At 32.5% G+C, this 57,671-nt stretch carries 59 protein-coding genes (1 of these 59 only partly in view); 16 read left to right on the top strand and 43 right to left on the bottom strand.

Going from position 1 to position 57,671, the window contains the following annotated elements; translation table 11 throughout:
• The 4 genes in view from AST02_RS01725 to AST02_RS01710 are tightly spaced (at most 59 nt apart) and all read right to left on the bottom strand, a layout consistent with a single transcriptional unit that may run on beyond the window.
• Positions 1 to 8: the 5' end (the start) of a DedA family protein gene (locus AST02_RS01725; RefSeq protein WP_069815274.1), read on the bottom strand. It extends 604 nt beyond the left edge of the window; 8 of the gene's 612 nt are visible here — the first part of the coding sequence; the start codon lies at positions 6 to 8; the stop codon falls past the left edge of the window.
• 59 nt (positions 9 to 67) lie between these two features.
• Positions 68 to 367 (bottom strand): hypothetical protein, encoded by a 300-nt coding sequence (locus tag AST02_RS01720; RefSeq protein ID WP_069815272.1) that lies wholly within the window; start codon positions 365 to 367, stop codon positions 68 to 70.
• 25 nt (positions 368 to 392) lie between these two features.
• Positions 393 to 1,301: an aldo/keto reductase gene (locus AST02_RS01715; RefSeq protein WP_069815270.1), complete on the bottom strand. Its 909-nt coding sequence runs from the start codon at positions 1,299 to 1,301 to the stop codon at positions 393 to 395.
• A 31-nt stretch (positions 1,302 to 1,332) separates the two neighbouring features.
• Complete coding sequence (locus AST02_RS01710) at positions 1,333 to 2,259, bottom strand: CobW family GTP-binding protein (RefSeq protein WP_069815268.1); 927 nt, start codon at positions 2,257 to 2,259, stop codon at positions 1,333 to 1,335.
• 225 nt (positions 2,260 to 2,484) lie between these two features.
• Between AST02_RS01710 and AST02_RS01705 the strand changes: the two genes are divergently transcribed.
• Positions 2,485 to 2,928 (top strand): MarR family winged helix-turn-helix transcriptional regulator, encoded by a 444-nt coding sequence (locus AST02_RS01705; protein ID WP_069815266.1) that lies wholly within the window; start codon positions 2,485 to 2,487, stop codon positions 2,926 to 2,928.
• Positions 2,929 to 3,073: 145 nt separating this feature from the next.
• On the opposite strand, the gene cydC is transcribed toward AST02_RS01705, so the two are convergent.
• Both cydC and AST02_RS01695 read right to left on the bottom strand, forming a co-directional pair.
• Positions 3,074 to 4,750 (bottom strand): thiol reductant ABC exporter subunit CydC, encoded by a 1,677-nt coding sequence (cydC, locus tag AST02_RS01700; protein WP_069815264.1) that lies wholly within the window; start codon positions 4,748 to 4,750, stop codon positions 3,074 to 3,076.
• A complete protein-coding gene (locus AST02_RS01695; RefSeq protein ID WP_069815262.1) occupies positions 4,747 to 6,378 on the bottom strand; it encodes an ABC transporter ATP-binding protein/permease in 1,632 nt (543 codons plus the stop codon). The genes cydC and AST02_RS01695 overlap by 4 nt, the downstream gene beginning before the upstream one ends.
• 265 nt (positions 6,379 to 6,643) lie before the next feature.
• Here AST02_RS01695 and AST02_RS01690 point away from each other — a divergent pair, with 265 nt between their 5' ends.
• From AST02_RS01690 to AST02_RS01675, 4 genes are all read left to right on the top strand, one after another.
• Positions 6,644 to 7,519: an undecaprenyl-diphosphate phosphatase gene (locus AST02_RS01690; protein WP_069815260.1), complete on the top strand. Its 876-nt coding sequence runs from the start codon at positions 6,644 to 6,646 to the stop codon at positions 7,517 to 7,519.
• A 329-nt stretch (positions 7,520 to 7,848) separates the two neighbouring features.
• Positions 7,849 to 8,550, top strand: coding sequence for a hypothetical protein (locus AST02_RS01685; RefSeq protein WP_069815258.1), 702 nt, complete (start codon positions 7,849 to 7,851; stop codon positions 8,548 to 8,550).
• Between the two features lie 5 nt (positions 8,551 to 8,555).
• Complete coding sequence (locus tag AST02_RS01680; RefSeq protein ID WP_069815257.1) at positions 8,556 to 9,020, top strand: YaiI/YqxD family protein; 465 nt, start codon at positions 8,556 to 8,558, stop codon at positions 9,018 to 9,020.
• Positions 9,021 to 9,022: 2 nt separating this feature from the next.
• Positions 9,023 to 9,589, top strand: a complete 567-nt coding sequence (locus tag AST02_RS01675) for a TIGR00730 family Rossman fold protein (protein ID WP_002508350.1) — start codon at positions 9,023 to 9,025, stop codon at positions 9,587 to 9,589.
• Between the two features lie 147 nt (positions 9,590 to 9,736).
• Here the strand turns inward: AST02_RS01675 and AST02_RS01670 are convergent, their stop codons facing one another.
• On the bottom strand, positions 9,737 to 10,354 hold the full coding sequence (locus AST02_RS01670) for a LysE/ArgO family amino acid transporter (protein ID WP_069815256.1): 618 nt from the start codon (positions 10,352 to 10,354) through the stop codon (positions 9,737 to 9,739).
• 182 nt (positions 10,355 to 10,536) lie between these two features.
• On the opposite strand from AST02_RS01670, the gene AST02_RS01665 reads away from it, so the two are divergent.
• Positions 10,537 to 11,967 carry an aminotransferase-like domain-containing protein gene (locus AST02_RS01665; RefSeq protein WP_069815255.1) on the top strand — a complete coding sequence of 477 codons (1,431 nt, stop codon included), beginning with the start codon at positions 10,537 to 10,539 and terminating at the stop codon, positions 11,965 to 11,967.
• Between the two features lie 168 nt (positions 11,968 to 12,135).
• Here AST02_RS01665 and AST02_RS01660 read toward each other — a convergent pair whose 3' ends face one another.
• From AST02_RS01660 to AST02_RS01645, 4 genes are all read right to left on the bottom strand, one after another.
• Positions 12,136 to 12,702: a GNAT family N-acetyltransferase gene (locus AST02_RS01660; RefSeq protein ID WP_069815254.1), complete on the bottom strand. Its 567-nt coding sequence runs from the start codon at positions 12,700 to 12,702 to the stop codon at positions 12,136 to 12,138.
• 98 nt (positions 12,703 to 12,800) lie between these two features.
• Entirely contained in the window at positions 12,801 to 13,097 is a 297-nt protein-coding gene (locus AST02_RS01655; protein ID WP_069815253.1) for a hypothetical protein, read from the bottom strand.
• Positions 13,098 to 13,477: 380 nt separating this feature from the next.
• A complete protein-coding gene (locus AST02_RS01650) occupies positions 13,478 to 13,690 on the bottom strand; it encodes an SA0632 family lipoprotein (protein WP_069815252.1) in 213 nt (70 codons plus the stop codon).
• 42 nt (positions 13,691 to 13,732) lie between these two features.
• Entirely contained in the window at positions 13,733 to 14,203 is a 471-nt protein-coding gene (locus tag AST02_RS01645) for a GNAT family N-acetyltransferase (RefSeq protein ID WP_069815251.1), read from the bottom strand.
• Between the two features lie 95 nt (positions 14,204 to 14,298).
• Here AST02_RS01645 and AST02_RS01640 point away from each other — a divergent pair, with 95 nt between their 5' ends.
• Positions 14,299 to 14,982 carry a DUF1129 family protein gene (locus AST02_RS01640; protein WP_069815250.1) on the top strand — a complete coding sequence of 228 codons (684 nt, stop codon included), beginning with the start codon at positions 14,299 to 14,301 and terminating at the stop codon, positions 14,980 to 14,982.
• Between the two features lie 237 nt (positions 14,983 to 15,219).
• Here AST02_RS01640 and AST02_RS01635 read toward each other — a convergent pair whose 3' ends face one another.
• The 5 genes from AST02_RS01635 to AST02_RS01615 form a co-directional block, all read right to left on the bottom strand.
• The gene (locus AST02_RS01635; RefSeq protein WP_069815248.1) at positions 15,220 to 16,380 is read right to left on the bottom strand and encodes an MFS transporter; all 1,161 of its coding nucleotides are present in this window, start codon (positions 16,378 to 16,380) and stop codon (positions 15,220 to 15,222) included.
• 263 nt (positions 16,381 to 16,643) lie between these two features.
• Positions 16,644 to 17,132, bottom strand: coding sequence for a DUF456 domain-containing protein (locus AST02_RS01630; protein WP_069815247.1), 489 nt, complete (start codon positions 17,130 to 17,132; stop codon positions 16,644 to 16,646).
• A gap of 6 nt (positions 17,133 to 17,138) precedes the next feature.
• The gene (locus AST02_RS01625) at positions 17,139 to 18,347 is read right to left on the bottom strand and encodes a sugar efflux transporter (protein WP_069815245.1); all 1,209 of its coding nucleotides are present in this window, start codon (positions 18,345 to 18,347) and stop codon (positions 17,139 to 17,141) included.
• A gap of 95 nt (positions 18,348 to 18,442) precedes the next feature.
• Positions 18,443 to 19,297 carry a LysR family transcriptional regulator gene (locus AST02_RS01620; protein WP_069815242.1) on the bottom strand — a complete coding sequence of 285 codons (855 nt, stop codon included), beginning with the start codon at positions 19,295 to 19,297 and terminating at the stop codon, positions 18,443 to 18,445.
• 215 nt (positions 19,298 to 19,512) lie between these two features.
• Positions 19,513 to 20,241: a DUF402 domain-containing protein gene (locus AST02_RS01615; protein ID WP_069815240.1), complete on the bottom strand. Its 729-nt coding sequence runs from the start codon at positions 20,239 to 20,241 to the stop codon at positions 19,513 to 19,515.
• Positions 20,242 to 20,453: 212 nt separating this feature from the next.
• Here AST02_RS01615 and AST02_RS01610 point away from each other — a divergent pair, with 212 nt between their 5' ends.
• Positions 20,454 to 21,566 carry a 5-methyltetrahydropteroyltriglutamate--homocysteine S-methyltransferase gene (locus AST02_RS01610; protein ID WP_069815238.1) on the top strand — a complete coding sequence of 371 codons (1,113 nt, stop codon included), beginning with the start codon at positions 20,454 to 20,456 and terminating at the stop codon, positions 21,564 to 21,566.
• Between the two features lie 112 nt (positions 21,567 to 21,678).
• Here AST02_RS01610 and AST02_RS01605 read toward each other — a convergent pair whose 3' ends face one another.
• The 4 genes from AST02_RS01605 to AST02_RS01590 all read right to left on the bottom strand — a co-directional run bounded on the left by AST02_RS01605 (position 21,679) and on the right by AST02_RS01590 (position 24,479).
• Positions 21,679 to 22,179, bottom strand: coding sequence for a cupin domain-containing protein (locus AST02_RS01605; protein WP_069815236.1), 501 nt, complete (start codon positions 22,177 to 22,179; stop codon positions 21,679 to 21,681).
• Position 22,180: 1 nt separating this feature from the next.
• Positions 22,181 to 22,897 carry a YebC/PmpR family DNA-binding transcriptional regulator gene (locus AST02_RS01600; RefSeq protein WP_069815234.1) on the bottom strand — a complete coding sequence of 239 codons (717 nt, stop codon included), beginning with the start codon at positions 22,895 to 22,897 and terminating at the stop codon, positions 22,181 to 22,183.
• A 230-nt stretch (positions 22,898 to 23,127) separates the two neighbouring features.
• Positions 23,128 to 23,484, bottom strand: a complete 357-nt coding sequence (locus AST02_RS01595; protein ID WP_069815342.1) for a transcriptional regulator, SarA/Rot family — start codon at positions 23,482 to 23,484, stop codon at positions 23,128 to 23,130.
• Between the two features lie 335 nt (positions 23,485 to 23,819).
• The gene (locus tag AST02_RS01590) at positions 23,820 to 24,479 is read right to left on the bottom strand and encodes a Bax inhibitor-1/YccA family protein (RefSeq protein ID WP_069815232.1); all 660 of its coding nucleotides are present in this window, start codon (positions 24,477 to 24,479) and stop codon (positions 23,820 to 23,822) included.
• 429 nt (positions 24,480 to 24,908) lie between these two features.
• On the opposite strand from AST02_RS01590, the gene AST02_RS01585 reads away from it, so the two are divergent.
• A complete protein-coding gene (locus AST02_RS01585) occupies positions 24,909 to 25,721 on the top strand; it encodes a LysM peptidoglycan-binding domain-containing protein (RefSeq protein WP_069815230.1) in 813 nt (270 codons plus the stop codon).
• A gap of 327 nt (positions 25,722 to 26,048) precedes the next feature.
• Here the strand turns inward: AST02_RS01585 and AST02_RS01580 are convergent, their stop codons facing one another.
• The 5 genes from AST02_RS01580 to AST02_RS01560 all read right to left on the bottom strand — a co-directional run bounded on the left by AST02_RS01580 (position 26,049) and on the right by AST02_RS01560 (position 30,862).
• The gene (locus AST02_RS01580) at positions 26,049 to 27,056 is read right to left on the bottom strand and encodes an inorganic phosphate transporter (protein WP_069815228.1); all 1,008 of its coding nucleotides are present in this window, start codon (positions 27,054 to 27,056) and stop codon (positions 26,049 to 26,051) included.
• 13 nt (positions 27,057 to 27,069) lie between these two features.
• A complete protein-coding gene (locus AST02_RS01575; RefSeq protein WP_002508370.1) occupies positions 27,070 to 27,687 on the bottom strand; it encodes a DUF47 domain-containing protein in 618 nt (205 codons plus the stop codon).
• Positions 27,688 to 28,232: 545 nt separating this feature from the next.
• Entirely contained in the window at positions 28,233 to 29,261 is a 1,029-nt protein-coding gene (locus AST02_RS01570) for a sensor histidine kinase (protein WP_069815226.1), read from the bottom strand.
• On the bottom strand, positions 29,254 to 29,928 hold the full coding sequence (locus tag AST02_RS01565; protein ID WP_069815224.1) for a response regulator transcription factor: 675 nt from the start codon (positions 29,926 to 29,928) through the stop codon (positions 29,254 to 29,256). The genes AST02_RS01570 and AST02_RS01565 overlap by 8 nt, the downstream gene beginning before the upstream one ends.
• A gap of 16 nt (positions 29,929 to 29,944) precedes the next feature.
• Positions 29,945 to 30,862, bottom strand: a complete 918-nt coding sequence (locus tag AST02_RS01560; protein WP_069815222.1) for a 3-beta hydroxysteroid dehydrogenase — start codon at positions 30,860 to 30,862, stop codon at positions 29,945 to 29,947.
• Between the two features lie 121 nt (positions 30,863 to 30,983).
• On the opposite strand from AST02_RS01560, the gene AST02_RS01555 reads away from it, so the two are divergent.
• Positions 30,984 to 31,490: a GNAT family N-acetyltransferase gene (locus AST02_RS01555; RefSeq protein WP_069815220.1), complete on the top strand. Its 507-nt coding sequence runs from the start codon at positions 30,984 to 30,986 to the stop codon at positions 31,488 to 31,490.
• A 226-nt stretch (positions 31,491 to 31,716) separates the two neighbouring features.
• Here AST02_RS01555 and AST02_RS01550 read toward each other — a convergent pair whose 3' ends face one another.
• The 12 genes from AST02_RS01550 to AST02_RS01495 all read right to left on the bottom strand — a co-directional run bounded on the left by AST02_RS01550 (position 31,717) and on the right by AST02_RS01495 (position 45,344).
• Positions 31,717 to 32,748 (bottom strand): alpha/beta hydrolase, encoded by a 1,032-nt coding sequence (locus AST02_RS01550; RefSeq protein WP_069815218.1) that lies wholly within the window; start codon positions 32,746 to 32,748, stop codon positions 31,717 to 31,719.
• A 272-nt stretch (positions 32,749 to 33,020) separates the two neighbouring features.
• On the bottom strand, positions 33,021 to 34,088 hold the full coding sequence (locus tag AST02_RS01545; RefSeq protein ID WP_069815216.1) for a YkvI family membrane protein: 1,068 nt from the start codon (positions 34,086 to 34,088) through the stop codon (positions 33,021 to 33,023).
• 468 nt (positions 34,089 to 34,556) lie between these two features.
• Positions 34,557 to 35,057: a hypothetical protein gene (locus tag AST02_RS01540; protein WP_002508377.1), complete on the bottom strand. Its 501-nt coding sequence runs from the start codon at positions 35,055 to 35,057 to the stop codon at positions 34,557 to 34,559.
• A 173-nt stretch (positions 35,058 to 35,230) separates the two neighbouring features.
• Positions 35,231 to 35,593, bottom strand: a complete 363-nt coding sequence (gene dhaM, locus AST02_RS01535) for a dihydroxyacetone kinase phosphoryl donor subunit DhaM (RefSeq protein WP_069815214.1) — start codon at positions 35,591 to 35,593, stop codon at positions 35,231 to 35,233.
• A gap of 2 nt (positions 35,594 to 35,595) precedes the next feature.
• Positions 35,596 to 36,171, bottom strand: coding sequence for a dihydroxyacetone kinase subunit DhaL (gene dhaL / locus AST02_RS01530; protein WP_069815212.1), 576 nt, complete (start codon positions 36,169 to 36,171; stop codon positions 35,596 to 35,598).
• Between the two features lie 40 nt (positions 36,172 to 36,211).
• The gene (dhaK, locus tag AST02_RS01525) at positions 36,212 to 37,177 is read right to left on the bottom strand and encodes a dihydroxyacetone kinase subunit DhaK (RefSeq protein ID WP_069815210.1); all 966 of its coding nucleotides are present in this window, start codon (positions 37,175 to 37,177) and stop codon (positions 36,212 to 36,214) included.
• Positions 37,178 to 37,341: 164 nt separating this feature from the next.
• Positions 37,342 to 38,358: a FecCD family ABC transporter permease gene (locus AST02_RS01520; protein WP_069815208.1), complete on the bottom strand. Its 1,017-nt coding sequence runs from the start codon at positions 38,356 to 38,358 to the stop codon at positions 37,342 to 37,344.
• Positions 38,355 to 39,356, bottom strand: coding sequence for a FecCD family ABC transporter permease (locus AST02_RS01515; protein WP_069815206.1), 1,002 nt, complete (start codon positions 39,354 to 39,356; stop codon positions 38,355 to 38,357). Before AST02_RS01515 ends, AST02_RS01520 begins: the two co-directional genes overlap by 4 nt.
• 9 nt (positions 39,357 to 39,365) lie before the next feature.
• Positions 39,366 to 40,169, bottom strand: coding sequence for an ABC transporter ATP-binding protein (locus AST02_RS01510; protein ID WP_069815205.1), 804 nt, complete (start codon positions 40,167 to 40,169; stop codon positions 39,366 to 39,368).
• A gap of 422 nt (positions 40,170 to 40,591) precedes the next feature.
• Positions 40,592 to 41,428, bottom strand: coding sequence for a YitT family protein (locus tag AST02_RS01505; RefSeq protein ID WP_069815203.1), 837 nt, complete (start codon positions 41,426 to 41,428; stop codon positions 40,592 to 40,594).
• Positions 41,429 to 42,006: 578 nt separating this feature from the next.
• The gene (locus AST02_RS01500) at positions 42,007 to 43,236 is read right to left on the bottom strand and encodes a NupC/NupG family nucleoside CNT transporter (protein WP_069815201.1); all 1,230 of its coding nucleotides are present in this window, start codon (positions 43,234 to 43,236) and stop codon (positions 42,007 to 42,009) included.
• A gap of 389 nt (positions 43,237 to 43,625) precedes the next feature.
• Positions 43,626 to 45,344: an ABC transporter ATP-binding protein gene (locus AST02_RS01495; protein ID WP_069815199.1), complete on the bottom strand. Its 1,719-nt coding sequence runs from the start codon at positions 45,342 to 45,344 to the stop codon at positions 43,626 to 43,628.
• Positions 45,345 to 45,584: 240 nt separating this feature from the next.
• On the opposite strand from AST02_RS01495, the gene pbp4 reads away from it, so the two are divergent.
• Positions 45,585 to 46,877 (top strand): penicillin-binding protein PBP4, encoded by a 1,293-nt coding sequence (gene pbp4 / locus AST02_RS01490; protein ID WP_069815197.1) that lies wholly within the window; start codon positions 45,585 to 45,587, stop codon positions 46,875 to 46,877.
• A gap of 230 nt (positions 46,878 to 47,107) precedes the next feature.
• Here pbp4 and tagD read toward each other — a convergent pair whose 3' ends face one another.
• The 4 genes from tagD to AST02_RS01470 form a co-directional block, all read right to left on the bottom strand.
• Complete coding sequence (gene tagD / locus AST02_RS01485; RefSeq protein ID WP_069815195.1) at positions 47,108 to 47,506, bottom strand: glycerol-3-phosphate cytidylyltransferase; 399 nt, start codon at positions 47,504 to 47,506, stop codon at positions 47,108 to 47,110.
• Between the two features lie 93 nt (positions 47,507 to 47,599).
• Positions 47,600 to 48,658, bottom strand: a complete 1,059-nt coding sequence (locus tag AST02_RS01480; RefSeq protein ID WP_069815193.1) for a glycosyltransferase family 2 protein — start codon at positions 48,656 to 48,658, stop codon at positions 47,600 to 47,602.
• Positions 48,655 to 49,746: a teichoic acid glycerol-phosphate primase TarB gene (gene tarB / locus AST02_RS01475; protein WP_069815191.1), complete on the bottom strand. Its 1,092-nt coding sequence runs from the start codon at positions 49,744 to 49,746 to the stop codon at positions 48,655 to 48,657. Before tarB ends, AST02_RS01480 begins: the two co-directional genes overlap by 4 nt.
• 152 nt (positions 49,747 to 49,898) lie before the next feature.
• A complete protein-coding gene (locus AST02_RS01470) occupies positions 49,899 to 50,699 on the bottom strand; it encodes an ABC transporter permease (RefSeq protein ID WP_069815189.1) in 801 nt (266 codons plus the stop codon).
• 394 nt (positions 50,700 to 51,093) lie between these two features.
• Here AST02_RS01470 and tagH point away from each other — a divergent pair, with 394 nt between their 5' ends.
• Positions 51,094 to 51,888, top strand: a complete 795-nt coding sequence (gene tagH / locus AST02_RS01465) for a teichoic acids export ABC transporter ATP-binding subunit TagH (protein ID WP_069815187.1) — start codon at positions 51,094 to 51,096, stop codon at positions 51,886 to 51,888.
• A gap of 78 nt (positions 51,889 to 51,966) precedes the next feature.
• On the opposite strand, the gene tarA is transcribed toward tagH, so the two are convergent.
• A complete protein-coding gene (gene tarA / locus AST02_RS01460) occupies positions 51,967 to 52,713 on the bottom strand; it encodes an N-acetylglucosaminyldiphosphoundecaprenol N-acetyl-beta-D-mannosaminyltransferase TarA (protein ID WP_069815185.1) in 747 nt (248 codons plus the stop codon).
• A 242-nt stretch (positions 52,714 to 52,955) separates the two neighbouring features.
• On the opposite strand from tarA, the gene AST02_RS01455 reads away from it, so the two are divergent.
• The gene (locus AST02_RS01455; protein WP_069815183.1) at positions 52,956 to 53,705 is read left to right on the top strand and encodes a M50 family metallopeptidase; all 750 of its coding nucleotides are present in this window, start codon (positions 52,956 to 52,958) and stop codon (positions 53,703 to 53,705) included.
• 147 nt (positions 53,706 to 53,852) lie between these two features.
• Here the strand turns inward: AST02_RS01455 and AST02_RS01450 are convergent, their stop codons facing one another.
• Positions 53,853 to 54,497 carry a metal-dependent transcriptional regulator gene (locus AST02_RS01450; RefSeq protein WP_069815181.1) on the bottom strand — a complete coding sequence of 215 codons (645 nt, stop codon included), beginning with the start codon at positions 54,495 to 54,497 and terminating at the stop codon, positions 53,853 to 53,855.
• Positions 54,498 to 54,617: 120 nt separating this feature from the next.
• Here AST02_RS01450 and AST02_RS01445 point away from each other — a divergent pair, with 120 nt between their 5' ends.
• The 3 genes from AST02_RS01445 to mntC are packed head-to-tail and all read left to right on the top strand — an operon-like array spanning position 54,618 to position 57,138.
• Positions 54,618 to 55,340: a metal ABC transporter ATP-binding protein gene (locus AST02_RS01445; RefSeq protein WP_069815179.1), complete on the top strand. Its 723-nt coding sequence runs from the start codon at positions 54,618 to 54,620 to the stop codon at positions 55,338 to 55,340.
• Positions 55,341 to 55,363: 23 nt separating this feature from the next.
• A complete protein-coding gene (locus tag AST02_RS01440) occupies positions 55,364 to 56,200 on the top strand; it encodes a metal ABC transporter permease (RefSeq protein ID WP_141714373.1) in 837 nt (278 codons plus the stop codon).
• On the top strand, positions 56,197 to 57,138 hold the full coding sequence (gene mntC, locus AST02_RS01435) for a manganese ABC transporter substrate-binding lipoprotein MntC (protein ID WP_069815175.1): 942 nt from the start codon (positions 56,197 to 56,199) through the stop codon (positions 57,136 to 57,138). The genes AST02_RS01440 and mntC overlap by 4 nt, the downstream gene beginning before the upstream one ends.
• The last annotated feature ends 533 nt before the right edge of the window (positions 57,139 to 57,671 follow it).

Genomic DNA, 57,671 nt, shown 5'->3' with positions numbered 1-57,671 from the left:
TGTTCCATTTACTTCCTCCTATTTTGTTCGATAATGCATAATATTTATTACTCTGGATGTTTGTAAATTAGAATAAATTATTTGCCGCTGCATATAAATAAAGTGATGCAGCGAATAATGCCATAGATAAAACCGTTAATATTAATGATAATAATGCAGTACGCTTGTAATGCTTTATAAATGCTACAAATAATATACCCGCGTTATAAAAGAAAAACAGCCCAAATAGTGTCATCATTAAAGTTATATCAGGGAATGCCAAATTTAAAATTGCGATGACAAGTGCAAATCCTAAAAACGGGAAATTAATAAAATTACGTTGAAATTTAAGTTGATTTCTTTGATGTTGTTCATTCTGTGTATTCATGAGTTTCGCTCCTTCAACATGTACTTTAAGGGATATCGTGGCCTAGGGAAGCTGTATAAATATCAAACCATTCTTGATCTGTAATTGTTACTTCTAAACCTTCGATTGCTTCGTCAATACGTTCTATTTTATGAGTACCTAATACAGGCATGATTGTTGCTGGGTGTTTATTTAACCATGCCATGACAATGCCATTCACACTAGCATGATATTTTTGTGCCAAGGGTGAAATTACGGCCATAATTCGAACAGATTTTTCATCTTCTAAATCGAACAATTTACCGCCTGCCATAGGACTCCATGACATCATTTTAACATTATCTTTATACATATGATTCATCAAACCATTTTCAAGTACATCTATAGTATATGGCGAAATTTCTAATTGGTTTAATGTAATATGCAACTTATCAGAAACAAGATGTTTGCTCAATAAATCATATTCTGATTTATTAAAATTAGAAACACCAAATGATTTCACTTTCCCTTCATTAACCAACGCAGTGATTGCTTCAGTCACTTCTTGAGGATCCATTAAAGGTGACGGTCTGTGAATAAGTAGTGAATCCAGATGATCTACTTGCAACTCTTGCAGAGAACGATCTACAGACGTTCGAATATGATGCTTACTATGATCATAACGGTGACCGTTTGCTCCATGTATACGTTCTGAAGGCAACACAATGCCACATTTAGTAACAATCTCCATTTGTTCACGTAATTGAGGAGATAATTTCAGTGCCTCTCCAAATATGCCTTCACATGAGTATCCACCATATATATCAGCATGATCCATAGTAGTAATACCACGTTCTACTAATTCATTGAGATAACGATTTAATTGTTGTGGCGTCCACTGCCAATCTTTTGCTCTCCAGAAACCTTGTATTACCTTTGAAAATGAAACATGTTGATTAATCTTTACTTTATCCATATTACCAACACCCCTTTTAGTATTTAAAAAATTAAGTGAATTGTAGCATGTCTAATTGGTTGCGTATGCGATTAACATCTATTTGTTCGCCAATAAGCACAATGGTTAAAGGCATGGATGCATCGATAACTTGATAGTCTGGCAAACCAAACGCATATTGAAATTCATATGTATCATTTGGCATATCACGAAACTTAACGTATCCCTTTAATCTTAAAACATTATCTGGCAACCGTAAAATAAATTGATAGAATAGTTGCCTATCTATTGGTCCAGTAAACTGATATTGCATACTATTAATCCCATGATGATGTGTAGGGTGTTTCATGTTTTGTCCTTCATTTTTTGTCACTGAAATTAATTGTTCCATATCTAAATTTGCATAACTCGTATAGAAGATCGGCGCATATGGATTAATTTCAAAAGTTTCATTTATACGTTCCCGCTCTACTTCATCAATCAAATCCATTTTATTGACTACAACTGTATGGCTCGCAGATAATTGTTCTTCCATCAATTGTGTTGTACTATGACTATATTGGGCTCTGGTCAAAAATCTTGGAGCGTCAACTAAGCCAATAACGACTGGTGGATTAACGTTTGCAATGATTTCAGGATCTTGACATGCCGCAATAATTTCGATTGGATGTGCTATACCTGTCGCTTCAATAATAATGTGGTGCATTGCACTTTTGTTTAGAAAATGTTTTAATTGTTTTATTAAATCTTGTTGCAAGTCACAACATACGCAACCATTTAATATTGACGCAACCTCAATATCATCGCCGATTGCACGGCTATCTACATCTAAATTGCCGTATTCATTTACGATGATACTCGGGTTTTCATCATTACTTAGTAAATATTTTACATAATTACTGAGAAAAGTAGTTTTTCCACTACCTAAAAAACCTGTTATGATTGTAATTGACGTTTTTGGATTTTTAATTTTTTTCATATAACCACTCATTTCTTAATACAAATGTCTGCATAAAAGTACAATTATTCGTATAATTAAACTTTTACTTGATAAAACTTTAGATTTCTTCTAAACTTTATACGTACACTACATTTTAGCATGGCACAGTGCAAAAGTGTTTTGAGGAAGTGTCACACACACATCATAAGACGGATTCAGGTCCGATACAGAAGAAAACGGATAGAATGTCTGGAGGAGAACTTTATGTCTGAACCACTTAATTTAAAAGAACAACTTTGTTTCAGTTTGTATAATGCTCAAAGACAAGTAAATCGCTATTACTCAAATAATGTCTTTAAGAAATACAAACTGACTTATCCACAGTTTTTAGTTTTAACAATCTTATGGGCTGATTCACCTGTCAATGTTAAGAAAGTCGTTACTGAATTGGCACTTGATACAGGTACTGTATCTCCATTACTTAAAAGAATGGAACAAGTTGACCTAATCAAACGCGAGCGTTCTGAAATTGATCAACGTGAAGTATTCATTCATTTAACTGATAAGAGCGAAGCAATTCGCCCTGAATTAGATACAGCTTGTCAAGACGTTGCAGTAGCATCTTCATTAAGCTCAGATGAATCTAAAGAACTAAATCGATTACTTTCAAAAGTAATCACTGCCTTCACAGAAGAAAAAGCAAAATAATTTTTCAATGGCAATGGTAAATATTAGATAGTTCTTCTATCAAAATTTATTCATTAAATATACTTGATTTATAATGAGAGCTCAAACACAAATGTGTTTGAGCTCCATTTTTTTTACTTATAAGCAAAATAATGTAACTTTTCGTTTATGAAACATTCATCTCAACCATTTGATATAAATAGCCTCTTGCTTTAATTAGAGATGGATAACTTCCAGTTTCTACGATTTCCCCTTCACTCATAACTACAATTTTATCAAAATACGGTAGCAACCTTAAATCATGTGTTGCAACAACTAAGGTTTGAGCTTTGGCATGAATGATATCCATTACGCTATCTGTATGATATATGTCGAGTGCTGTAGTAGGTTCATCCATAATCCAAATCGGTGCATCTCTTAATAATAATCTTGCAATTCCAAGTCTTTGTATTTCACCACCTGATAATGTATTACCAGATATGGTAATGTCTCTATCTAAATCGATATGACCCAAACCTAAATCAACTAAAATGTTACGTAGCTCAGCATCATCTTTTTCAGTAAACAAGTTCTCTCTCACTGTGCCATCAAATAACTGTTGTGTTTGTAATAGGGCATTGATTTGACTATATTTTTCTTCATCTAGGATATTTGTAATATCTTGATGATTTAATAATACCTCTCCTTTATCACTTTGATACAAACCTAACATGAGTTGCAATAATGAACTTTTACCGGATCCTGAAGGTCCAATAATAGCAACATGTTCGCCTTTATCAATTGATAATTGGATATCTTGTAATACATAACTTGCTTGGTTCCAATATTTGAAGTTGAGGTCTCGAACCTCGTACAACGGCTCGGTAGGTAAAACTTCTAAATGCATTGCTTCCTCGCCCTGCTTCATAGGATGAGCAATCACTTCATTAATATCATGGAAAGCTTCGTCAGTATCCGCTTTAAAGTAAGCTACATTGCTCATAGGTATGGCCTGTTCAAAAAGCGTCAGCATCATTAATACAATACTTGTTAAATAAACAACGTCTAATTCTTGATTTTGTACTTGAACCACACCTAAATACAGTGTGAAAAATAATGCAATCATTGAAACAATATTTAGACTATATTCGTATAACGATAAAAATCGTTGTTCTTTTGCTTGAGCCGCTTCATAGTCATTCAATTGATTAAGTACTTGTTTTTTGTAAAATTCTGTTCGACCAAAACGATCCAACTCTTCATAACCTTCTTTATAATCATAAAATCGGTTTAAAAAATCACCTTGAACGTCGTTAACTTGTCTTTTCAATATACGTGCACGCTTAGCACTTAACCATGGTATTACTACTAAGGTAGCAATCATACTAATACATATGATAATTGCATGTACATATGAGAAGTAAATCATTACGATTGTAGAAATGATTGCTGTAACACCGATTACTACAGGTGGATAATAAACACGCAAGTATATATTTTGCAGTGCTTCGACTCTGCCAATCATTCGTGCGATTAAATCACTAGAATTAAATTTTCGATATACGTCGGGAACGACGGGAATTAAATGTTTAAAAAATTGAACCCTAACGTTTCTAAGCATTGTAAAAGTCGCTCTATGTGATAATAATCTTTCAATATATCTGGCAATTGCTCTTATAAACCCAAATAATTTTACTGAAGCTATCAGAACCATTAATGCAAATAATGGAGCACCTAGCGCACTTTGCGTTACCATATAACCACTTAAAAAGAACATGCTAAGTGCTACTAAACTTCCTAGAACACCCACAATAATCGAAAGTATCAAATCTCTATCTATTTTAAATTGAATATGTGGCTTCATGTTGCGTCACCACCTTTATCATTGTTTCTTCTCTCTCGTGTATCTATCGATGTTAAATAGCCATTTTCAATATATATACGTCTGTCAGCATTTTTAATAGTATTTTCTCTATGTGCAATCGTAATTACAGTTGTATCTACAAATTGTTGCGCAATTATATTTTGTATAATATTTTCTGTTTTCACATCTAAGCCAGTAGCAGGCTCATCAAAGATAAGTACGTCTGGTTGAATCATTAGTACTCGAGATAGTTCTACACGTCTCATTTGACCGCCTGAGAGCATCTCACCGCCCTCTCCAATCCATGTATCTAATCCATCCTTTAAAGACAGTACTTTTTCTTTTAAATCAACATCTTCTAATACTTTTAATATTTTGTTTTCATCTATAGATTGAAACATAGTAATATTATCGCGTATAGAAGCATTAAAGATATAAGGCATTTGACTTAAAAAACCTAATTTCAAGTTAGCATTTTGATAAGTCACTTCACCTGACTGAACATCGAAACGTTGTACAATAATCTGAGCTAGTGTAGATTTACCAGCACCACTTTTCCCGACGAGCGCAATTTGCTCTCCTCTAGAAATATTCAAATTAATATTATTTAAAGCATTTTGTTGTGCATCATCGTATTTAAAGTTAACATTCGCCAATTTAATTAATGCAGATTGTTGTACATTAACACGTACTTCAGGTTTCAATGCTTTTTCTTGTTTATCTAATAATTCGAAAACCACATCGCTCGATCCTTCACTTTGCTTTCCAGTGTGGAACGATTGTCCTAAATCTTTAATAGCGTTATAAAATTCAGGCGCTAATATGATTGCAATGGCAGCTGTTTTAAAATCAATACTATTGAATAAAATCAATCCTAATCCAGCTTCTAAAGCTACAAGACCAATCCCTAGCATACTGATAAATTCAAGCATGAGCCCGGATAGAAAAGCACTTTTTAAAATACGCATAGTTAAATCTCTGAATGTCGTACTTTCTTCATATAATTCTTGTTCTGTCTGAGCTGTTCTATTAAAAAGTTTTAAAGTGATAAGTCCTTTAACTTTGTTTAAAAATTGCTGACTGAATTGGTTTAAATAGGTCATTTTATCTTTAGATTCATCACGTGTTTTTAATCCAAAAATAATATAAAAAAGAGGAATAAATGGTGCAGTGACTATCATAATTAAAGCCGTATTTAAATGAATAAAACACATAGCAACAATGATAAACAATGGAATCATCATTGATTTAAATACTTGTGGGAAATAACTATTAAAAAATGGAACAATTCCATCAATACTTTCAGTCAAGGTATTCATTTGAACCCCAATTGGCTCTTTTGACTGTTTTAAAATAAGTTGGCGTCTCAAATTATATTTCACTTTTGTAGACATGCGATTACCTATCATTTGATTTATTGTATTAAATGTTGCACGTGCGATTAAAATAAATAATGTAAACAGTAATAGTATTAACAAATTTTGGTTCGTTTCTAATAACATTGCATTTAAAATTTCTGCAATAGAAATATTCTGAACGACCACGGTAATAGCTAATAATGTACTGATTACAAACATGAACATCGGGTATATTTTATATTTAAATGCTAAATTTGTTAATCTTTTCACAATTATCACCTGCCACATATTATAAACTGATTCATTGAAAATTAAATGAATTCGCTCATTATTATTAGTACTTTTTTATGTTAATTTCATATTTCAGACATAATTAGAAATTTCTCTTTTTCAATGATTGAATTCCTTTTATTATATTAATCTCAGTCTTTAGTCTAAAATTACATTTATATGTGGCGCGTTACATTTTTATTGTGCTATCATTATAAAATGAAAATCTATGAAAATTAATTAGTAATATGAAAGTAGGTAAATTATGTTAATACTTGAATTGATTAAAGGACTTATTCTAGGTATTGTTGAGGGGTTAACAGAGTTTGCACCTGTTTCTTCAACAGGTCACATGATCCTTATCGATGACATGTGGTTAAAATCAAGTGAATTTTTAGGATCAGAATCAGCTTTTACCTTTAAAATTGTAATACAACTTGGTTCTGTTTTTGCGGGTGCATGGGTATTCCGTGAACGTTATTTCGAAATGCTTCATATTGGTAAGTACAGAGCATCTTCTATCGATGGCGTTGGTCAAAAACCGAATCGCTTAAACTTACTACATATTATTGTCGGTATGATTCCTGCAGGTATTCTTGGGTTATTATTTGATGACGTTATTCAAAAATACTTATTTAGTGTACCAACTGTAATGATTGGATTATTTATTGGTGCTATTTATATGATCATAGCCGATATTTATAGTAAAAAAGTTACAAACCCACAATCAGTTGACCAAATCAATTATGTCCAAGCATTTATAATTGGACTATCACAAGCAGTTGCAATGTGGCCTGGTTTCAGTAGATCTGGTTCTACAATATCTACGGGTGTATTAATGAAGATGGATCACAAATCAGCATCAGACTTCACTTTCATTATGGCTGTTCCTGTTATGCTAGCAGCTAGTGGTTTATCACTTGTTAAAAACTTTGAATATATTCATTTAGACCATATTGGTTTTTATGCATTAGGCTTTATTGCTGCCTTCGTTGTAGGTTTAATTGCAATTAAGACATTCTTGTACTTAATTAGTAAAGTTAAATTAATTCCTTTTGCTATATATAGAATTGTTTTAGTTATTATTATCGCTATCCTTTATTTCGGTTTTGGTATTGGACAAGGTATTACAGGCGAATAATATTTCAATGGACTCTATGTGCTTATGCATCAATATAACTCAATGTTTTGAAACAGTGAAACAGAAATCTAATTTTTCTAATAAAGTTTCGTTGTATAAACTCAGATTAATAACGCTGACTAGCAAAAGAATGCAAGTACATTTTTAATTCAGTCAGCTACTACCAAAATAATAATCGAGGCTAAGGCACATATTTGTCTTAGCCTCTTCTGTTTATTATCGCTATCATAAATGACGTATATCTTTCTGTACAGACTGTATTTAGCGTTTATTTTCGTGTATTATAGGGTAATGTGTAGATAGTATAAAAGTAAATGGAGGCAACGAGTATGGACAAAAAGCAATTAATTAAAACAATCATCACAGTAGCACCTGTGTTTTTAGTACCGCTAATCGTTGAACGCAAACGTATTAAGGATCATCCTGATGTAAAAAAAGCAAGTGACGCAACAGTTAGTGCTTCTAAAACAGTTGCAGATAAATCTGTACGCGTTAAAGATAACGTTGTAGAAAAATCTTCTCACGCAAAAGACTACGTTGCAGATAAAAAACATGATATGGATCAAAAGCGTGAACTTAAACGTATCGCGAAAGAACATGATCCAGCCTATATTGAGAAAAAAGGCGAAAAATTAGAAAAAGAAAATCGCAAAGAAGCAGATAAAATGAACAAACTTCTGCAAAAAAATATAGACAATCGTCATAAAGAAGAAGATAAAGCACGTCAAGATAATAAGAAACAACGTATCAAAGACATGAAAAAATCAAATAAACACATGGAAAAAGTTGGATTAACTCCAGGTAAACTTGATGATGAAACAGAGAAAAAAGGCGAAAAACTAGAAAAAGAAAATCGCAAAGAAGTAAGCAAGCTTGATAAATTACTGCAAAAGAATATAGACAAACGTCATAAAGAAGAAGAAAAAGTGCAAGAGAAAAACAAAAAAGCACGCTTATCTGAATTCAAAAAATATAAAGACTACGTGGCCAAAAGTGTTGTTAAACAAAACAAAGAAGAAAATGGTAAATAACCCTAATGACACAAGTCATTATTGATGGAGATGCTTGTCCTGTAACCAATTCAGTAATTGAATTGACTGAAGGGACAGGCATTTTTGTTACCGTTGTTCGCAGCTTCAGTCACTTTTCTACAGTAGTACAACCAGACCACGTGAATATAATCTATGTAGACGATGGACCAGACGCTGTTGATTTTAGAATTGTAAAACTGGTACGCCCTAGTGACATTGTGATTACACAAGACTATGGCTTAGCTAGTTTACTTTTAAACAAGACGAAAATAGTTATGCATCATAAAGGTTATATCTATACTCAACAAAATATTGATACATTATTAGAGCAACGTCATGCGAGTGCTCAATTTAGACGAAGTGGTGGACGTACAAAAGGACCCTCAGCTTTTACTGATCAAGATGTAGCTGAATTTGAAGCTATCTTTTCGTCTATCATAGCAAATCAGATGTCGAACAAGGAGGAATAAATATGAAAAGTATTGCGGTGTATTGTGGTGCCAGTAAAGGAAATGATGAAACCTATATTACTGAAGCTTATCAGTTAGGTAAGTATATGGCTGAACAAGGTTATGAATTAATATTCGGCGCTGGTTCTGTAGGTATCATGGGCGCTATTCAAGACGGCGTATTAGATCATGGCGGTCGTGCTGTAGGCATCATGCCAAATATGTTAAATGAAAAAGAAATCACAAGTGGAAAATTAAGCGAGTTGATACTAGTAGATTCTATGCATGAAAGAAAAAATAAAATGGCTGAATTAGCTGATGCTTTTGTAATGGCTCCAGGTGGCGCAGGTTCATTAGAAGAATTTTTTGAAATGTATAGTTGGTCTCAAATCGGTATTCACGAGAAACCTATTGCCGTGTTCAATATCAATGGTTTTTTCGAGCCCTTACAAGCACTTTTAGATCACATGATTCAAGAAGGTTTCATAGATTCTAAATACAAAAACCTTGCTCCTTTGTGCAATACGAAAGAATCACTATTCGAAGCGATAAACAATTATAAACCACTTGGCATTAGAACTTATGATTAAATATATCGTATAAAAAACATAACGTTGGGATATAAATCCTAAACTTCAATAAAAGGGAGATAAGATTTCGAAAAATCTTATCTCTCTTTTATGTTATTATGCACTTTCTAACAAAAAAAGTTCGCACATTCATTTCACTACATCTCCCTATAGTAAAAGCGTTATTAATTGTTTTAGAATCATAGCCGCAACAATTAAAATGATAATAGCAGACGCTTTATTTAATATCAGAATGTATTTACCTGTTTTATCAATGTTACCTATCATTTTTCCAGAAATTGCTAAAAAGAAAAACCAAACCCATGATATAACTATAGTTGAAATAGTAAACACGACTTTATCCAAGCCATCATAAATAGCCCCATTCGTTCCAATGACCCCAATCGTGTCCATAATTGCATGTGGGTTCAGTAACGATACAGAAATCGCAAAACCAACTTGCTGCTTCGTTGTCATTGGTCGATAGCGCTTCACTTCATCTGGCCTTACTTTCCATAACGACCAAGCCATATATAATAAAAAAACGAAACCTATACAATAAATAGTAACTTGCAGCATGGGAAATGAGAGTAAAATAACCGACACACCCAACACTGCTAACACAATAAGGAATGTATCACACAGACCTGCTGTAATAATTACGGGTAACGACTTATATATACGCTTATGATTGGCACCTTGATTAAATACAAATACATTTTGCGCACCCAATGGTAAAATCAACCCCAATGCTAGTAAAAAGCCGTGAGCTAATGGTTGAAACATGTTTATTCCTCATTTCTCAATTTTAAATTTACAAAATTAAACCAGACCAGTTTCAAAATCTTTTTCCATTAAAAATATATGAATATAAGGTCTACAAGTACTATACTATAATAAATCCAAGAAAATCGGACCAACCAGAAGCTAATTAAAATACCAACCAGATTTTATATAGGAGCGTATATATGTTCAAACCCAAATACAAAAAAATCGTCGATGATATCATTTCAAAAATAAATAACGAGACATTTAAACGTGGTATGAAATTGCCATCGCAACGAGAAATGGCAAACTACTACGATGTAAACCGTTCAACTATTATACAAGCTTTAGAAATTCTTCAAAGTTATGGTGTTATAGAAGGAAAAGAAAGAAGTGGACTTTATCTTTCAGACAACAAGTGGAACACTTACATCAATAACAATACAAATTGGCAAAAATATATTAGTAATAGTAGTTCAAAAAACAACCAATACTTTATCCAAATGATTAACAAATTAGAGTTTGAATCTAATTTAACTCGCTTAAGCACTGGAGAACTTAGTCCAGATTTAATTCCAAATGAAAAATTCAAAGAAATTCTTTCTACAAGCGAAAAAGACTTACTTAATACAAACTATGAGCACCCACAAGGTAGTTTAAAATTAAGACAAGCGATATCAAACCATGTAAAAAAATTAGGCATAATATGTAATGAGGAGAATATTTGTATCACTTCCGGTGCTTTGCAAGGCCTGAAGTTAATTGCTGATGGCTTACTCGTCCCACAATCGAAAATCATTATAGAAACGCCATCATACATTAATTCTATACGTACTTGGCATAATATTAGAGCTGATATTAAACATATACCTATTTTTGAAATAAAAAGAAATATTAATAATATTTTTAATGCAACATCAGCATACAATAATAGTATTTTTTATTGTATTCCTACATTACATAATCCAACCACGCATTCATATACAATAGACGAAAAACAAAAATTAATCATTCAATGTAAAAAAGCTGGAATACCAATTGTAGAAGATGATGTATATGGCGATTTATATTTTGGTGATGAACGTCCACTTCCATTAAAGTCTTTTGAGGATAATGATAATATATTATATCTCAATAGTTTGTCGAAAACTGTGAGTCCTGGCCTGAGAATTGGTTGGATTATAGGAAAACCTTCAGTAGTACAACATTTAGCCTACTTAAAAATGCAAAATGATTATGGAGCAAGTTCACTTTCACAATTCGTTGCTACTGAATGGCTCAATACACCTTCTTATCATGAAGGACATTTAATCAAATTGAAGCACGCACTTTTAAAGAAAAGAGATGTGTTTTTACATTCATTGAACACGCACTTAAGTGCTTTAGGCACTTGGAAAACACCAAAAGGTTCCTTTTATATATGGTTTAAATTAAATGTACCTATTGATATGAAAATATTGTTTGACGAAGCTATAAAACACAAAATTTTAATCAATCCCGGAGAAATATATGATACAAAATCCAAAGATTATATACGCTTTTCTTATTCATGTATAGATGTTAATGATATAGACAAAGCATTAAAATCATTAAGTGAATTGATTCAATTTCAAACACCCACTGCTTTAAATTAAGTAATATTAAAAAAAGAAAATCTCATCACTAGGTTCAATACTAATGATGAGATCTATTATTTTAAAGAAGATGATTTATACCCTGAATTCATGTGTATTCACAATTTTTCTCATTGAATCCACTAACATATTCAGATAAACTGCTTACTTCACATCGTATTAAACACTTTATCTTAAGCCTTCATCACCTAACATAGCTAAGTTTTTATAATATCTTACATGTCTATGAAGTGGATGATGTTTACTTAATTCTGGATGTTCAAAATAATCATAAATTTCCATCCCTATTTTTCCCATCACTTTGAGTGAAGGTTCATTACTTTCCGCAGTAAAAGCATATACCTCATTTAAACCTTGTTCCTTCGCATACTTCAATACCGCTTCTGCACCTTCAGTAGCTAAGCCATTGCCCCAAACTTCTGGAATAAGTCGCCAACCAATTTCATAAAATGGTAACTCTTCAAATGGAAATTTACTCTCTTCTGTCACATAATTCAAACCTATAAAACCTAACCACCCATTGGTTTCTTTAAGTTCTACAGCAAATAAACCAATGCCATCATCTAATATCATTTCATTCATTTTATTCATATCGTGTTCTGAACGTTGATAACTTAATAAACTCGGGAAATATCTACGAACTTGTTGATTCGCATTCATTTGTTGGAATGATAATAAGTCTTCCTCTTGCCAGTCTCGTAACCTTAAACGTTCAGTTTCAATATAAACTGTCATATGTTACACCTCTATACTGGAAAAATAATTTTCTATACAAAAGTAACGCGTTATGAATCTTTTCATATCGCGCTACCATAATGTTATTTATAATTTGATTATGTTCTTGTAATATAGCTAATTAATTCAAGATTAACAGCTACTTCTTTTAAGCGATTACGTTCACTTTTGGGTGCAGTAAATGTTGCATCAATAAAATCATTTTTATGGTTTAATTTATAAGTAGCAACAAACGTATCTGTATCAGATTCAAAGTTAGGTAAATGCGCAATCACGCGTTTGATTTCACCTGTTGAATCTTTTATTTCTCTACCTGTAATACTTTCTAATTCTCTACCTAATTCAGGTAAAGTAATTGAACGACCTTCTAATAAATTAAAATCTTGTTCATGCATAATGCTTACCTCTCTTTCTATATAGACGACTTATTAATCTACTTCATTCTTACATTTGTCCTATGAAGTGAATATTACTAAATAATAATCGATCTATATTCCAAAATTCATATTTTAAAAAATTATTTTGTATGTTTTATATTAATCTTTATTATGTTTAATGATACCCATTATACCAATTACTAAAACCATAATACAATGATTTCCTAGGAAATAAAGAAATATCATCTGAAATAGCATTAAATGTGATTTCTATATGTAATACAAATAATATTTCATTTTTCTGGAAATTTGTTCGTCAATTTTGTATCAAAGCCATTCATTTTTACTATAAATTACACATAAGAATAGTAATGAATAACGCCTTAACATCGTATGCTTTATGTTTCAGCATTGATTTCTTTCTCTAAATTTTTCGACTGGTCTTGTAGTTTATCTTGTTCTTTTTCCAGTTTTTCTTTTTCTTTTTTCAAATCTTTATTCTTCTTCTCTAATTTATCAATATCTTTTTCTAAAGAAGCTTTTTCATCATCTTTCCCACAAGCGGTTAATGCAATCGTCGATGCTAATATGAGTGCTAAACACTTTTTCATATAAATACTCCTTTTTCATGCTATTATAATAAATTAATTTTATCATTTTTCTGTATTATCTTCATTATTTACCCTTAAATTTTTAGTCATTATGACTTTACTAACATGATAATCCATATTTAGATTTAATTGTTGCATCTGAATATTGTGGTTGGCCACTGTGCTTTCAATTTTTTGAGCGCCTTGTGCTCGTGCCCATGCTTCGACTTCATTTTTAAAACGCGTAGCAATTCCCTGTTTACGAAAAGCTTCATTAACATAAAGCATTTCTATGATCACTTTATTATAATCATTTAAATAGCGCGCCCAAATAAAACCTATAAGTTGTTCTTTCTGTGTTTCAAGCCATAATATATCTGTATTATATTTCAATCCATGATTTATCATTTCTTCACGTAGTCCAACAGATAAACGACTTTTACGATAATCTTCATTTTGTTTTGCAAGCTCACTTTCATGTATGTCTGCGATTTCAGTAATATATTGTTTTTGTTTAAGCGTAAGTTTCTCCATATTTTCTCCTTTAAAAAGTAATGTTGATTTATAATGTTATATTCGTCATAATAAGCCTTATCATTACATTCTATAAAAAGGACTGCGAAATTCAAATGAAATCTACTGACAAATTAATGCGAGAAAATAATGTAAAAGCTTTGCGATTAAATAATACAGATAGAGATGCATTCGAAAATTACATGACATACGTCCGAGCGGATTTAAGCGTTAACCCTCACGATTCTGAAAAAATGTTAAATCGTATTTTAAATCAATTATTGGAAGCTGAAAAAGAAGGCATACTCGCCATGGATTTCTTTGAACATGATCCTAAGTCACATGCCAAAAAGGAACTCAAAAAATTACCAAACGAAACAGTTTTAAATATTTTCAAATACATTATTCAGCATATTTTCTTGTTCTTTGGGATATTTTGTTTTCTTAAAGGATTTATTGGCTTTTTCATTGGTGCGAAACGATTATATTTATATTCATTTCCTCTTGTCGTGTTAGTGGGCATTTTTATCATTTTTCTATTTATATGGATGATATTCCGAACTGTGCAAATGCAATGTTTTACAAAGTCTCATTGGACATGGATATTAACGTATATTGTCATTTTATTACTATTATATGCAATATTTTATGTATTTTTCATTCCTCAATCATTTTTAGCATTTGGGCCTTACATATTAATAAGTAATTGGTCCTTTATTATAATTTCATTTGTCGTTATACCTATCGCTTTATTTATTGATCATCATTATACAAATAAAGATGCGAATACATCTTTATAATCTTGTTCTTTGAATAACAGCGGCTATTTCGTTATAACGCCTAGACTTTTAATAAAATATTGTACTTACTACCAGCTGATTTTCTACGTGCACCAAGCATCCACCTTCAAAAGTGACATATTTTAAATAGAAAAGCACTAATCCATTATAAACTAATAGATTAGTGCTTTTAATTTGAGAATGAGATATTTATGTCCCAGTGCTCTTATTCATATTGTTACGTGATATGCATTGCTATTAAGGCGCCATGCCTTCTTTTCTCTCCACAGCGATACTAATAAACAAGAATATCAGACCGATTGCAGTTAAGATTGGTGCAATTAAACTTAATGATGCTATCGGTAAATTCGTCACGACAACGCCACCAATAAAGGCACCTAGCGCATTACCTAAATTAAATGCAGATTGGTTTAATGTACTTGCAAGCGTAGGCGCATCTTTAGAAATAATCGTACTTTTAAATTGTAATGATGGACTCATACTAAAGCCGATTAAACCAAAGAAGAATATGCCTGCTACCATAAAGAAACCATTCATTTGTATAAAGTATAATAATAGGAAGTAAACGATAAAGATAGAAAAAATAATTTGTAATGCTTTATTTAAATTCCAATCCGCAAGTTTACCACCTACGACGTTACCTAATGTCACACCTACTCCAAAAATAATTAACAGATACGAGATCAAGTTTTCTTGTACATTTGATACATCAGTCAATACTGTAGAAATATAAGTGAAGTATGCAAACACGCTACTGAAACCAAATAATGTCACTGCTAATGTTAACCATAAACGTTTTTCTTTTAAAATTTGTAATTCTTTTTTCATTGATGATTTTATCGTGTCACGTTGCATAGGCACAAAAATAATAATACCTATAAGTGCTAATGTCCCTATAATAGAAATAATGATAAACGTCATCGGCCAGCCAAAGTTTTGACCTATTAATGTCCCGAATGGTACACCTAAAATATTACTTAAACTTAATCCCATAAACATTAGTGCCATCGCGCTTGCACGTTTCTCTGGCCGCACCATATTCGCAGCTAAAATAGAACCTATACCAAAGAATGAACCATGAGCCAACGATGTAATAATACGACTCGTCATCATAAAGCCATAACTCGTACTAAATGAAGCAGCAAAATTCCCTAATATAAAAATACCCATTAATGCGAGTAATAAATATTTTCTATTCCATTTAATCGTTAACATAACTATGATAGGTCCACCGATTGCCACACCTAATGCATAGCCAGTTATAAGTTGTCCTGCCTGACTTACAGTTACGTCAAAATCTCGTGCAATATTAGGTAATAACCCCATAATTACAAATTCTGTCATACCTATTGCAAACGCACCGATTGCAAGCATCCATATAGCAATTGGATATTTCATTTTGACTCCCTTCAAAACTCTTATTTTTTCACACATTTTGTGATTATACTAAAATTCAGTTGCCAAAAACAAGGGTATTGCTTGATTTCTTTCCATTTTTATAATTAATTCGCTTACATTTAATTTAGATGTATTCATTTAATAAATTACTTTACATCATCATACTACTAAAAAAATAAAAAAGTTAGCAATCATCAAATGAAAGTTAAAAGCGCTTAGAACACTTAATTACCCTTCTTATGACAATAGCTAACTCGCTAATTTTAATTAATTAGTAATGCGTCAATAAAGAACCACACGACCATGATAAACATGATAATCCCTTGCGCAACAGCACTCGCTAAAAATGCTACGATGGATCCAAAACTTGCTTTTAAAGCCTTTGAAAAGTTAGGTTCTTGTATCATTTCAACAACGAGTACCGCAATAAATGGAATAATAATAATTCCAAATGGTGGAAATACAAAGCAACCTACAATTACACCAATAAGTGCCGCATACTCGCTGAGCTTAGAACCACCAAATTTATTCACAAAATATTTATTCATGACGAAATCTGCTACCAGAATAAACACAGTGAATAAAATCATTGATACATAGAATATCCATGATAAATTACCATTATGAAATGCGAATTGATAAATTAAAAATCCTACCCATAATACAAGCACTGATGGAATAATAGGTTTAATTAAACCTACAAATGCTAAGACGAATGATGCGATAATTAATAGCCATAAAATTACTGTCATTTTTATCTACTCCATACTTTCTTCTGTGAATTTTTGATCTTTCGTAAAGTATATTAATATCATACCTAAAAAGATAGCTGCCGCTGATACAAAGAATACATTACCCAAGCCTACCCAGTGACTCATAATTCCACCTAATAAGTTCCCACATAACTGACCTATCACCATCGCGTTAGCAAAAAGTGTAGATGCATATCCTGGAAAATCCGGTAAAATATCTTGGAAATAACTGATGCCTAAGCCAAGTAATATTGCTAAGAAAATAGCTAAAAATACTTGGCCCACAAACATCATCACTAGACTTTCAAATACGCCAATACTAAAGTAAAATAGTCCACCAAATAGTCCACCTAACATCAGTAAAACACGTGTCGTGAGCTTAGCTGATAAAATACCTAACACGACCATAAATGGAACTTCTAAACCGGCACATAGACTGGCTAAACCGCCTACATATCCTTCAGCTTCATTCAAATATTTAGTGACAAACAACGGCATATTCAATGTATACATCCATTGGCCAATATGTAATAAAATAAAGGCTAAAAATGGAACTAATAATGCCTTGTCATGTAACATGTTAGGGGCTTTCGCCTCAACTTGATTCACATCAGTTGTGGTTTGTTTAGTTTTGATATCTTTAAAAAAGAATACCTGTAACATCAGTGTAAATAAAATAATGGTAACAGTTCCAGTAAATAACCCTGCATAACCATTTACACCTAATAATAAAGCGCCGATTAACGGACCAAACAGGAATCCAAATGAAAACATTGAACGCAATACGGCATTCGCAAACTTCGCTCTATCTCTTGAAGCAGAAACATTGATAGACTCTCTAGCTGAAGCGTACATTTGAGGCATTGCAGGCGCGAAAAATCCTTGAAAAACAGCATACATAACAATAAATATCCATATTTCATGAATATAGAAGTAAATAGAAAAACTGACAGCACCCATTAACAGTGCTGTAATAATTATGACCTTCCTATTTATATTGTGTGTATCAGAAAAGCGTGCAACAATCGTGTTCATTATAAATTGACTGATTGCTGCTAATGCTAATAGCAGACCATATTGTGTAGAAGTCATACCCAAATCATTGGTCGCAAACAAAATAAGATAAGGGACAGTGATTGAGATTCCCATACCTAAAAGCATCATATTGACTACAAATAGTTTGTAATTCTTAATATGTAATAAAGCACTAAACATATAACAAACCTCTATTCTAATAAATTAGGTGTCAATTCTTGTATATTACTTAAATACGCAATGTATCAATGCTTATGTATTAGCTCTCATTGATGTTATTCAACATATTCCATCATTAAATTGATAAATGATTCTACTTGAGGCAATTGTAACATGCTAGAATCGTAACTTAAAAATGTAGAACGAATCAATGGTTTTTCATCTATATTTACACGTCTAAATTCAAACTGATCACGGTCTAGATGCTTCATCATGATTTCAGGTAAAATTGTTACGCCAACACCATTTAACAACATTTCTTTACATGTAGCCACTTGATCAACAGTAATCATAGCATGATAATCTTGACCTATTTGACTCCCATACCATTCTTTAATTTGGTTAATATAAATTGGATCTGCTTGAAATTCAATAAATGGCATTTTATCAACATCCTCATAACGATTTTTAGGATTAATAAAATAATGCTCATCATTAAATAAATGTGTGTTACTTAAGTTCATAATTTTATTCCCACGTATAATCATCACATGGTAGTCTCTATGGTTTGCTTTAATTTGTTCACTCGAACCTACTTGAACTTGAATTTCTACATTAGGAAATTGGCGTGTAAATAAGTTTAATACTTGCGGTAATAAAGTTTGTCCGATTAATGAAGAACAACCGATTGAAATCGTACCATTAACTTCACCAATGTGCGCTTGCATTTTATCTAAAAACAAACGCTCTTTATTTAGCATATCTCTTGCATGCTCTATAATCATAGAACCTTCTGTTGTGGTAATCAATTGTTTCTTAGTACGTATAAAAACATTTACACCAAAAGCATTTTCAATTGATTTTAAACGTTGTGTTACTGCAGGTTGTGAAATATATAATATTTCTGCTGCTTTCCTTAGTGTTCTTGTTTCATCTAAAGTGGTTAACAAGCGATAATCGTCAATCTTCATATTATCCCCCTATATTTTAAAAAGCACTTTTAATCACTTCATTTATTGATTGTTATTCATTTTCTCAAAACATTTCATAGTATCATTTCAATCTTTAAATGATGTATGTTCTTTATTCTTTATCATCTAGCAGTGTCACTATAACATGATTCACATCATACTCATACACCGTTTCACAATGTATAGATCATCCAATTATATAAGTGCATATAAGCTTAATATTCTGGCTCTGAGTCGCGATGCGTTGGATGATTTTGGTTATGATTGTGACTTTGCTGATTGTGGTTTTCACTTTTAATATGCTTGTTTGGATGTTTATGATCGTGTGGCTTGTGTGGTTTATGTTTATATGGTTTATGTTTATGCTCATTATGTTTGGTTTTACCATGTAATGGGTGGTTTTGATTTTTTGATTTTTGTTTAATCTTGTAATAACAATACATAATTTTATCTTTCATAGTCGAAAAATCAGCTTCAATTTTTATCATTAATTGATGCGCAATAATATAAGCTTCGTGATATTGCTTTTTAGTAATTTGTCCTTGGTCTAAAGCACGTTGTAAATCGTCTTCATCTACAAGTTCATATTCCCCATTTGGTAATACAAGTACATCTAAACATAAATCTATTGTACGTGCGTTTCCTTTTTGTGTAACATTCTTAATATTTATATCAAAGTAATATTCTAATGGGTTGCCTTTGTCATCTAGCATCACTGTAATGCTATATCGTTTTTTTTCGGGCAAGATTTGTAGCCATTGATAGTTATCATCTGCAACAATAATATTTTGCCCCACCACTGTGACCTCTAATGGTTCGCGTACTTTTTTCATCGTCACCAAACCAATAATACCCTTGAACTTGTTGTTGTTTACTTTGACTTCTGTATACTCTTTGTCAATGATACGACGCCAGTGACGCTTATCAATATATTTTACTTTCACTGTCACCAACTCCTTGTCATTATTATATAAAACTGTTTACTTTATGTCATCTTATGGATTATACTGAACGTCTTCCAATTTTGTATCACGAATTTAATTATTATTATTGTACTATATTTCATAGTGTAAAAGCGAAATTGACAATTATAATAAAGTTTGATAGATTTTATCTATATTTTTCTGAAAATTCTATAAATAAAGGAGCTAGTAACATGGCAGTCATTCAAAGACCTTTTAGAGCCGATCATGTCGGTAGTTTATTAAGACCGCAACGCCTAAAAGATGCACGTAAAGATTATCAAAATGAAGTCATCGATGCACAAGCATTACGAGATATCGAGGACGAAGAAATTGAGCACATCATAGAGAAACAACTAGAAGTAGGTTTACATAGCATCACTGATGGCGAATTCCGCAGAAGCTGGTGGCATTTCGATTTCTTAGAAAATTTAGGTGGCGTCAAAGGCTATACATCTGATCGTGGTTTAGCATTTGAAGGTGTTGAGACAAGAAATCATAATGTTAAAGTTGAAAGTAAAGTCGCTTTTAACCCAAATCATCCACATTTTGAACACTTTAAATTTTTATATGACAAAGTTAACGGACGTGCAACAGCAAAAGTATCTATCCCAAGTCCAAACCAATTGTTCCATCCAAATATATTAAATGAAGACATCTATCCAGATATCGAAGCTTATGCACATGATGTGGCTCAGGCTTACCGTGAAAGTTTACTCAAATTTTATGAATTAGGCGCGCGTTACATTCAATTAGATGATGTTTATTGGGCTAACCTAACTTCTGGTTCTCAGAAAACACGTGGACGTGATCGTACTGAAGCAGACAAAGAAGCAGCACGTCAACTTGCATATCGTGTTGTAAATGAAGCGGTCCAAGATTTACCAGAAGACCTACTTATTACTACACATATTTGTCGTGGTAATTATCAATCTACTTGGGCAATTTCAGGTGGTTACGAGCCAGTTGCACCTTATTTATTCAAAGAAAATTTAGGCGGTTTTTTCTTAGAATATGATGATGATCGTTCTGGTGATTTTGAGCCATTACGCTTCTTCCCTAAAGAAAATTCAGCAGCTGTATTAGGTCTTTTCACTTCAAAAACTGGTGACTTAGAAGATAAATCTGCCATCCTAGCACGTATTAAAGAAGCACAACAATATGTTGATTTAGATCAAATTTGTTTGAGTCCACAATGTGGCTTTGCTTCAACAGAAGAAGGCAATAAATTGACTGAAGATGAGCAATGGAACAAACTAGCTTACGTTGTAGAAATTGCAAACGAAGTCTTTGGAACAGCAAAATAAACATACTTCACTATCCAGAACGAAGTATTAATATTAAAAATGAGAGGCCTATCAGATTCTAAAAATCTGATAGGCCTTTATTCATATACAGATGCTTTAAATTAGAAATTAATTAATTTCCAGCTATATCACTTTCGGATAAGGCATAACGTTCATGAATATCTTCTAAACTTGGAAATTGATTATTTAACCATTCTTTACTAAGTAATTCAAAATGTTCAAAGTCAAATGCAGGTTGGCACATACAACCAACAAGTGCATAACCATTTTGACCTTCAATCGAAGAAGCAAAAATCGTCCCTTTTGGAACCACGTGTTGTAGAACATCACCTGCTTCAAGGTCTTTACCAATTGTCACACTTTGATAACATCCATCTGGATAAATCATATGCACTGTTAGAGAATCCCCCGCGTGATAATACCATATTTCATCTGCATCAATACGATGAAAATGCGATATATTGTCATGTGTCAACAAGAAATAAATACTTGAATATGCTGCTCTTTCATTTAGATAATTTGAATTAGCTTTGATAACCTCTTTATAATAGCCACCTTCTGGATGAGGCTGTAAATCTAATTGGTTAAGCCAATACTGAATATTTCCATCCATATTACTTCAAATCCACATTATGGAAAACATTTTGAACGTCTTCTAAATCTTCTAAAGCATCAACTAATGTTTCAAACGCTTCTTGATCTTCTTCAGATAATTCTATATCTGATTGTGGCAACATCTCAAATTCAGCGACCTTAAATTCTTCAACACCTGTTTCACGTAGAGCATCTTGAACTTGAGCAAATTGATCTGGCTCAGCGTAAATAATAGTTAACCCATTTTCTTCAATAATGTCTCTCACATCGATATCTTTTTCCATCAATGCTTCTAAGGTATCATCTGCTGATTTGCCTTCAATACCAAACACAGCCGTATGATCAAACATATACGCAACTGACCCAGAAACACCCATATTACCGCCATTTTTACCAAAAGCTGCACGTACATCAGAAGCAGTTCTATTCACATTTTCTGTTAATGCGTCTACGATAATCATTGACCCATTTGGTCCAAAGCCTTCATATCTTAATTCATCGTAGTTTTCTTCACTTGCGCCCTTAGCTTTTTCTATCGCTCGATCAATAATATGATTCGGTACAGAATAAGTTTTAGCTCTTTCTAAAGTTAATCTTAGCGCCTGGTTTGATTCCGGGTCTGGTTCACCTGATTTAGCCGCTACATAAATTTCTTTACCGAATTTAGCGTAAATTCGACTTGTATTTTTGTCCTTTTGAGCTTTTTTCTCTTTAATATTATTCCACTTACGTCCCATACTTTCATCACACTTTCTCGAAAAATATTTTTATTAACATGATATATTATACAATAATTTAGCGCTATTACATAGAACTACGTATATAAATGACAAATAACCACACCTTATATATTACATAATAAATAAGACTAGTGATACGCAACAGAATTTCGTGTGTACCACTAGTCTTTTAAATCATCTCAAAATATGAATCAATAAAGGACATCTCATTACTTGATCCACATCTTTTACTCAGTATATGATTCAATTTCATCTAATAATGCCTTGTAATGTGCTGCGTTTTTTTCGTTCATTAATAAGTATACTTTACGTTCATCTTCTGTCGAACGTATCTTACTTACTCTATCTTGATCAATCAAACGACGAATGGAAGCAAGCACTTTAGTTCTACTCAAATCCAGTTCCGCAGTAGCAATTTTTAAAAATGGCTGCATCAACATATGCTTTTCACTACAATTTTGCTGAATGAGTTCTAAAACTTCTACATCATTGATTGTCAGTTTATATTTTTGTTCTATGTAATGCGTTAAACTTTTATATTTTTTATAAACATTTAAAAATTGCGCCTTTTTCTCTTCATTCATTGCTATCACACCTTCAATTGAAATTATGATGAATGTTTCTAACACCTTGATAAGTAACACTGTTTTATTTTTGTGTTTTTTTATTTGAATCAATATACTTTTATCTTTACGTAATTTTGAATAAAATAATTAAATTTGTCAACACTTTTTTATTAATTTAACTAAATTATAATAAACACTGATTAGGTCACTTTTTTAAAAATCGTGTCATCACTAAATATTCGCTGAATATAAAAATACACCCTTAAAGTTAAATACTAAAATCAACTTTAAGGGTGTATTCATGTTAATTACTTAATTATCAAAAAGCAAATACTTTATCGATAGTTGCTTCTTTATTTTCTAAATTTATTTGCTAGTCTTAAAACATATTTTATAATGTGTAATAAATTGATGAATAAATTAAAGCCCATTTCTCTTGGTGAGTATTGTCCCCGTTTCATACGATTAAAATCGTATAATGTGTAAAGAAGGAACAATAATAGACCTACCACAGTAATAATCGTATGGAACAATGAATTTTGAATAAACATACCAATCAAACTTGCAACAATTAGCGCTATTAATGTTACAAATAAATATTTACCCATACTTGCGGCATTACCAATTACAAAAAAGCCTATAATGCCGAACACCATAAATCCTGCAATGGCAAGAATTACATTTTTATAGAATACTTCAGGTCCTAAATTTTGCATATATGTCGTAAATGTTGCGAATGATAGCAATCCTACTACAATTGCATATATGTGAGAAATGACTAAACCATATTTACGCGCTCTGTTAAAAATAACAGTGATAAGAACTAAACCAAGTAATACGAATGATAAAGGTCTTCTCCATTCCAATGGCAAGTATTGTCCGAAGTAACAACCAATGCCAAAAATAATCCAGTAATAGACAAAAAAGAGCCATACTTTTCCATAAGCATGAGACTTAGATTTATCTTTAGACTGTTGTTTATGCTTATTTATATGTTGTGCCGTTTCAGCCAATTGATTCACTCCTTAACTATAAAAATAATATTTAAATACTTGAATATTATAATAACATCAATAACCTTCAATAAACGTAATACTTTAACTTTCACTATTTCAAACCATACCAAACATGATTCTTATAATTTTCCAAGTGTATTGAGCTGATCCTATCTATTTCTAACTACAAGCAACTTAATTGTTACAAATACGAAAAAACTAAATACCATTCTCTCTTTATAAAGTCTTATAAATCGCATAATAAGCGTCTTGAGAGACTTAATCCTTTTTGCACTCAAATATTAATAATATTACATCTTTATAACAACACCCACAAAACATCTGATTTTTGATAGTATGGAACGTGAATTCAGATTAAAGAAACTATCACATATATTTAATACATATCTGCTTTTAGGGTATATAGGAATTGAAGGAGGAGTTCTTTTGAAAAAGTTAGCATTTGCAGTAACAGCTGCTTCAGGCGCTGCAGCGGTTATTTCTAATCATGAAGCCGATGCATCAACACAACACACAGTGAAATCTGGTGAGTCACTTTGGACAATTTCACAACAATACGGTGTTTCAGTAGATGAAATCAAACAAAGTAATGATATCAATAACAATATTGTATTTCCGGGACAAGTTATTGAAATTGGTGGAAGTGGTTCACAAGAGCAAGGCTCAAGTTCAAACTCTTCTTCACAATCATCTGGCGGCTCAACGCATACTGTAGAATCTGGTGAGTCATTAAACACAATTGCAAACAATTATGGTGTTTCAGTAGATGAACTTATATCAGCAAACAATTTGAGTGGATACATAATCTATCCGAATCAAACATTAACAATTCCAGGGGCAACTGGTGGTTCTGGCGGTTCTGGTGGTACAACAACACCAAACCAAAATACAGGTAGTTCATCAGCAAGTGATGCTAATCTATACGATTGGGGTCAATGTACATGGCACGTATTTAATCGTAGAGCTGAGACTGGTAAACCAATTAGCACATATTGGTGGAATGCTGATCATTGGGCAAACAATGCAGCAGCAGATGGTTATACTGTAAATAATACACCAAGCGTTGGCTCAATTATGCAAAATTACGAAGGCCCTATTGGTCACGTAGCTTATGTAGAACAAGTTAATCCAGATGGTAGTATTTTAATTTCAGAAATGAATTATAATACTGCACCAGGGACAGTAGATTATCGTACAATCCCAGCTTCACAAGCTTCAAGCTATAATTATATTCATTAATGTATGAATTTCATATTGAATAAAAAAGCAGTTAGACTTCTCTTTAGAATGCTAACTGCTTTTTAATTTGAACTATTTTAAACAAGATCACATACAACATCACTCATAAGCTCACTCAGTCGTCTTATGAGCTTATAAATAGCTTTTACTGCCTACTCTACTAACATATCTTATAAAATGCTTATAACAAAGTCACTGATGTCTATAAATAAAAGACCGATGCTGGGACATAAATACATGTCTCAGCATCGGTCTTATTTTGAGAATAGACAATCACGCCCAAACTCTTTTATACTTCAAACGCTAATCACGCTATAACATACCTAATTATAGGAAGATATTCATAACGAAATAAACAAGGGCAGCAACAATTGCAGAAATCGGCATTGTGATAACCCATGTAACAATCATACGTTGCGCAGTATTCCATTTCACGCCTTTAATACGATTAGATGAGCCTACACCTAGAATAGATGAAGAAACAACATGCGTCGTTGATAACGGAAAATGTAATGAAGATGCTACAAAGATTGTTAAAGCTGATGATAAATCTGCCGCAGCACCATTAGCCGGACGAATTTTCATTATATTACCACCAACTGTTTTAATGATTTTCCAACCACCAACAGCTGTTCCTAACCCCATAGCAGTGGCACAGGCAATTTTAACCCACAATTGTGGTTCAACAGAACCACCTGGTTGTAAGTTAGCTACGATTAAAGCTAATGTAATAATACCCATTGATTTTTGAGCATCGTTGGTACCATGTGAAAATGATTGTAACGACGCTGTGAAAATTTGGAAGAATCTAAAGTTTCTATTTGATTTTGTTAAGTTTGCATTTTTAAATACGACTTTAACAATTGAATACATAATGAAACCTACACAAAAAGCAATTACTGGTGATATCAGTAATACAGCAATGATTTTTGTAAAACCTTCATAGTGTAATACGGCAAACGACCCTTGAGATGCGATAGCTGCACCTGCAATGGAACCAATTAGCGCATGAGAAGATGAACTCGGTATACCATAAAACCAAGTAAGCAAGTTCCAAAAAATTGCTGCAATAATCGCTGATAGCACCACAACAAGCCCATTTTCTAATTTAAATGGGTCTACAATATCTTTAGTTATTGTACCTGCAACTCCAGTAAAAGCTAATGCACCAATAAAGTTCATAACTGATGCTAATATAATAGCAGTTCTAGGCGTTAATGCACGGGTTGAAACAGCAGTAGCGACAGCATTGGCTGTATCATGAAAACCATTGATAAAGTCAAAGATAAGTGAAAAAATAACAATAGCTACTGTGATGATTAAAATATATTCCATTAGTTAGGACTCCTTAGCTATTTTTCATAATTATAGTTTCAAAGTTATTCGCTACAGCTTGACATTTATCTGCAATTTCTTCCATGCTTTCATAAATTTCTTTTATTTTAATAAGCGTTATTGGATCTGTTTCACTGTTAAAAATATGTTTGATTGATTGACGTAAAATGCCATCACAATTTGTTTCAAATTCTTTAATATTAATAGAATGAATACGCATATGCGATAATTTTTTATCAACAAGTAACCCAACAGCTAATTTCATTTCTGCAATAGCTTTTTGGATATTATCAACAAATTCAGCCATGTATTCATCTGTATATTCAATTGAATACATTTCAAACATCGCTGACGTTTCTTCTATTGCATCTAAAACATCATCAATTGCATTACATAATGAAAGGATATCCTCACGTTCAATTGGTGTGATGAAGGTTTGGTTTAAATCGGAAATCACTTGATGCATTAATTCGTCACCGTGTGACTCATATTTTTTAATATTGTCTGAATAAGCTTTCAGATCTAAGTGCGTATTAAAATCCATTTTCCCAAACTCAATTGCCGCTCGATCTAAGTTAAAGACCATTTCTTCAAGTTGCACCATGAACTTATCTTTTTTCTTGTTAAACATCCAAAAAATCCTCCATTTACAGCGACTGTTTCCAATCAGCTTCAATAAATTTAAAAAATCAAAACTCTTTTAAGACAAATTAAAATTGGCAAGATTAACAATTCACTCATCATCACTTAATGTGTCCTTACATTCATGGAAATGAGTCTTTGCTTCTATACCGGTTAAAAAATCTCACAAATGTTGATTTGTCCTTATATGAAAATAGCACAAAATTTACAATTCCACAATTAAATTTACAATCTCTTAACATTTAAAATTTGTAGGAGCAAAAATTTTGTCCGAAATATATTTTTCTAAAATTTATTATAGTTCACATTTTAAATTTGCGAATTTCATAATTAAAAAGCATTGAAATCATAACAGATTTCAACGCTTCAGAACATATATGATTTGAAAATAACAGTTATTTGTGCCGACTCCTACGGGAAAAGCACTAGCCGAAGACTACAGGCTGAGGCTGTGCCCGTGGAAAGCGTGCACAGATAACTGCCAAAAAGTGTAGACTTTGTCGACCCTCTTAAGCAATGAAATCATAACAGATTTCATTGCTTTTTAGATAATCTTGCAACAAGTTCATTTTGATTAGGAAACATAAATGAAGCCTTTGTTCCAATTTGTTCTTCTGAAGTGATATCCACTCGGATTCCTAATTTGTCTTTAACGTTACCTACTAAATATAGACCAATGCCTGATGAAGTGGTCTCATTACGATAAGCAGTGGAAGTAAATCCTTTATCATAAATTCTCGGCAAATCTTTCTTACTAATCCCTCTACCTTCATCTATAATTTCAAGTGTTACATGTTTATTAACTATATGAGCTTTAATGTGAATTGTACTATCTTCACTATATTTAATAGCATTAGATAAAATTTGTCTTATCATCATCCGACACCATTTTGTATCTGTATAGACATCATAGTCCGCTTCAAAATCAAGATCGTAATCAATGCCTTTAGATTGACTAATATACCTTGTGATTTGTATTTCTTCTATAATAAGACGTTTTAATGCTACATGTTCAAAATATAAATCATTATTTTGAAACTCTAATCTCGTTAAAAATAATTGTCTGTCTAACATTCCATTAATTCTCGACCACTCAAAAAGCAAGGCGTACTTTCGCTCTACATCTTGCTCTTTTTCGATCAGTAGCTTCATTGCTGTTACTGGTGTCTTAATATCATGCACGAAATCAGTTAATGACGCTTCAGTTGTTTGAATTTGTTTTTTCTGAGTTGTAACTAACATTTTCTGACTTGTAATTTGATTATACAAATAATTGACCATCTCTTGTTGAAATGGTGTATCAGCAAGAGATTTATGCTTTAGTTCTTCAGGCTCGATGTTATTGTACAAATGTTTGAAAAATTTTACTTCCTTTATATATGTATATAACAAAAAAATAACTGAGATCCCTAAATTCAAAATAATAATATAAAAAATACTACTTACACTGATATCGTAATCTAAATATGCAATAAATAGAAAAATGAAATGTAATAATATGAGCCAAAGTATCCAATTTAATCGTGAGCGTAGAAAGATAAATAACCATTGAATGTTAGCCATGCGCCATATACCCTTTGCCTATTTTAGTTTCAATCGCATCATTCATATCAATATCAGCTAACTTTTTCCTTAAACGATTCACATTAACAGTTAACGTGTTATCACTTACAAATGCTTCATCATCCCACAATGCTGTAATCAAAGTATCTCTAGTAACGATTTGATTTTGCTTTTTCACTAGCATTTCTAAGATAATCATTTCAGTTTTAGATAAATAGATTTGAGCATCACCTTTACTAATGCTATCTTTAGATAAATCTAAAGTCGTTTCCTGCCAAGACAGTACACGCTTCTCATCAATACTGAATTGATAGACGCGTCTATATATAGCTTGTAGTTTTGCAATAAGTACACTCGTATTAAATGGTTTTTGGACATAATCATCTGCGCCTAATTCCATACTCATAACTTGGTCCATTGGGTTATCCCGTGAAGATAAGAATAGAATAGGTGTATTGGAGACCTCTCTAATTTTTCGAGTCCAATAAAAACCATCATACTTAGGCAATTTAACATCCATAATTACAATTGCAGCATTCACTTCTTCAAATTTTGACATAACATCATTAAAATCACTGATGCCATGCACTTGAAAGTCCCATTGTTCTAATTCTTCACTCAGTTCTTTAAATAATGTCATATCATCTTCTACTAATAAAATGTCCACATGATCACCTTTTCAATTATTTAGTATATTTTATTTCTTCACCTGATTGTATACGACCATTGAAGTGTTTTATACGACAATCTATTTCAAATCCTCTCATCATCAAATCTTGAAATGGTGATTGGAACAAGTAATACGCTGGCCAGATGAGTTTAGGAATATAATCATATAAATGGACGATTACAGTTTGTGTTCCTTCCAGCTTTCGGAATTCTAACTTTCCTTGTTTCGTTAGATTCGGTTTTACTATCGATCCACCTACTAAATTTAATGTAATCATATCGCTTTCTGTTATCGTTTTATGAAGTACAAGTATTGGATTGCGTTTATCTTTGATATAAACAACAAAATTATCGCCTTCATTATAAGTATGTAACATCGTTCCTTTAGTTTTATTTAACCAATCAAAATAATATTCCACCATTTGATTTAAGGTCCAGTTCATTGGCAATTGTACATTAAGTGCACTTCGTACATCATCATACTTTGAAACTTGTAACTCGACTGCAACATGAGGTCGTGAAACTTTTACTTCTGTTTTTTCGACAGGCGTTCCATACGCCGACAATCGCTCTATTGACTCATTATCAAAGCGACTACCACTAATATAAATAATTTTTTTGATTCCTTTTTTAGCTGTCGCACGTCCAAAATTATCAGCAGCAATTAAATTCATATCTCTAGCTGTTGCTTTGGTCAGCTTTGCTGAATGCTTGGTTGGATCTAAATAATAGATGGCCATATCCATACCTTCCATTGACTCAAGAACATCATTATAATTATAAATATCTTTTTTTAACCATGTCACTTCTTGAAACTCATCTTCTTTAGGATATTTCGACATCGTAAAAAGCGTTGCCTCATCTTTAATAGATTGTATTAAGTTTTTCCCTATATAGCCTGTTACACCTGCTAATAAAATATTAGGTTTCATAGTTATACTTCCTTTATTTTAATTTGTCTCTATTTAAATATCTCCTAGTAAAATCATGCTAATGATGTTAAGTTATACTATAACTGAGTATTAGCAAAATAGAAATGAGGAGTGGACACATATGGTTCATCAAATTCGTGAAATCGGTATCAATGATATAGATCCATTTGTAAAATTATTAACTACTATCTATGATGAATCTGAATATTTAATATATAATCCTGGTGAATATGCGCCATCTAACAGTGATGCCGTTTCAAACTTGGAACATTATATAACGTCACCGTCCAACGCGATATATGTTGCCGAAAATAACGGAGAACTTGTTGGTTTTTCAATCGTAACAACTGAAAAGTTTGAACGTACACGTCATGAAGCACATTTTTCAATGGGTGTTATTAGACACTATCGCGAAAAAGGCCTTGGCCAATCACTTATTAATTCTATTGAAGCATGGTGTTTAAACCATAACATTCGCCGCATTGAAGTTTCTGTAGTCCCTGAAAACGAAACAGCGGTAGCTTTATTTAAAGCTGCTGGATATCAAATTGACGGCGAACTTCGAGATAAACTTTATATCGATGGGCGTTATTTCAATAAATATATAATGTCTAAGTTATTACTTTAGTCTACCTCAATGTTTATATATTAAACGTTTCACTATTCTTGTTTAAGTATAAATTAATAAATGGGAATGGAACAGCAATCCAATTTTGCTCATAACATTTCGTTATATGAGCCCACGACTAGAACTAAAAACAGCTTATAGTTTCCATTACAGGAGATCTATAAGCTGTTTTTTTGAAATCTTTTATATAACTGTATTACGTCTAGTTGATTTTACTATTTACTCATTAGTAAGGATTCAATTGAACACCCTCAGGATTTTTTGATTCGGGCTTCAATTCTCTCTCTACACCAGAAGCGCTTGTATTTCTACTTAAGAAACTCAATGTATCTTTCATATTTTGCTGTGACTCCGGTAATTGCATATGAAATTGGTATTGATGTCTCAAATTATGTGATCCATCATAAAACAATTTATCAACTGGAACATCTTTTTCTTTTAGTTTTTTATAAAAATCAATGTTTTGACTATAAAATGGATCTGCATCCCCTACCGATAAAAATGTTGGTGGATAATCTTTTGTCACTTGGTTTATCGTAGACATTTCACTGATATATTTAAATTGTTGTTCCCAATCTCTCTTGCCAGTGTAACTTTCCATAAAGAGCTGGATTCTAGGAAACTCTGTTTCTTTCACCGTTTTCATATCATAAAAGCCACCAAAAAAGATTGCTGCTTTTATTTGTTCCGGTTCAAACTGTTGGTTAAACTCCATATCTTCTCGTAATGATTCATTTGTTTGGATAGCTGTAAATTGACTGGATAATTGGGCGCCTGCTGAGTCACCACCGAAAACAACTTGATCAAAATCTATAGGCAACTCATGTTTATTCTGTTTGATAAACTGAACTGCACGATCAATTTGTTTTAACTGTGTTGGGTATTTATAGTCAGGTGCAAGTGCGTAATTAATATTCACTACGATATAACCTTGTTCAGCAAATTTTGATAATAACGGATTTTTATATTGTTTATCTCCTGCGATAAATCCTCCACCATGTAACCAAAAAATGACAGGCAATTTATTATCTTGATCTAATTCAGTAGGCGTTAAAATATCTAAGCGACTATTGGGTATCCCACTGCTATAAGTTATATTAGTAAATGCATTTACATTTTCATTATTAATTTGTACTTTTTCTTTAAATTCTTGCGCATTTTGTCGGTCATATTGTTGCTTAAGTAATATTGCAATCACAATTGCAACGACAACAAAAACAACAATAGCGATAATTGTCCATTTATGTTTTTTCTTCATGCTCGACCTTCCCTTTCGCATGCATTGTATCATAATTAATAAGTACGTAGTAGTATTTATTTGAACGATTAAAATAGACCAAACTGCTATCTTCTTTATTTTAAAAATCAAATTGAGCAACTACCGTTTATAATTATAAACTCACCTCTATATAGGTTAATATCATATTTTAAAACAATAAATGGCTGCTAGATATCCAATAGGATTCTAACAGCCATTTATTAAATCTAGGATTTATGTCCTAATTTTATTTATACTTTATTTCATCACGATTACGCTATGTGATCTTTATTTTGATTTTTTCTTGAATAGTATTTAATAAGTACTGCAATAACTACAACTAAGCCAATTACACCCATGATTGGATATAAGAAGTTAATTAAGTCTGCGAAACCTACGAAACTTAATGCATAAGCTACGAGCACCATTGCAACTATAAACACATGATAATTTTTACTATATGGTTCTGTAAATCTTGCAGCAAACGAATACATTAAACCAAGAATTGTATTGTACATAACTGCTAACATAATAATAGATAATACTAAACCAATCCAAGGATGGATTTCATTTGCTAACGTTAGTGTTGGAATAGAAGCATCTTTAATTGTCGTATACTCTGATTGTAATGCAAAGTTAATTAGCGCTAGTAATATTGTATATACAACACCACCAAATAATGCACCTGCACCAGATATTTTACGTTTGGACGCGTCTCCACCAATCGCAACAATTGTACTAAAACCAACTGCGAATGCTAACCCACCATAAATAATACCGTAAAAGATACCTTTCCAAATACTCGCCTCTGGAACTGTTTGGTTCACTTCTGCAAAGGAAATATTTCCATTAAATAAGTAAAATACTGCAATGATAACAACTAAAATAATTAAGAATGGCGTTACCATACCTAACGCACGTACGATTTTGTTAAAGTCCATTAATAATGTAATGTAGATAACAATCACCATAATTAATGCACCTAACCACGTTGGTATGCCAAAACTTTCTTCAAACGTTGATCCTGCACCTGCAATCATTGTGACTGAGATACCAAATAAGAAGAAGATAAGTAAATAGTCAATTATCTTACTAAATACACCACCGAATAAATAATCTAAAGTGGATTCATGATTTTGCGCATCGAATGCAGTACCAATCTTAGCAACTTGTCGACCTGCAAATCCTAATATCAATCCTGATATAATAACTCCTAGATACGACCAAAGCCCATAAGGAGTAAAGAATTGCATTACTTCTTGTCCCGTTGAAAAGCCAGCACCTACTACGATACCAACATAAGCGAAACCAATTTTTATAGCTTCTTTATTCAAGCCCATGTGATTTATAACCTCCTCTTAAGTTAACACATTGAGTTATTATAACGCACTGTCATTATTTTGCAACACGACAAATTTCAAATTCACACTATTAATTAATTTTTACACTAATCATCTAGTGAATTTACATACATTTAAAAATTCATTTTTATTTTTAAATATAAATATAAACTCTGTATTATCAAGCTCACAACAGGTTGAGGCTTTTATTCTCTGTAATTTTATACATTTATTATGCACTTGTTATCTCTACTTAAAAACTATAAATTTTTTAAATTTTTTATTGCTTTCAAGTTAACCATATATCACAATATTTAAATTGTCACTGTATTTCTATAATTTTAGTGAAATTTTATTATGTATATGCAACCTAACAATGCTTTTTAGATAAAATAAAATTAAAAACCGAAAATCTCAATTTTAAAAAGAGATTTTCGGTTAAATATGTTTTATTGCTAAGCATGTTAATTAATGTGCATTTTTATAGCGATTTAGTTCATTAAAGTCTACAACGACATTATCCATACGTTTAGCCGTTTCTTTAAGCACATTACGCGCAACACTATTAGACGGATCTAATTTTAGTATTTGTCGAGACACATCAAATGCTTTTTTATCAGAAATGACTGGTTCAGGAACTGCATGTAACAATAACATTTGTAACAGACTTTTTACTTCTTTACTGTCCGTAAGTTTTATGGATGATTCTGCATGATAATAAGCTGAATCCAATGCACCTTGTAATTCACTTAGTGGATAAACTAATAATAGAAAAGCTAAATCATGCATTTCTGCAGTTTCTTCTACTTTCATCATATCTAAAATACATGTGTAAAACATGACACTTTCTACTTCATGTGCACTTGAAATGTAAGCCTCTTCAAATTCCATAAAATCTGTCTGGGACATTAAACGTTTTACTGACTCGAATTCGCCGTTTAAGACATGCTTTTGTATTAAATCTTTCATGGCAATGTCCTCCTAGGTATCCAGATTTCTATAACAGTTAGGTTCTATTCTACCACAGACCATTTATATATTCATATAAAAATGAATCTTTTTGCCATATTAATTGAAGTCCTTATAATATATTAATTACCTAACCTTTACCAATAGTCTATCGACATAAATAAGTAAATTGTTTATCCGAAATTGCGTTTCAAATCTTCAACAATTTCTTCGATAGAACCACCTACTGATAATTTAACAGCGGCTGTAAAACTACCTTCAACAATCGGTGCATCGACTTTTTCTACTTGATATTTACCTTCATACATTTCAATAGCTAAATCTAAGTTCATTTCTGCAGAACCAATATCATAGAAACAAAGTGCATCATCGTCTAAATCATTAATCATTTCTTGTATATGATCGTAAGATGTTCCAATTTTACCTTCAACGCCACCCTGTATTAATATTGGAACATCTCCTGCCATTTGTTCCAATAATGCTTTTGTACCGTTTGCAATATCTTCACTATGACTCACAATTACAATTTTCGTCATAATTATTCATCTCCAATCAATGCGTTTAATATATAAACACTACTCTGTGCACCAGGGTCAATGTGACCTTTTGATTCTTCTTTAAAATATGATGCTCTGCCTTTTGTAGCAACGATATCTTTTGTTTCGTCTGCGTATGTTTGTAGCACATCTGCATTTAAAGTTTCACCTTGTTGTACCGCTTCGTTTGCGCGTTCTATGACGTCATACATTGTTTTCTCATTTAATTCAACTTTACCTCTTTGCTTAATTGCTTCAGAAAATGAATTCAATACTTCTTTTAAGTTTGTAGCATCTAACTCATCGCCAACAACTTGAGACATTTTCACAAAACTAAAACCATACAGTGGGCCTGAAGCACCACCGATATTAGACATCAATGTCATACCTGTAGATTTCAATAAATTTTGCATGGAACTATCATCTATTTTCTCTGGTAATGCTTTAAATCCTCTAACCATGTTCACTCCGTGGTCACCATCGCCTATAGCTCGATCTAATTCTGTTAATAGTGCTTCTTTTTCTTCAAACACTTCTACTAATTTAAGTAATCTTTCCTTTAATTCACTTACATTCATTTATGTTCCACTCCTTATCGTATCTATGACTTATTAATTATTAATTAAAGTAAGGACTTGCTGTAGGCTCAGTTAAAGCTGTTAACACTTCTTCTGTATATGGGACTAATGTTAAAGATAAGCCTTGCATATCTAATGCAGTCATATAATCTCCCACAAACCAATGTACAACATCAATATGCTTCTCTTGGAAATTTTCTGCTACATATTTTGCTGCTATATTAAGTTCAGATAATGGTGTTGCACCCATACCATTCACCATAACGATAAGTTTTTCTGAGCTTACTTCTTTCATTAAAGCTTTAATTAATCGCTCGACAATTTGATCTACAGTTTCCACTTTTTCTCTAGATAATCCTTTTTCTCCATGGATACCTACACCTATTTCCATTTCATCACTTTCAATATCAAATCCATATTGTCCAGTTGTTGGTACCATTGGCGCAGTTAAAGCCATGCCTAATGTTTTTACACTTGGTAAAAATTGATCTACTTTCTCTTTAATGTTAGTTAATGACTCACCCTGGTCTGCTAAATATCCAGCATATTTGTGTGCTAATACTGTACCAGCAACGCCTCTTCTTTTATCATCATCGCTTACTGCGATATCATCCTTAACAATCACTGTTGCTACTTGTATGTCTTCCATCTCTGCCATTTCTTGTGCCATTTCAAAATTCATAACATCACCAGCATAGTTTTTCACTACGAGTAATACACCATCTCCATTATCAACTGCTTTAATTGCACTTAGAATTTTATCAGGTGTTGGTGATGTGAACACTTCACCACAGACAGCAGCATCGAGCATCCCTTCTGCTACATAACCAGCATGTGCAGGTTCGTGACCACTTCCTCCACCAGAAACTAGAGCAACGCCTTGCTTTTTCTTTTCTTTTCTTACAACAACAGTATCTGCAATGACTTCAATTTCGTTATTCGTTATCGAAAGTCCGTCCAACATATCTGTTAAAAATTGTGTTTTATCTTTAATTAGTTTTTTCATAGAGATGACCTCCTAATTTGAATGTTCATTTATAGTATACCCTACACATGAATGCAAACGCTAACATATGAAAATTGATAATGATTTCTTTTGAAATAATTACTAAAAACATTTAAAAAAGAAGCTTAGACATGTACTTATGTCCAAACTCCTTTTTGTAATATTTATATTGATTTTGATTTATACATTAAATATAAGAAATAAGGTGCACCAATGATTGCGACGACGATACCAGCTGGGATACCAGAAGGTTGTAATATCACTTGCCCTACCGTATCTGCTAACACGAGTAAAAATGCACCTATTAATATTGAAATAGGTAGAAAGAGTTGGTGTCTTGGACCAACAATCGATTTAGCGATATGTGGTCCTAACAAGCCAATAAAGCCAATTGAACCCGCTACTGAAACAGCAGTAGAAGATAATATAACTGCAACGAGTAATAATACAATACGTTCTCTTCCAATTTTTACGCCTACACCTTGAGCTATGTGTTGATGTGTATTTAATAAATTTAAAACATTAGACTTAAATAATAAAAATGGAATTAATATGAGAACCCATGGTAAAAACGCAATTACAAATGCCCATTCATCACCCCAAATATTACCCGCGAGCCAAGATGCAATAAACTCTGATTGATCTTCATCAAATGTGGACATCAAAGTCATTGAACCACCACTTAATGCAGTAGCCATGCCTACCCCTACAAGTACCATACTTGAAGGGGTAATACCTTCACCTTTATTATAACTAAACGAGAAGATAATAAGTGCTGTTAAGATGCCACCAATCATGCTTATGATTGGTAGAACATAGACAAAGTTTCCAGCATCTACATTCCCTATAACCATAAACAGCGCTATAGCAAAACCACTACCTGCGTTAATGCCTAATATACCTGGCTCAGCTAACGGATTCTTGGTAACACTCTGGATAATCGCGCCACTCATAGCTAATGCCGCTCCAGCTAAAATCGTAATAATCATCCGTGGCATTCTAAATTCCATTAATATCAATGTATCGGTATATGCGCCTTGACCAAATAAGGTCTTAAAGAACGTACCTATCGACATTTTATACTCACCTGAAGTCATACTCCATGCACAAGCGAGAAGTACAAGTATAATCAGAATCACCATTGTTAACCATTGTTTATATCTCAGTTTCGGATCTATCATGAGAAGCGACCTCCTCTTTTAACTAAATACAAGAAGTAAGGTACACCTATAAAGGAAATAATAGCTCCAACTGGCGCTTCACCTAGCATACGGGCAACCGTATCAGCTACAAGCATCAACAAACCACCAACTACTGCTGTGAGTGGAATAACACGGGCGTAGTCTGTACCGACTATATATCTCACAATATGTGGTACCATCAAGCCAACAAATGCAATTTGTCCTACCATAGCAACAGCTACACCAGCCATTACCATAGATAAAATCAAAGTAATAGCACGTGTAAACGCCACATTTTGCCCTAAGCCTTTAGCCAATGTTTCACCTAAATTTAAAATCGTTAATTGTTTACTCATACTCACCATAATGATAAGCGCCACCAAAATAAAGGGTGCTGCCCACATCAACTGATTCCAAGTTGTTCCAGATACACCGCCAGCACTCCAAAATGTTAAACTTTGGTTCAATCTAAATAATAGCGCTACGCCTTGACTTAAGGCTGTTAGTAACGCACTAACTGCTGCTCCGGCCAATATAATTCTCATCGGGTTAAAACCATCGCTTCTTGATCTTCCTATCATTAAGACGAAAAAGCCACCTATGAGCGCACCAATAAAGCCTGCTAACATCAATATGATGAATGGTGCTGACGGATAAAATGCGAAGGTCAGTGCCAGCATAAATGAGGCACCAGCATTTAGTCCAATTAAACTTGGATCCGCTAGACCATTTTTAGTAACCCCTTGAATTACAGCGCCTGAAGTTGCTAAGGCAACCCCTACTAAGATTGCTCCGAGATCCCTTGGAATACGTATTTCACTTATAATATTATGTTGTTGGTTTTTAGGATTATAATTGAACACTGCCTCGAATATAGTAGATATATGGATTTTTGCATCCCCATATAGAATCGACACAATTAAAGCAACTATTAATAATATAAACACTATTATAAATGTAGTTGTAAAATTCAACTTGCCCTTTTTCTTTGTGGTCATAATTAGCCTCTAAACTTCCGAATAACTTTTTCTACATAAATCGTACGTCACTAGCATAGGTTTCCCTGTTCTTGGGTCTGTGCTAATTTCAACATCTATATTGAATACTTTTTCTAAAATTTCTTTAGTTAATACGTCTTCAGTCTCACCATTAGCAACAATATTTCCATTTTTCATAGTGATTAAATGGTCTGAAAATCGTACAGCTTGGTTAATATCATGTAAAACCATAACAATAGTACAACCTTGTTCTTTATTTAATTGCGTGATTAACTCTAAAATTTCTAATTGATGTGAAATATCTAAAAATGTCGTTGGTTCATCTAAAAAGATAATATCTGTACGTTGCGCCAATGCCATAGCTATCCATACTCTTTGACGTTGGCCTCCGCTTAAATCATTAATAGGACGTAGCCTAAATTCATATGTACCTGTAACTGACAACGCCCAATCGATTTCTTTTTTATCTTCTGCTGAAAGACGTCCAAATCCTTTTTGATGAGGGAAACGTCCATAGGATACTAATTCTCCCACTGTAAGGCCATCCGCAACTTCAGGAGATTGTGGTAAAATCGCAATTTTTTTGGCAATATCTTTGGTTGCTTGTGCGTGTAAGTTCCCACCATCTAATTTGATTTCGCCACTTTTAATAGGTAATAATCTCGATAACGCTTTCAATAATGTGGATTTGCCACAACCATTCGGCCCTATAATTGATGTGATTTTACCGTCAGGTATATGGACATCTAAGTTTTCAACAATTACATTCTCCCCATAACCAATAGTAACTTGTTCTCCTTCTAAGCGACTCATAAATTCCCTTCTTCCTATATAAATAAGCATAATGCACTATATATTTTTTTACATTTAATTTGTCTCAATTCATCGTATATATCATTAGTTCAATTTAATAAATGATAATCATTATCACAGATGACATTATATCATTTTTTATATATTATGACTATTAAATCTCATCCTTTTCAACCCATTTTTCGATGAATTTAACATACATTAAAAAGAGACAATATCCCTTTCGTAATCCCATATACCGTAATATAATAAATTCACTATTCAGCAGACAGCTAGCTAGATAATCTAACAAAACCCAGAAACTACAGGTTGAGGCTGTGCCCTCAGAAGGCGTACATAAAAAAACCACCATGAAGTCAGGAGACTTCATGGTGGTTAAAAAATCTTTATTTATATTTCAAGCACTTATATTTTAAAATAAGTTAATGTTCATCAATCAAGAAACCATTACCATAAACATCACGCACATCATGAATAACTAAAAAGGCTTCCTCGTCTATATTTCTTATCAAACGCTTCGCCTTGGTAACTTGCGTTTTAGTAATTACAACATAAAGTATATCTTTATCTTGTTTAGTGAAATAACCTCTACCATTTAGAATAGTCAGTCCACGCCCAACTTGTTCATCAATGACTTTTGCTATTTCGTCAGGATTGCTTGAAATAATAGTCATTGCTTTCTTCGTATTTAAACCTTCTATAACATATTCCATTACTTTAGTACCAATATATAATGAAATAACTGTTACTAGCGCGCTAGAAATTGGAATTACTGTTAGTGATATTGCTACTACAATTAAATCAAAGAATAGCAATGCATATGGTGTACTTATATCCAAATATTTATTAGCAATTCTTGCTAAAATCGTTGTTCCAGCTGTTGTACCACCAGCAAGTACAATAACGCCGATACCCAAACCAACGCATAGGCCACCAAATACTGCATTAACTAGTATATTTCCAGTTTCAATTTGCCAACTTGATGTTAATTCTAAAAATATTGATATTAATATTGTAGCTACAATCGTTAAATACATACTTCTTTTACTTAAAAATTTATAACCAATTGCAATAAGAACAGCATTAAATACAAAATTGGTAATACCAGGAGAGATATGAAAGGCATAGTATAGTACGATTGCTAAACCGGTCACTCCTCCTTCACCTAAATCAGCAGATATAATAAATGTATTTACCCCTGCCGAGAATGCAAATGATCCAAATAGGACTAATATTAAATCACGTACTGTTTTATTCACCTACACGACCCCCTTGTATTTGCTTCAATCAATTGAATGTTAGCAAAAAATGACCAATACCACAACATCCACCAGCATAAAAACACATAAAAATTATATTCAAAACGCAATTATAAAGAGAATTATCAAATGAAGTTTCTTCGATTTTTAAAAATTCTGAATTTTCGGTTTACTTTAGCGCATTCCTTTGCTATAATAAAATCTATCTTCTTATTGATAGCCAATAAGAAGCCATCTCCTTTGTGTTGTTTATAGTAACAAACAAAACAATTTTTGCTCGAGTATATTAATGGTACCTAGTCCTTACTATTAGTATATAATTAATTCATTTCCCGTAAAAGCCAAGTAATGATGAATGTGTCTCCTCACTTCATTTACTTGGCTTTATTTTTATGTGTAGTATCAAGTCATTAATTTTATTATTTAAAAATATCTGTGATTTAAGCTGACTTCTGCGGGGAAAGTGCTAGCCACAAACTACAGTCTAAGTCTGTGCTCACGAAAAGCGTGCATAAAAGAATGCCAACAAAGTTGGAGACTTTGTTGGCATTCTGAAACTATTTTTTAACTACAACTTCTTACCAAGCAAACAATCCTACAAATCCTGCAGTCATTAATGACACTAGAACACCTGCAAGTAATAACATTGGCACATATTGAGATACGAAGTCTGATGTTTTTTTATCAACAATACCTTTTAAAGTACCTATAATCATACCAATTGTTGAGAAGTTCGCGAATGATATCAAGAATGTCGTAATAACAGCACGTCTATGAGGCGAATAAGAATCTATTACATCTTTAATTTGACCCATTACTACAAACTCATTCGTTACAATTTTCTTCGCCATTTGTTGCGCTACAATCCATGCTTCATCCCACGGTAAACCAAGCAGTAGTGCGAATGGATACATGAATGCACCTAATATTTGATCTAAGCCAAAGCTTCCTTTAAGACCTGCCCAACCACCTATAATACCTGTAAGCAAGTTGATAAAGCGATCGATTAAATCAGAAAGTGCTACAAAACTGATGACAAATGCAACGATAATTAAAATTAATTTACCTGCATTTAATACTGAATCTCCCAAGAATGAGAAAAAGGGTTGACGCTCAATTTCATCATTGCGAATACTGTAAATAATATCTTCTTTTTCCTCTACAGATACAGGATTTAAAATTGAAGACACAATAATCGCATTAATAATATTTAATGGAATTGCCGTCAATACTAAATCGCCGGGCACCATAGTCACATATGCGCCTACAATCGCACCTGATATCGAACTCATTGACATCATTGCAATCGTTAGTACACGCGTTTCTTTCATTCGTTTTAATTGTTCATTAGATACTGCAAGTGCTTCAGTGTTACCTAAAAACATCATTTCAATCCCAAAGAATGATTCGAATTTAGGTTGGCGCGTAATTTTAGCTAAGACCCAGCCAATTGCACCAATCACTTTTGGTAATATATTGAAATACATCAAAATATCAAATAAAGGAACAACTAATAATATAGGAAATAACGCACTTACTGCCATATCCATTGCTCCAGGTTCTACCCAACTCGCAAAAGCGAAGCCAGTCCCTGCGTGCGCAGAATCAATTACCCAAGAAATTCCGTTTGCTAAACCTTGTACTGCTGTTTTTCCCCAAGTAAAAGACATAAAGAACCAAGCTAAGAATAAGTTTAAAACGACTAATATCCCAATCGACTTCCATTGGATATTTTTTTTGTTTCTAGAAAATAGTACAGCAAGTCCTAAGAAAACAAGTAATCCAATTATGTTGATCACTAAAAACATAATACACCCACCATTCCTTTTTAAATCAATGATAACAATGAACTTCTAAAAGTAACTTGTTGCTATGTATCGGAATAATTAAAGCAAACACATTATATGGTTGCCAAACTAGTTAATTGCACATTTATAACAATCTCTAATGTGTTTGCTTTTATATTGCTTATCCCTGTTTAGTTAATTCACTTATTTATAAATTTAAATATCTACTTTTTAAGTCATTGTTTCTTAATAATGCACAATAATTATAGCATGTATGGACTTTATATAAAATAACAATTTTATGGTTCGATTATCGTTACTAAAAACATAAATCCAAAAGAGAAATGTCCGTGTTTTCTTATGAAAGCGAATACATCAACATAGTTTTCGAACGTGTTTTTCACTTTTTACTATTTTGACAAATTTTGTGTGCGTACAAATTGTTGATACTTTTCGTGATTTGCCATTAATTCTTGATGACTTCCTTTACCTGTAACTTCGCCACCATCAATAAATATAATTTGTTCTGCTTTTTTAATCGTAGAAAGTCTATGAGCAATAACAACTGTTGTACGATTTTCCATTAGTTCTTCTAAGGCATCCTGAATTTTACGTTCACTTTCACTATCTAAATTGGCAGTAGCTTCATCCAGTAATAAAATGTCTGGATTTTTAACAAAGCTTCGTGCAATATCTATACGTTGACGCTGTCCACCAGATAATTTCAAGCCACGTTCGCCTACTATCGTATCGTAGCCATCATCAAATTGTTCAATAAACTCATGGCAATTGGCTAAGTGTGCAAAATGGATTAACTCATCCTCTGTCACTTCACGGTTAATACCATACAAAATATTATCTTTGATTGTACCGTTCATTAATGCGTTAGATTGCATAACGTAACCAATTTTCTCACGCCAATCTCCTAGCGAGATATCATAAATAGATTTACCACCATATGTAATGTGACCATCTTCAATTTCATACATACGTTCTATAATATTAAAGATTGTACTTTTACCTGACCCCGATGGCCCAACGAACGCCGTTACTTTGCTCGGTGGTATATCAAAAGAGACATTTGAAAGTATTGGTTTAACGCCATATTTAAAATCAACATTCGCAAATGTTAGGCTACCATCAATGATTTCGCTTCCTTGATTCGACTCCAAGGGTTCAGTAGGTTCTTCCATAATTTCATAAATACGACTACTAGCACCTACTGCTCTTTTATAATCTGTCACTAAAGTAGATAAATTAACGAGTGGCGCAGAAAGTTGAATAACATAGAAGATCATTGCAATTAATGTTCCGGCCGTAATCGCACCAGTAGAAATTCTAATCGCACCAAAACCTAAAATAATAGCTATCGTAAGTAACATAATCATTCCAGTTATAGGTTGGATGATAGCTGTAATTTTTGCTTGTTTTAAACCTAAAAAATAAATTTCTTTCAAATTTTTATGCGCATTATCCAATTCAAGCTTTTCAGTACTTGATATTTTAACTAAACGCATTTCTGTTAATACGCGGCCAAGCAAACCACTAAAGTTAGCAATTTCTGATTGCGTTTTTTTAGATATATTTTGCATAACCTTACCTAAAGGTATCATGATAAGAATAAATAATGGGATTGTGATAAAAGTTAATAATGTCATTTTCCAATCCATTATAAAAAGCATAATTAACGAACCTATAATTGTTAATAAGGAAGGTAATAAATTTGGCAATTTACGTGAGATAAATTCATTTATTACTTTTGTATCATCTGTTAAACGACTCATTAATTGACCACTTTCGTTTTGGTCAAAGAATGGCATTTTCAAATGAATAATGTGTCGCCATAAAACTGAGCGAATGGCATAAATAATCTTTTCACCAATCTTACTTAATAAATATAAACCTAAACCACTCAGTAACGCATTTATGATAAATATACCTATAAATGCGGCAATGAACATCCAGTTAATATCTTCAAAAGAAAATTCATCAACAAGTTTACCAGTGAAAAAAGGTACGGCTAGTCCTGTGATACTACCTAATGAAGAAATTGTTACAGCAATCACAATCAGCCCCACTGGCCAAGATAATTTTTTAAATAAGTAGAACAATGGATTCTCTTGCTTCATGTTTATTACCTCTTCTAAAATTATTTTGAAATTCAGTTACTATTTGATGAAAGTGAGCAGTTCACCATAATAGTAATACAGATGTAACATATACAACTCCACACAACAAGGTTTCATACAATCATTTCTCTATAGCACAACAAGGCTAAAAACCATTGTTATAACATTTTATTATTGACCTAAATGTGCTAAGATATTTCTATTGCACTAAAACTGAATATATTAAGAGGGAATGTAATTATGAGAAAGTTAATTCTGACAATCGTAACTGTACTCTTCGTTGGTACAATTATAACACCTTTTGCCGATGCAGAAACAGTAACACCTACTCAAGCGGCAAACCAATACGGTCAAAGTGTTTCCGAAGACTACCAGCCAGAAGGTGCAGTTAATGTTGCTCAAACAGGTCAAATTCTTTATCAGTATCAGATGAATAAAGATTGGTATCCTGCTTCAATGACCAAGCTGATGACAATGTACCTCACACTTGATGCAGTCAATAAGGGAAAGTTATCTTTAGATGATACTGTAAAAATTACAGAAGATCATTATCGAATGTCCACTTTACCAAAAATTAGCAACACGAAACTATACCCAGGTGAGACTTACACTATCAAAGAATTACTTCAAATAACAGTCTCAAACTCTAGTAATGCTGCTGCACTTATTTTAGCAAAAGAAGTTTCTGGTAATACTTCAGATTTTACGGACGCAATGAATGAAAAAGCAAAATCTCTAGGTATGAAAAACACTCATTTCGTTAACCCAACAGGCGCAGAAAATACTCTGTTAAAGGATTTTGCGCCAGAGAAATATAAAGATCAAGAGAGTTCTACATCAACAGCGAAAGATTTTGCTATTTTATCACAACGTGCAGTTCAAGACACACCAAAAATCTTACACTTTACAAAACAGCTTGCACCTACACAACACAGCGTTACTTATTACACCTTTAATCATTCACTTGAAGGTGCTGATATGAGTTTAGAAGGTACTGACGGTTTGAAAACCGGTTCAAGCGACATCGCAGATTACAATCACACGATTACAACCGAACGTGATGGTTTTAGAATTAATCAGGCTATCATGGGAGCTGGCAATTATAAGTCACTCGGTGGAGAGAAAGAACGCAATAAGATTGGGAACGCCTTAATGAATATGTCCTTTGATCAATATAAACGTGAAAAGATATTATCTAAAGGAGAACAAGAAATTAATGGCGATACGTATTATGTAGAAGAAGACCTTTATGATGTATTACCAAAAGAGTTTGATAAAAATGATTACAAACTCGTGGTAGAAGATGGCAAAATCCACGTTGATTATGATCGAGAATTTATTTCTGATAAATACGGTCCACCAACAGTAAGTGTGAAAAAACCACTCGTTCATAAAACAACTACAGTTGTAAAATCTTCATGGGATGACCATCCAATACTAACGTTATTGGGCACGGTCTTAATCATTGCTGCACTTGCAATTATTGTTTATCTCATTTTAGATCGATTTAGAAAAAAATCAAAACGTAAATAATTAAGTCTTGACCGTTGAATAGCACTGCTCCTATTCAATATATTTATCTTAAAACCACTGCCATTAAATTCGATTCAAAACGAATTGATATGACAGTGGTTTTTTTCATAATAAAAACCCAAGTCGTCTCAATTTTGTGTTTACACAAAAACGAGACGACTTGGGTTTGTTAACTTTAATATTCAGTTTTAAAATGATTACTTCGACATAAATTCAATGTCAAACTCACTTTATTTTTCTGTATCACCATAAAGTTCTTTTTTAATTTTAGTTGTTGAGATACCTTCTGTACGATTTAAGTAGATGACTTCACATTTCTCTTTCAAGAAATCAAATTCACCTTCCCAATCGTGACCCATAACGAATGTATCTATTTCATAACGGTCAACATCAATTTCTTTTTGACCCCAACCGCCTTCTGGAATAACTAGGTCAACGTAACGAATTGATTCTAACATCATCTTACGTTGTTCGTAATTGTAATATGATTTTTTATTTTTCACGCGATTGAACTCATCTGTTGATAATGCTACAACTAAATAATCGCCCATTTCTCTGGCTCTTCTCAATAATTCTATATGTCCGTAATGTAATAAATCATACGTACCATAAGTAATAACACGTTTCATAAGTATATGCTCCCTTTACAGAATATTAATTTAAAATTTACATTTTTAAAAATTATAGCATATTGCTCAAAAGTTTACGAATTTCGTCATTTTTTAGCGTTTCAAATAATGTTTTAATTTCATCTTTCCTCTTGATTTTACACGCTTTGGCAGTACTTCTACTTTAAAACGATAATAATTAGGTCTGCCAATTCCAACGCTTAAAAGTGTTTCTCTCCATTGTTGATAGAGTACTTTATTCCATTTTTTACCGCCTTGTTCAACTACTTTAATAATTCTAAACATAGCCTTACCAGAGTAATCTGTTTTTTGCATCGCTTTGATATATGTTGTTACAGTATCTAATAATTTTTTAGTGATTACATTATTTTTTTCGATATATGCTTGTAGTAGATAACTTACTATTAATTCGTCCATACGATAACTATAATATGTTCTTTCATACTTGGATAACAACATATCCATTACACGCGTTCTCACTTTTAAAGCATCTAACATGTATGATTCAAACTGTTCTGCACGTTGATTTGTAACGGATCCCTCTACTTCATTATATCCATATACAATGTTGGGCAATAATTGAATTTTTCTCGCCTTTTTATACGCTGTTATAATAAAACGATGTTCTTCGCAAAAAACAACATCTTCATCAAATCGTAAATCAGCAAATTGCGCGCTAAACATCTTCCCACCTGGACCAATTGACTGCATGATATCAGGACAGTGTGCTAAATCTACCTTTTCCAGCTTTTGAATCTCTTGATGCGTATATATTGGTTGCCACTCACCATGTTTGCCTTTAGCTATTTGACCTAAAACGATATCTACATCTTCTGCTTTTTGATAAAAATCTGCCATAAAATCAATTCTACTCGTTAAAAATTCATCATCAGCATCTAAAAACATAAATACGTCACCAGTCATTTGCGCAAGTCCTTTATTTCTACTTGCGGCTGCACCTTTATTCTCCTGGTTAATTAGCGTTATATTTGGGTATTCTTTTTGTAATTGCTCTAGAACTGTTTTACTCTCATCGGTAGAGCCATCATTGATACAGATAATTTCATAATTTTGTTTCGTATCTACCGATGCAATCGCTCTACGAATTGTACTTGCTGCATTATATACAGGAATAATTATTGATATTTTCATAGTTTCACCATTTCCTCAATATAGTGAATGACTTGCGTTAAACTATCTTTAGCATTGTACTCATGCCACGTTTCAAATAATGGTGACCATTCTATACTATTTTCTTGTAGTTTACGCACTAACTCATCTTCACTATAAGCTTTATATTGAACGGGTATATCATAATAAAATGAATTCAAACCGCGTTCCTTTTCATATTGTTGCTCATCGTATACATAAAACAATGTAGGTTTATCTAAAATACTTGCTTCAATTGCTAATGAACTATAATCACTTATAATCACATCTGCCATAATCATCAGAGATTGCAAGTTAATCGTTGTTTGATTATCGCTTGCTATAGAGGGATGTAGTTTACTTAATAAAGTATAGTTCGGCAAAGCACTTTCAAAATTCACTTTATCAATATTACGGTTAGATTGCTTATGTTCTCTATATGTCGGCACATATACCGCTACTTTTCCTTCTATACCATATTGTTTCTTAAGCTCTTGCTGTCTTTTTTCAACATTTAATAATGTATAAGGCACTAATCTTGGCAAGCCTGTTTTTAAAAACTGCTCATCCGCCGCTTCAAATGCGTCTTTAAAACAAGTGACCATAGGTTCTCCGCCCACTAAATACTTATCTGTAGCTTGATAAACCTTTTGATACTGATTAACCATTGGTTTATTCGATAAGTCTACATGGTGGTCTTGGAGTCCAAAATTTTTCAGTGCACCAGCAGCGTGCCATGTTTGGATCATAGTCTGATTCTTTTTTTTCTTGAAACCACCAAACATTAAATAATACGTATCTATTATAATCACCTTGGCTGTGCTTAATGCTTTAATATGTTGTAATACTTGTTTATTACCTGCAGTTAGAAATGTCACATTTTCAAATTGTTGCATATATTTTCTATTTTCTTCTTTACCTATTACTGTAATTTTATAGAATTTTCTATTTAGCGCTTCAACAATGGGCAATACATCTTCTGCAAATGTCATCATGACCACGATATGATTATTTTTCAGCTTTTTCTTACTATAAATCAAATTTAACAAGTTAATGATAAACATATAAAGCTTTTTGATTATCTGTCTCAAAAGTTCCACCGCCAATTTAAATTTCGACTACTATTGTTTACATTATATCTGTCTTACACTAAAAATTATAGAAAAATCCTTTAACAACTATTTCAGTCATTAAAGGATTCATGTCCACTCAAATAATATGAGTTAGTATTTTAAATTTCAACTTACATAAAGTCTGCAAATTGATCTCTATAACGCATATGCATAATAGAACCTACTACAAATAAGAAGATAATAATAAACATGTTATAAAGCGTCAATTCCCAATGCGTAATAAAGTACCATTCTTTATGTAGCACTGCAGAACGATATGCTTCTGCAAGATAATATATAGGATTTAATTTCATTACATCTTTTACAATGCCTTCTGGTGGCACAATCAAGATAGAAGATGCAAAGAACACCATTCTCATCAATGCTTGAATCGCTTGTTGGGTATCTTTCACAAGTACACCAAGCGTTGAAGTAAATAATGCAATTGCTGTTGTAAGAATTAGTGCAAATGGCACGTATAAAAACAGCTGCAACGTATAAATCGTAGGATAATAACCTGCTAACATACAAAGTAAAATAACTACAACAAGTAACGCAAGATGTCCATAGAATCTACTCATTACAATATACGATGGGATAATCGACAGTGGAAAATTCATTTTTGCCACTTGATTATATTTAGTCGCTATTGATTTTGTACCTTCTAATATACCTTGGTTAACAAAGAACCACATGCTAATACCTACGAGCAACCAATAAATAAATGGCACGCCATCTACAGGTCCATTATCTCTAATACCTAAACCAAACACGAACCAGTAAACCATAATCTGCATTGCAGGATTAATTAGTTCCCAAGCCGTGCCTAAATAGTTATTCGTATTAGTGATTTTCGTTTGGAACTGCGCCAATCTTTGAATAAGATAGAAATTTTTAAAATGCTCTCTAAAAACTACCCACACTGCATTCATTTAAATAAACCACACTTTCAATCGATTTACCTTATCACACTTCATTTGCGATGTTACACTTAAATTTAATATACGCTTTATTGTCTATCATAACAACTTTCATTTACTATCGTAAATCAGAATAGCTAAAAAGTGCTAAAAATGATATATTTTTGTATACTAAGTGATGAAACAACGTTAATGCAAAATGAGATATAAGCTATCGTAACTTTATATTTTTCATTAATTTATCTTTATAGTTGATTTTATAACGTAAGTTCAGTAGAATTTAACAACTGTATAAAACTTCACTACGTTAAATTGTACTCACTTACTTTACAATAGGTTTATAAATTTAACAACTAATATAATATATAATACAATAAGAGTAACTGTAAATAAGGAAGGTAAAATTATGAATGTATCGGTTGACATTAAAAATGTGACTAAAGAATATCGTATTTATCGTAATAACAAAGAACGCTTAAAGGATGTCCTTCTCCCTTTTCATGAGAATAAAACTTTTTATGCCTTAAATGACCTCTCTATAACGGCACACGAAGGTGATGTCATTGGCCTTGTTGGTATCAATGGTTCTGGAAAATCTACACTAAGCAATATGATTGGTGGTTCATTATCTCCTACGAGTGGCGGTATCAAACGTGAAGGCGATGTAAGCGTGATTGCTATTAATGCAGGGCTAAATGGCCAACTAACAGGGTTTGAAAACATCGAATTTAAAATGTTATGCATGGGCTTCACTAGAAAAGAAATCAAAAAATTAACTCCTGAAATCATTGAATTCAGTGAACTTGGAGAATTTATTTATCAACCAGTTAAAAAATATTCGAGTGGTATGCGTGCAAAATTAGGGTTTTCGATTAATATTACTACTAATCCAGATATTTTAGTCATCGATGAAGCGTTATCTGTTGGTGACCAAACGTTCGCTCAAAAATGTTTAGATAAAATATTCGAATATAAAAAACAAGGCAAAACTATTTTCTTTGTAAGTCATAATATGAAACAAGTCCGTGATTTCTGCACTAAGATTGCTTGGATTGAAGCAGGTAAACTTAAAGAATTCGGCGAATTAAACGATGTATTACCTGAATATGAAAAATTCTTGAATGATTTTAAAAAACGTTCTAAAGAAGATCAAAAGAAATTCAGAAGTGATTTAGATAATTCTAGGTTTGTAGTTAAATAACACAAGAATTACTACTGGTTTCATGTAAAAAAATAAAAGCGTAAATTGCAGTGAATTTAAACTGCAGTTTACGCTTTTTTACTTCTTGCGCGTTTCTTTAATTACTTTAAATATAAATCGAGGTATTGATTTCATTCTTCCTAAGCGTTTCCAATCTATAATCACACGGTAAACCCACTCTAAATTCAAGCGTCTAAATAATGCGGGCGCTCTTTTCTTCGTGCCACTAAACACTTCTATCGAGCCACCTACGCCCATCAATACTGTTTGAGTAAATGTATTCATGTGTCGTTCAATCCAGTGTTCTTGTCTAGGATATCCCATTCCCACAAAAACATAATCAGGATTAAATGAGGTGATTTGTCTTAATACCATTTCATCTGTTAAATCAAAAAAACCATGATGAAAGTCAAAGTGAATGTTTGGATATTTTTGTGCTAAATTTTGTTGTGCTTTGATAACAATTTCATTCTTTGCACCTAGTAAAAACACTTTTTGATGATTGGCATTAGCGATTTTCAAGCATTCTTCCATTAGTTCAATGCCAGGCACTCGTTCTTTCAAGGGGGTTCTAAGTAACTTAGAAGCTTTTACAACGCCTGTGCCGTCCGGGATGACATAATTCGCACTATTAATTAAATTACGGTATGTAACATTGTCCGTAGCGTAATCTACTATTTCTGGATTTGCAGTAACAATAAATAAATTTTCTGGACTATTGGATAAGAAAAAGTGTTTAACATTCTCTCGCATGTCCTCTAAAGTAGCATTATCAAAATATACTGATAAGACGTTTACTTTATTTAATTTGTTGCTTTCCGTCATGGTTGGTGATCTCCTAACTCAAAATACATCAAATGTAATTTAACGTTTAATTATTATTGTAATATTAACACATTACGCGATTTACAGAAATTTTAAAACTGTTCTTACTTTCATTCTTATAATATACATCAAAAGTCTAAATGCTTTCTTGTCTAAATTACTTTATACTATAGATTATGCTATGACAACCTTACTTCTTTAATAAATATGAGGTTGTTGAAATTTTAAATCGAGGTAATCATATGACAAAAATACATGAATTTTTCAGTTCAGCTATTCAACTCAATTTATATTGGGTTATGCTTATAGCTCTGCTTTATATAATTATTCATAATTATCGTAATAAACCGATAAACCGAATTTTAGATATATATTTAAATTACATCCCTGTATTAACACATGAATTTGGACACATTTTATTCAATAAAATAAGTGGTGGGAAAGCCAAAGATTTAGTTATCGTTGCATCTCCTACTGAACGTGTTGCTACGTCGCAACAAGGATTCGCTGTGACACAATCAAAAAGTCGCTTCGGTCAATCTATCACTACATTCGGTGGTTATATCATGCCACCACTCATGTTATTTTTAGGTTTTTTAGCTATTGAATTTCAATACCCCAGTTTATTTATAAGTGCGTACTTAATTATATTTATTTATTTTTTAATACTGACTTCAAGAAAGATACTGCCAATCTTCATGGTTATTTTACTTATTGCATTACTCTATTTTTTATTCCAAAGTGATAATCAATTAATGATGTTTTACATTGTAAGTCTTACATCTCACTTTATATTAGGTGTTTTATTAGGCGAAGTCTTGCAATCTTCAGTCACTATTTTTAAACTGACCTTCTCACAACAACCTGTGTCTTGGGATGGTAGTACTTTAAAAGAATTAACACATGTCCCTACTTTTATTTACAGCTTAATATGGATAGCGATTAATATCTTCACCATTTATCAATTATTTCATGGGTACTTTTTTACTTAATAACTTAGCTTGAGACTGGGACATATCACATGTCTCAGTCTTATTTTTATATTAGCAGGGGCTGACTGAATTGAAAATGCGCTTATTTCAAGCTTTAAAAAAACAAAAAAAGTGGTTGCTAAAAGCAATCCACTCCAGAAATATCATTTATTTTTCAGCGTAAATATGCGCTGCATTATCATAGCTTAAAATTGTCACGTTTTCGTCTTTTTGGACAATAATCACTTTATTTGTATCATCTTTATTAATGATTTTAATTTCCTCATCAATTAATATATCTTTGCTCGATAAATATATCAGTAATTCAGTACGATCACGAACACGTTTAATCGTTACCTTATCATCAGCCTCAAATGTAAGTAAATTCGTGGTATAAAGTTCTTTGTATTTACTATCACGTGGTATCACGCCGCCATGAGGACAAGTGATTGGATAATCTAATAATTTATCCAATCGTTCTACAAACAAATTGGATACTTTATGCTCTAAAACTTCTGCTTCTTGATGTACTTCTTCCCAATTATATTTCAATATTTTTATTAAAAACAATTCAATTAAACGATGACGCTTAATAATATCCAGCGTGTATGTTAAACCTTTATCTGAAAGCTGCACACCTTTGTATGGTTTTGTTTCAACATACCCAGTTTTTTCTAAACGGTGAACCATTTCACTGACTGAAGGTGGTTTGATGTTTAAATATTGGGATAGTGTCTTATTTGAAACAAAAAAATGATCACCATTGTGCGTTAAAATCGCCTTTAAATAGTCTTCTTTTTCTTCAGTTAGCATTATCTCACCTCTCAACTCATTCACTTCATTGTATCACGAATCGACTTGACACGCTAAATCTTCATGGTATATTATAAAATAAATTAGGTTAGCCTAAAAATATTATTAAGGAGGTCTAATATGTTAAAGGTAGAAAATCTAAATCTAACTTTAGGGAATAAACATGTCTTAGAAGATATTGATTTAAACATACCTATAAAAGGCGAGATTATTGGCATAATGGGACCAAATGGTGCTGGGAAATCATCTTTACTCAAATCTTTTATTGGGGAGTTTAAATCTACTGGGACTGCACGCTTAAACGATGATGATATACATACTTCATTAAAATCTATCACCTATATCCCACAAAAAGCACATATTGACTTAGATTTTCCAATTGATGTCGAACATGTTGTTATATCAGGCGCATACAAAGATATTGGTTGGATTAAATGGGTTACGTCAGAAACTAAAAAACGGTTAAATCAATTGATGAAAACCTTGGAATTAGAAAGTTTACGTCATCGTCAAATTTCACAATTAAGTGGTGGCCAATTACAACGTGTACTTGTCGCACGTGCGCTAATGACGGAAAGTACGCTTTATTTGTTAGATGAGCCCTTTGTTGGCATTGATTTCCATAGTGAACAAATCATTATGACACAACTACAAAAATTGAAAAGTGAAGGTAAATTACTCTTAATTGTCCATCACGATTTATCAAAAACTGAAGAGTATTTTGATCGTGTCATACTTCTAAACAAAACAATTCGTTATTTTGGTGACAGTAGTACTGCAATGCTACCAGAGAATTTGAATAATACATTTTTAAATTCAACCACAAAAAATGAAGCGACTTAAAACAACAGAAAGGAGATAAATTTATTATGGAATTCGTTCAACATTTACTCGATTATAAATTCTTAAGCAATGCCTTAATTATTTCAATCGTAGTTGGAATTGTATGTGGTACAGTTGGCTGTCTTATCGTCCTTAGAGGGCTTTCGTTAATGGGTGACGCGATGAGTCATGCTGTGTTACCTGGTGTAGCTCTATCTTTCTTATTCGGGATACCTATGTTTATCGGGGCACTCATTACAGGTATGATTGCCAGCATATTTATTGGCTTTATTACGAAAAATAGTAAAACCAAACCAGACGCTGCAATCGGTATCAGTTTTACAGCATTTTTAGCGATGGGTATTATTTTAATCAGTTTGATTAACAGTACCACTGACTTATACCACATATTATTTGGTAACTTGCTTGCTGTAACTCAATCAACATTTTGGTCAACAATTGTTGTTGGTGTGCTTGTTATGATATTAATCATACTATTTTACAGACCGTTAATGGTCTCAACATTTGACCCTGTATTTAGCCGAATGAGTGGTCTAAACACTACAATAACTCATTATTTTGTAATGCTGTTACTGTCTCTTGTAACTGTAGCCAGTATTCAAACTGTCGGTATTATTTTAGTTGTCGCGTTATTAATTACGCCAGCCTCAGCAGCATTCTTAATTGCCAAAAAATTACATACAATGATGATTATATCAAGTCTGTTTAGTACAATCAGTGCGATTGTTGGTCTCTACTTTAGCTATCTTTATAATTTACCAAGTGGCGCAACAATTGTATTATGCGCATTCTTGATTTACGTCGTTACTTTTATATTAAGTAAATTTCAAATTTTTAATAAGAGAGGACAAACTATATGAAAAAAATAATAGCAATTGCACTTGTTTTCATCCTTTTTTTAAGTGCATGTAGCAATGGGAGCAATGAAAAAAATGAGAAAAATGATTCAGCTTCAAACGATAAATTAAAAATTGTTACGACAAATTCAATATTATACGATATGGTCAAAAACACTGCCGGTGATAATGTTGAAATACATAGTATTGTACCAATTGGCCAAGACCCTCATGAATATGAAGTTAAGCCAAAAGACATCAAAGCATTAACTGATGCAGATATAATTTTTTATAACGGTTTAAACTTAGAAACAGGAAATGGTTGGTTTGAAAAAGCATTAAGTCAAGCCAATAAATCAACTAAAGATGATTCAGTAGTAAAACCTTCTGAAAATGTAAAACCACTGTATTTAGAAGGTGGCGAAGGTGACAAATCAAAACAAGATCCACATGCTTGGTTAAGTTTAGACAATGGTATTAAATATGTTGAAACAATCAAAGATACAATATTAAAACATGATAAAAAACATAATGACGAAATCAAAGCTCAAAGTGAAAAGTATCTTGGAGAACTGGAACAACTTAATGATGAAAGTCATGATAAATTCAATGATATTCCTAAAGAGCAACGCGCAATGATTACAAGTGAAGGTGCCTTCAAATATTTCTCTAAACAATATGACATTAAACCTGGCTATATTTGGGAAATTAACACTGAAAAGCAAGGTACACCTGAACAAATGAAACAAGCTGTTCAATTCGTAAAAGATAATAATTTGAAACATTTACTTGTTGAAACGAGCGTTGATAAGAAGAGTATGCAAAGTTTAAGTGAAGAAACGAAAAAAGACATCTTTGGCGAAGTATTTACTGATTCAATTGGTGAAAAAGGATCTAAAGGTGACTCTTATTACAATATGATGAAAGAAAATATCGAAACAGTACATGGTAGCATGGAATAAATCGATAGGCTATTTAACCTTTTATAGGTGAATAGCCCCATGTCGTTCGTTACCCTCCTTATAACGTACGGCATGGTGGTATTCAAGCCTTAAAATCATCTCCTTAGCTCCATCAATGGTAGATTCCTCCCCCATTGATGGAGCTTTTTTTTAGCGAAACTTCTTCCTAAAAGGAAGTTAGTTTCGCTTATGCATGCGCCATAGCGCAAGTATTCCTCTTAAAAATTCACTTTAGTGTTTAGGTGTTTTTATGCATGAGCTGTAGCTCAGGCGTTCCTTAATCTCCCTGTTAATATAGTGGCTCTTATGCATAAAGACTTACTTTCCAATTCATTGCGATTAGTAAGTCTTACGCATATGCTTTAGCATATGTGATCCACTACAACAGCTCAGGCGTTCCTTTAACCCTCTAAAAGGAAGTTAGTTTCGCTTATGTATTCCTTTTACAAATGTATTACTCAATCGTTTACCTCATTGACTTTATTCCAAATAATCTTTGAATGAGTAATATATTCACTAGAATTACAGGGTCT

Origin of the sequence: Staphylococcus equorum (genome assembly GCF_001747895.1) — a bacterium.
Lineage (GTDB): Bacteria > Bacillota > Bacilli > Staphylococcales > Staphylococcaceae > Staphylococcus > Staphylococcus equorum_A.
The sequence above is the reverse complement of the archived record's forward strand: the minus strand, read 5'-3'. Positions and strand labels throughout refer to the sequence as shown.

What these genes read in the sequence shown, in the direction of transcription:
- AST02_RS01720 (WP_069815272.1), bottom strand. Translation starts at nt 367, where the DNA reads ATGAATACACAGAATGAACAACATCAAAGAAATCAACTTAAATTTCAA.
- AST02_RS01715 (WP_069815270.1), bottom strand. Translation starts at nt 1,301, where the DNA reads ATGGATAAAGTAAAGATTAATCAACATGTTTCATTTTCAAAGGTAATA.
- AST02_RS01710 (WP_069815268.1), bottom strand. Translation starts at nt 2,259, where the DNA reads ATGAAAAAAATTAAAAATCCAAAAACGTCAATTACAATCATAACAGGT.
- AST02_RS01705 (WP_069815266.1), top strand. Translation starts at nt 2,485, where the DNA reads ATGTCTGAACCACTTAATTTAAAAGAACAACTTTGTTTCAGTTTGTAT.
- cydC (WP_069815264.1), bottom strand. Translation starts at nt 4,750, where the DNA reads ATGAAGCCACATATTCAATTTAAAATAGATAGAGATTTGATACTTTCG.
- AST02_RS01690 (WP_069815260.1), top strand. Translation starts at nt 6,644, where the DNA reads ATGTTAATACTTGAATTGATTAAAGGACTTATTCTAGGTATTGTTGAG.
- AST02_RS01685 (WP_069815258.1), top strand. Translation starts at nt 7,849, where the DNA reads ATGGACAAAAAGCAATTAATTAAAACAATCATCACAGTAGCACCTGTG.
- AST02_RS01680 (WP_069815257.1), top strand. Translation starts at nt 8,556, where the DNA reads ATGACACAAGTCATTATTGATGGAGATGCTTGTCCTGTAACCAATTCA.
- AST02_RS01675 (WP_002508350.1), top strand. Translation starts at nt 9,023, where the DNA reads ATGAAAAGTATTGCGGTGTATTGTGGTGCCAGTAAAGGAAATGATGAA.
- AST02_RS01670 (WP_069815256.1), bottom strand. Translation starts at nt 10,354, where the DNA reads ATGTTTCAACCATTAGCTCACGGCTTTTTACTAGCATTGGGGTTGATT.
- AST02_RS01665 (WP_069815255.1), top strand. Translation starts at nt 10,537, where the DNA reads ATGTTCAAACCCAAATACAAAAAAATCGTCGATGATATCATTTCAAAA.
- AST02_RS01660 (WP_069815254.1), bottom strand. Translation starts at nt 12,702, where the DNA reads ATGACAGTTTATATTGAAACTGAACGTTTAAGGTTACGAGACTGGCAA.
- AST02_RS01655 (WP_069815253.1), bottom strand. Translation starts at nt 13,097, where the DNA reads ATGCATGAACAAGATTTTAATTTATTAGAAGGTCGTTCAATTACTTTA.
- AST02_RS01650 (WP_069815252.1), bottom strand. Translation starts at nt 13,690, where the DNA reads ATGAAAAAGTGTTTAGCACTCATATTAGCATCGACGATTGCATTAACC.
- AST02_RS01645 (WP_069815251.1), bottom strand. Translation starts at nt 14,203, where the DNA reads ATGGAGAAACTTACGCTTAAACAAAAACAATATATTACTGAAATCGCA.
- AST02_RS01640 (WP_069815250.1), top strand. Translation starts at nt 14,299, where the DNA reads ATGAAATCTACTGACAAATTAATGCGAGAAAATAATGTAAAAGCTTTG.
- AST02_RS01635 (WP_069815248.1), bottom strand. Translation starts at nt 16,380, where the DNA reads ATGAAATATCCAATTGCTATATGGATGCTTGCAATCGGTGCGTTTGCA.
- AST02_RS01630 (WP_069815247.1), bottom strand. Translation starts at nt 17,132, where the DNA reads ATGACAGTAATTTTATGGCTATTAATTATCGCATCATTCGTCTTAGCA.
- AST02_RS01625 (WP_069815245.1), bottom strand. Translation starts at nt 18,347, where the DNA reads ATGTTTAGTGCTTTATTACATATTAAGAATTACAAACTATTTGTAGTC.
- AST02_RS01620 (WP_069815242.1), bottom strand. Translation starts at nt 19,297, where the DNA reads ATGAAGATTGACGATTATCGCTTGTTAACCACTTTAGATGAAACAAGA.
- AST02_RS01610 (WP_069815238.1), top strand. Translation starts at nt 20,454, where the DNA reads ATGGCAGTCATTCAAAGACCTTTTAGAGCCGATCATGTCGGTAGTTTA.
- AST02_RS01605 (WP_069815236.1), bottom strand. Translation starts at nt 22,179, where the DNA reads ATGGATGGAAATATTCAGTATTGGCTTAACCAATTAGATTTACAGCCT.
- AST02_RS01600 (WP_069815234.1), bottom strand. Translation starts at nt 22,897, where the DNA reads ATGGGACGTAAGTGGAATAATATTAAAGAGAAAAAAGCTCAAAAGGAC.
- AST02_RS01595 (WP_069815342.1), bottom strand. Translation starts at nt 23,484, where the DNA reads ATGAATGAAGAGAAAAAGGCGCAATTTTTAAATGTTTATAAAAAATAT.
- AST02_RS01580 (WP_069815228.1), bottom strand. Translation starts at nt 27,056, where the DNA reads ATGGAATATATTTTAATCATCACAGTAGCTATTGTTATTTTTTCACTT.
- AST02_RS01575 (WP_002508370.1), bottom strand. Translation starts at nt 27,687, where the DNA reads ATGTTTAACAAGAAAAAAGATAAGTTCATGGTGCAACTTGAAGAAATG.
- AST02_RS01570 (WP_069815226.1), bottom strand. Translation starts at nt 29,261, where the DNA reads ATGGCTAACATTCAATGGTTATTTATCTTTCTACGCTCACGATTAAAT.
- AST02_RS01560 (WP_069815222.1), bottom strand. Translation starts at nt 30,862, where the DNA reads ATGAAACCTAATATTTTATTAGCAGGTGTAACAGGCTATATAGGGAAA.
- AST02_RS01555 (WP_069815220.1), top strand. Translation starts at nt 30,984, where the DNA reads ATGGTTCATCAAATTCGTGAAATCGGTATCAATGATATAGATCCATTT.
- AST02_RS01550 (WP_069815218.1), bottom strand. Translation starts at nt 32,748, where the DNA reads ATGAAGAAAAAACATAAATGGACAATTATCGCTATTGTTGTTTTTGTT.
- AST02_RS01545 (WP_069815216.1), bottom strand. Translation starts at nt 34,088, where the DNA reads ATGGGCTTGAATAAAGAAGCTATAAAAATTGGTTTCGCTTATGTTGGT.
- AST02_RS01540 (WP_002508377.1), bottom strand. Translation starts at nt 35,057, where the DNA reads ATGAAAGATTTAATACAAAAGCATGTCTTAAACGGCGAATTCGAGTCA.
- dhaM (WP_069815214.1), bottom strand. Translation starts at nt 35,593, where the DNA reads ATGACGAAAATTGTAATTGTGAGTCATAGTGAAGATATTGCAAACGGT.
- dhaL (WP_069815212.1), bottom strand. Translation starts at nt 36,171, where the DNA reads ATGAATGTAAGTGAATTAAAGGAAAGATTACTTAAATTAGTAGAAGTG.
- dhaK (WP_069815210.1), bottom strand. Translation starts at nt 37,177, where the DNA reads ATGAAAAAACTAATTAAAGATAAAACACAATTTTTAACAGATATGTTG.
- AST02_RS01520 (WP_069815208.1), bottom strand. Translation starts at nt 38,358, where the DNA reads ATGATAGATCCGAAACTGAGATATAAACAATGGTTAACAATGGTGATT.
- AST02_RS01515 (WP_069815206.1), bottom strand. Translation starts at nt 39,356, where the DNA reads ATGACCACAAAGAAAAAGGGCAAGTTGAATTTTACAACTACATTTATA.
- AST02_RS01510 (WP_069815205.1), bottom strand. Translation starts at nt 40,169, where the DNA reads ATGAGTCGCTTAGAAGGAGAACAAGTTACTATTGGTTATGGGGAGAAT.
- AST02_RS01500 (WP_069815201.1), bottom strand. Translation starts at nt 43,236, where the DNA reads ATGTTTTTAGTGATCAACATAATTGGATTACTTGTTTTCTTAGGACTT.
- AST02_RS01495 (WP_069815199.1), bottom strand. Translation starts at nt 45,344, where the DNA reads ATGAAGCAAGAGAATCCATTGTTCTACTTATTTAAAAAATTATCTTGG.
- pbp4 (WP_069815197.1), top strand. Translation starts at nt 45,585, where the DNA reads ATGAGAAAGTTAATTCTGACAATCGTAACTGTACTCTTCGTTGGTACA.
- tagD (WP_069815195.1), bottom strand. Translation starts at nt 47,506, where the DNA reads ATGAAACGTGTTATTACTTATGGTACGTATGATTTATTACATTACGGA.
- AST02_RS01480 (WP_069815193.1), bottom strand. Translation starts at nt 48,658, where the DNA reads ATGAAAATATCAATAATTATTCCTGTATATAATGCAGCAAGTACAATT.
- AST02_RS01470 (WP_069815189.1), bottom strand. Translation starts at nt 50,699, where the DNA reads ATGAATGCAGTGTGGGTAGTTTTTAGAGAGCATTTTAAAAATTTCTAT.
- tagH (WP_069815187.1), top strand. Translation starts at nt 51,094, where the DNA reads ATGAATGTATCGGTTGACATTAAAAATGTGACTAAAGAATATCGTATT.
- tarA (WP_069815185.1), bottom strand. Translation starts at nt 52,713, where the DNA reads ATGACGGAAAGCAACAAATTAAATAAAGTAAACGTCTTATCAGTATAT.
- AST02_RS01455 (WP_069815183.1), top strand. Translation starts at nt 52,956, where the DNA reads ATGACAAAAATACATGAATTTTTCAGTTCAGCTATTCAACTCAATTTA.
- AST02_RS01450 (WP_069815181.1), bottom strand. Translation starts at nt 54,497, where the DNA reads ATGCTAACTGAAGAAAAAGAAGACTATTTAAAGGCGATTTTAACGCAC.
- AST02_RS01445 (WP_069815179.1), top strand. Translation starts at nt 54,618, where the DNA reads ATGTTAAAGGTAGAAAATCTAAATCTAACTTTAGGGAATAAACATGTC.
- mntC (WP_069815175.1), top strand. Translation starts at nt 56,197, where the DNA reads ATGAAAAAAATAATAGCAATTGCACTTGTTTTCATCCTTTTTTTAAGT.